Below are 55,124 nucleotides of genomic sequence, written 5' to 3' on the forward strand. Positions count from 1 at the left end.
AGCGCGCCGGCCAGGTCCGCGAGGCCCTGCTGTACGCCGGCGGGTGTGTCGGCGGTGATCCACCGGACCGGCGCGCAGCCGTGAGGGCGGGTGGCGGCCCAGTGGGCGGCCAGGGTGCTCTTGCCGATGCCGCCCAGGCCGTGCACGGCCTGGACGACGGCCCCGCCGGAAGTGGCGAGCGCGGCATCGAGGCGGTCCAGTTCACTCCCACGGCCGACGAACAGGCCCGGGTGCACCGCAAGGTTGTCCAGCCCGGCCGGGGCCGCCACCTCGGCCGGGGGCCGCAGCGCCTCGGCGGGCAAGGTCACCGCCCGGGAGTTGTCCCCGGTCAGCACGGTGCCGGAGTTATCCGCTCCGATGAAAACAGCCCGCTCGGCGCTCGCCTCCGCCTGGGGGCCGGGCCTGGTGGCGGGGGGTTCCGGCTGCGTACCGGCCCGTCTGAACAGCCATCTCACGGGTGGGCGCCCCCGGGCTGGCCGCCGGCGCTCTGGTCACCGTTGGACAGTGGGCCGGAGTTGTTTCCGCCGATGGCGATCGAACGGTTCCCGGACGCGGACACCGTGCCAGTGCCCGCGTCCGGGGTTGGGGTGGGGTTGGGTCCGGCAGCGGGCTGTGGCCCAGCAGCAGGCGGGACCGGTGACGTAGTCGCCCCGGGCCCGTCGCCGATGGAGATCGAGCCCTGGTTGTCCCCGCCGATGGCTACCGCCCGCTCGGCCGTAGCCTGGACCCGACGGTCAGGCGATGGTCCGGGGGTTGTGGCCCGGGTGGCGAAGCCGTGGCCCCACAGGACGGTCAGCGAGCTCAGTACCGCGCCGAGGGCGGAGGCCAGTGACCAGCGGACCGCGGGATCCTTCAGCAGGGGCGGCAGTACGACCGCCCCGCACAACCATGCCGGTACGACGAAGGCCGCAGCCGTCGCCAGCCCCGCCACCGCCCACCTGATGTTCTGTCCCATGCCGCCCCCACCGCGTCGGTTGTCCGTGTCTGCTCCCACGATGGCAGCAACACCCCTGCCGTGAAACGCCTTTGCACATAGAGATCGGGCGTAGAAGGAGCCCGTGGCGCTCAGGACCGCTCGCTGCGGCGGGCCCGCAGTTGCTGAGCCGGGGTGAGTCGTCGGCACCGGTCGAGCTCAGCGTCGACCTGCCCGGTCTGCTCGCAGCCGCTCGGCGCGGGCGTGGGCCTTCGCGCTCTGTTCCCGGGCGTACAACTGGTCCGCGCCTCCGCCGTGAGGCGTGGCGGGCACATTCACTCGGCCCGGACATGGCCGCTACGCGGACATGCCACGGGAACCCGTCGTGGCGGCCGGGACGGCGGGTGCCGCGACCTTGGGGCGCGGTGCGGTGCGCTGTGGTGCGGCGGCCATGGGGGCCGCGGGGCCGGTGAGGCCGGGCGGCAGGGTGACCGCGAGTCGCCCGCCGTGGTGCTCGGCCAGAGCGGCAAGGGTCCGTAGAGCCGCGACGTCGGCTTCGGCGAAGCGGGGCGGCTGCCCGCGTTGGGCGCCTTCGGCGATCGCGGCACCGGCGCGCTCCGCCAACTGCTGGGCGTGCCGGCCGACATCCCCGTAGGGACCGGCCGCGGTGCCGGGGCCGTCTGGCAAGTCCGCCAAGGGCAGCCGCTGCCATGCCTCCCGGAAAGCGACGACGCGGGGGTGCGCGGAGGCAGCGGTCAGCTCCTGCCCCATCGGGGTCTCGCGCCACGCCTGGAACGCCCTGGCGACCTCCCGGGATGCCTGCACCGCGTCCTCGCGCGTGCCGTACGGTACCGGCGCGCCGGTCCGCAGGGTGGTGCGCAGTTGGCGTACAGCGGCGACATTGCCGGCCGCCTCGTCGTCCGGGGCCGGGCGGCCGGGGTGGGGGATACCGGGGGTGCTGTAGATCCGTGCGGCGCCGCCGAGGTTGAGCAGTGCCTCGGCCGTGGGCAGTTCGTCTCCGCGGCGCCCGCGGAGCGCGACATCGGCCAGTGCCTGCGCGCCCGTGGCGATCGCCGTCGTGGTCCGAATGGAGACCGTGCGCCAGAAGCCCTGCACACGGATGTCCTTGCTCAGCTGCTCGAAGTAGTCGCCGGCCTTCTCCCGGATCACGTTCCACAGGTGCGTGGTGGCGCCCCGTACGGTCTGCAGCCGCTGCCACTCCGGGAGGTCCCGCAGCACGGCGGCGTGGTCATCGGCCTGCCGCATGGCCTCGTTGACGGGCCCCGGGTCACGCCGCGGGGGTGTGGCTTCGGCCTCCTGGCCGACCGGAGTGGGCGCGACCCGCTGCGCGTCGCTCGCGCGGGCGACGGGTACGGCGCTACGCCACTGCTCTTCCAGCTCGCGCAGCGGCGCGTCGACAGCTTCGAGGAGATCCTCGACCGTGCCGTGTTCGGGCGGGACGATGTCCGCCCATGCCTCCGCGACAGTGGCGGCGAACGCCTCCTCGATGCCGACGGGTTCGTACGCGACGGCCTCCGGGGCCGGACTGTCATCGGCGGGCGCCTCCGTGTCCCGCGGTTGGGCGCCGGAGTCCGCGCCGGGGTCCGTCTTGAGCCGCCACTGCGGGGCGCCGTAGGCGTCGTAGAGGACTCCGTTCTCCTGGCGCCATGCCCCGGTCGGCAGGTCGGTGCCGGTCCACAGGGGAAGTCCCTGCTGCTCCCGTGGCGGCGCCGCCACGGCGCGGGCCCTGGCACGGACCCCCAGCGAGCCGCCCGGTTCCTCGGTCGGCGGATCCGGCCGCGTGCGGGGCGCGTTCTCCTGCGGAGCCCGGGGCGCGGCGGTCTCGCCGCCGGTGGTGGCCGCGGGCCCGGATGCCGTCTCCTCACGCGACGGCTCCGGTGCCGCCTCGGGTGCCTCAACCGGCTCGGTGGTGGGCGTGGCCATAGGGGTCTCCTCCGTTCGGTCTGGTGCAGCGGTCTCCGGCGGGGACGGGGAATCGTCGGTACCAGTACCGGTCTCCCCTGTGGCGGCGGGCGTTTGTGCCGCGAGGTCTTCGGCGTACAAGTCGGGTACCGGCGGGTCCTCGACCGGCAGCGCCGGATCCGGGGCCGGCCCTGCGTTTCCCGGCTCGGGCGCGGCAGGCTGTCCGGACGTTTCATCGTCCGTACGGGCCGAGTCCGGGGCGGGCAGGCCCGGTTCGGTGGTGCCGGGCTCAGGTGCCGGCTCCGCGCCGGCGTCCTCGGCCGGTGTCCGCTCGTCGCTCGCTTCGTCCTCGCCGAACAGCCCCAGCTGCTCGGTCGCGGACGCCGGATCCGGTTCTGTGGTCTCAGAGACGATGGCCATCTCCTCCTCGCGGGCGGGTAGCGGTGGCTCCGGCGGGTGGGTCGACGCGTCCGCGAGAGGGCGGTCCTCGACGTCGGCGCTCCCTGGGGCGGCGTCGGTCGGTACCCGGTCGGGCGCGGGGCGCGGTACGACGACGCCTCCGGCGGCCCGGTCCGGTCGGTCCGACGTCCCTGCCCGCTCAGCGGGTTCCCCGGTGGTGCTGATGGTGTCCGTCGCGGGCTGTGCCTCCTCGACGGTCATCTGCCCGTCCGAGACGCCCGCGGGCTCCTCGGCGGCCGTGTTCGTGTCTGCCGTCGGCGCGGCGGCCGCCCGTTCGATCAAATGGGCCACGTCCGCGTGCAACCGCTGGACCTGGACGTCCAGGTGCTGGCGCAGCCGGTGCAGCGGCACACCGACATAGCGGTTGAGCATGTCGTCGGCGGTGGCGGCGAACAGCGCGGCCGCGGCAGTGCCCGCGGCCTCCATCGCCGCGGCGTTGGCCCGGTAGGCGTCCACGCCCCTCGCGGTCACGTCGATCGCCCCGATCGCTGTGCTGAGCGCCTGGATCTCGCCCTGGGGGCCGGATCCGTCCGGCCAGACGCGCGAGGTGACCTCCGTTGCGGCCGCGTGCAGGTCGTAGGCCCTCCGGGTCTCCAGCGCAACCTGGTTGCGGCTGTTGTGGCGGCCGAACACCGCGGCGACGTCCTGCGGTGCCCGCCGCTCGCGGGGCACGACCAGGACCTCTTCCGTGAGGTCCAGAGCGAAGCCGTTGGCGGCGCCCGTGGCCACGTCGCGGGTGGAGAACCCAATGACGCTGCCCCGGCGGTTGTTGTCCACGAATCGTAGTTCGGTGACGGACTCACCTCGCGTGCCGCCCTCGGCGATGAGGTCGCCCAGGCGGACCTGCGCCACGGTGCGGGTCTCCGGCCGCAGGTCGTCACGGTGTTCAGCCGGGATGAGCTGCACCCGCGAGGGCAGTTGCCGGATGAAGACGCTGTCCGGGACGGTCACCTCCTTCCCGGTCCGGTCGAGAATCACGGCATCGAGCAGCGTGCTGTTCTGGCGGTAGTCGCGGTACCCCGGGTAGACGGTGCCGGTGACGGTGACCGTCTCCGGAACGGGCAGTCCCCAAGCCTCTCCGTCCCATTGGATGCTTCTGCCGCTCACGACAACCGCGATCCGGTTGCCGCCCTGTAGCGCTTCCCGGGCGACCTCGGGCGGCACCTGCGTCGCTGTCTCCTGTTGGGCAGGCGCGTGGGTGGACTGCTCGGCATCGGCTGGTGGGGCCGTGCCGTCGACGGCCGCCGACTCGGGGACTGCGCGGGGCGCCCACGGCAGCTGTGCCCCGGGCCCGTCGGCGGGCCGCAGGTCCGCGGCCGCGCCGTTGATGGAGTAGGTGTAGCCGGTGGCCTTTTTCCCGCTCCGGCTCAGCACGTGGTACTCGCCGGTGTGGCCGGTGAGGTCGGTACTGACGTACCAGGTGTCCCCGGCCTCGCCGGGTGACATCACCTGCCCGGTCATCTGCTGGTCGCTCTGCTCGTCCCGCCAGGTCACCCACGAGCCGATGCCGTACTCCGCAGGGGTCAGGCCCGAGGCATCCGCTCGCTTGGGCAGCCGCAGAGACGGTGGCGGCCGGAACGGCTCCAGGAGGTTGCTTCCCTTGTACGTACGGCGCCACCGGGCCAGTTGATCGGCCTGTTCCGCGGGCGTTTGCTCTGCCTGCTCGTTCTTGGCCTCGACGACCGCGGTGAATTCGCCGAGACGCCGTTGGTACCCCTCCACCGCCTGCTGGGCCAGTCCCTGGTCCCCGGGGACTTCGAGCAGGGTGAACGTCAGCCGCCCGTCCGCGCTGGTCAGACGTACCCGCCCGTCGCCTCGTGAAGCGGTGTCCGGCCCGTCCGGGGCGCCGGCGGGCTCCGCCGTCTCCGCCTCCGTGCCGGGTTCCTCCCCGGGGCCGGGCGGGGCCTCTGTTTCCTGCGCGTGCGCCGCGTCCTCGGGGGCCGGGCTCGCTGTCTCCTGCGCCGTGCCCGGGGAGTCGAATACCTGGCCGTGTACCGCGTGGTCGACACCTGCGTCGGTGAGGGCTACGAGCAATTCGCGGACGGCCTGGTGCCGCTCTTCCTCGGACTGGTCGCTTCTCGGCCGCCACACCCCCTCCGGCACGGCGTCTCGGTCCCACCAGAACTTCTGCGCGCGGAGCGCTTCTCCGGCCTTGCGCCGACGGTAGGTGCCGTAGACGGCGTAGCCCACCTCCGCAGCGTGGGCGACGGCCACCGTGCCCTTGGGAACAGCGGCGGCCAAGCGCCACTGGGGGTCATCGGGCAGCGCGAAGCGTGAGTGGGGCGCGGCCAGAATGCCCGCCACGTCGATGCCGAACTGCTCTTCCCGCCCTTGCCGTACGTCGTCCACGCCCAGGGCGAGGTCCATCAGGCGCCGGTGCAGCGTGTGTCGGGCCTCGCTGACATCCCGGACGCTGACCGTCCGGCCCTGCTGCGAAATACCTCCAACCCGGTCCGCGCGCCGGCCGATGTCATCCATCAGGCGGTAGTAGGGCGTGTCCGACGAGGAGTCGGAGGCCGCCTCGTCGGAGAGGCAGGCGACGGCATCGGCGCCGCTCAGCCCGACGACCTCGAGCAGGGGCTCGTAGTGACGCAGCACCGCGGCGGCTTCGAGGTCGGTCGGCTGCCGCATCCTGATGCTCATTCCTCTCTACGCGCGGTCGTTCAGCGCTGCTGTCACAGCGGCGGGTCCGTCTCCAGGGCGGCGCGGGTGGCCTCGGCTTCGGCGGGGTGCCGGGCCGGGGCCGTCGTGGCGCCGGAGGTGACGAGGTAGGTCTCGAAGTCCTCCTGCGCGCCGGGCGGCGGCGGGGGGACCGGGAGCGGTTCGTGCGCTCCGGTCGCGCACGCGGCCAGCTGGAGGCGCGGGGTGAAGGCGTGGAGGGTGTTGATCCAGTCGGCTTCGGCGAGTTCGCGCCCGGGAGCCTCCTCTCCGGCGTACGTACGGACCCAGCCCGTGTACAGGGCGGTGAGGTGTTCAACGACGGGCGGGTGGCGGTACCAGCAGGAGGGGATCTGGTTGTGGAGTTCGAACGTCCGCCGGAGCCAGTCCACCCACTGCGCCAGTTCGCGCAGCCGCTGCCGGCGTTCGGGCGGGTCCATGGCCTCCCACACCCAGCGGCGCGGCTCCGGCCCCGCCTCCGCGGTCGGGGCGGGCAAGGCCGGCCACAGGGCCGCCGGGTCGTCCAGCGGGTCAGACACGGCCGGCTCCTCCCGCCACCGGGGCCGGCGGCTTGGTCAGGTCGACCGCCTCGGCGGCCGGGACGGGCACGGCGAGAAGCCTCTTGAGGTCCTTGTCGCGGAAGGTGAGCCGCATTTTGACCTTGATCGGCGGCAGATTGGAGTACTGGGCGATCGCGGTGAAGTCCTTGAGCTGCTGGAGGGAGTGGACGGGGGCGAGGTCGGTCTCGGTCAGCGAGGTGTTGGTGGAGTGCTCGCCGCGCGAGCGGCCGTACGACGTCCGTTCGACCTCGGTGCGTCCGTAGAGGCCGGAGAAGTAGCGCAGGGTCTCCAGATCGCCGCAGCCGGGCAGCAGCATCCGCAGTCCGCTCGCGGAGAGCACGGTGTTGGCCTTCTGGGTACCGAGGCTGTCGCGGAGCTGGGAGAGGTCGTGCCAGACGGTCAGGATGTCGATGCCCATGCCGCGGCCGGTGGTGAGGATGTTCGGCAGCCGGGGGTAGCGGAGCATGTTCCCGGCTTCGTCGACCAGGACGCCCAGGGACGGGTCGAGGGGCTTGCCCGTGGTGTTGTAACGGACTTCGGCGCCGTGGATGATCGACGCGATGATCGAGGTGAGCAGCGGGGCGAAGCGTTCGGCGTCCGCCTCGCTGGCGATCAGGCAGACCGTGCCGTTCCGGTCGAGGAGTTCCTCGACGGTGAAGTCGGTGCCGGAGGAGGTCTCCCGGACTTCCTCGTCGGCGTAGACGCGGGCCAGGACGTTGAGGCTGAACTGGATGGAGCCGACGCCGTCCTCGTGCAGGCGCAGCCAGGGGGAGGCGTAGTCGTCGGCCGCCTCGTTGTAACCGTGCTGGAGGAGGACGGCCCGTACGTGGTCGACGGCGTCCTTGCCGAGTCCGAGCCAGCGGCGCATGGCGTTGATGCCGCCGCCGGAGAGGTTCGCCGCGAGCAGGACGCCCTTGAGAACGCTCTTGGCCTGGTCGATCCAGGGGGCGGCGCGCTTGTCGTCGCCGGAGGCGGATGCTTCGGCCATCCAGGCGGCCATCCGGTCGGCGGCCTTGGCGTCGGTGCAGTAGTCGACGGGGGACCACTTGTTGGTGGTGCGGCCGGGGATCCCGGCCGGGGCGATCACCCAGACGGGGCCGTACTGACGGCGCCGGGCGTAGATGATGTCCAGGTCGGCGGCCTTGGTGGTGGTCACGACCAGGGGGCCCTGCCATTCGGCGGCGTTCGGCAGTACCAGCCCGGTGGTCTTCGACGACCCCGGTACGCCGAAGACCGTGGCGCTGATGTTGGGCTGGGCGGCCACGATCTTCTTGGTGCGCATGCCGCGCCCGGCGGTGATCCGGTTGGCGCGCTTGACGGGGTCCTGGGGCGCGGCGAGCTTCCGTTCGACCTTCGGGCCGCCCCACTGCGCGCCGCCCTTGGTACCACCGGAGTTCAGGGCGCTGACGGCCTTGATGACCAGGGTCAGGAAAACGATCACGAAGACCGCGAGCAGGGTGTAGAAGAGCCAGCCGGGCGGCGCGGGGCTGTAGACGGCGCCCGGGCCCCGTACGAGTGCGGTGAGCACCGTGGTGGGGACGCTCTCGTCGCTGCGGGCCCAGCCCCGGCCAGACAGGACCGCGGCGAGCGGTCCGGCCAGCAGGACGGATCCGCCGACGGCGACGGCCAGGCCCGCCGCGTAGGCCGCGAGGAGGCTGTTGTCATCGAGGCCGCCCGTGGCGCCGCTGCCGCCGGCCATCAGATCACCATCTTCTCGTCGGTCTCGAAGAGCTTCTCCTCGGTGTGGGAGAGCACCAGTTGGACGGCGTGCGAGCCGCCGCCGCGGCCGACCTTCCACAGCGCGCGGCCGCGCTGCCCGGCGCCCCAGGAGCCGATGAGGTCGCATTCGGCGTCGGTCAGGCCGATGACCTCGCGGGTGATCTGGAGCGGCCGGGTGTCCTGCGCGAGCTGGATACGGGTCTCGCAGGAGGAGATCAGGTCCTTGGCGATGTTGACGGCCTCGGAGCCGGCCGCGCCGACGCTCTCGAAGTCGGAGAGCCGGTGGGTGGCCAGGACCTGGATGGTGCCGGTGGCGCGGGACAGCCGCAGGTCGGCGTCGATCTTCTTGACCATCGCGGCGCCGCCGGAGCGCATCTGGCGCCACAGTTCGTCCCGTACGACGATCCAGGGCCGGTGGCCGGGCCGGTCGATGGCGGCCTGTGCCCAGGACGAGACGCAGCTCAGGACCATGGCGACGGTCTCGTCGCCGTACTGCTGGAGGGCGGAGATGTCGACGGACTGGATGGGTGCGTCCCAGTCCAGCCCGATGCTCGTCTCCTGGTCGAACAGGCCGCCCAGGTGGCCGGTCACCATGCCGCCGAGTGCGGATCGGATGGAGACCATCTGCTCGCGGGCCCGCTGCACCTCGCCGTCCCGTACGCGCAGTTCGCGGGCCATCTCGGCGGTCGGGTCGCGCAGCTTGTCGTACACGAGGGGGAGGGTGGGCACTGCGAGGCGGCTCTGCCCGTGCAGTTCGCCGGTCACTTCCCGTACGGCGACGTCCAGGGCCTCCTCCTCCTGAGGCTGGAGGTTCCGCTTGAGCTGGAGTTCCAGCAGCGCCTTGAGGAGGGTGAGGCGGCGGCGGTGGATCTCCTGCATGCGCGAGCGGAGTTCGGCCGGGTCCTTGACGAGTTCGAGTCCCGTGCCGAGCGGACCGGCGTCCAGCGGATTGAGCCGGCCCGGCAGGCCGGGGCCGAGGCGGACGGGCTCGACGCCGAGGTGCCGGCAGAGCGCCTGGTACTCGCCCTTGACGTCCCCGGCGATCAGCGTGCGGTGGCCGAACGCCATCAGCCGGAAGCACAGGGCCTTGACGTGCGCGGACTTCCCCGAGCCGGGGATGCCGGTGACCATCACGTTCGGGTTGGTCACCAGTCCTTCCTGCACCCACACGGCGGGGTGGGCGCTGAACGCCTGGGTGGTCAGAGTGTTCTGGCCGATGTACGCGCCGATCGGCGGCAGGGTCGCGGCGTGCAGGAACGGGTAGGCGCCGGCGGCGGTCGGGGTGTCGGCCCGTACGACCTCGGTGCGCGGCAGGGACGCGGCCCGGCCCGCGTACGGCTGGGGCCATCCCTTCTTCGGGGCGACCCGCATCACCGTGTCGGGGCTCTCCAGCAGCCGGGCCCGGCGCTGGTCGCGCGCGCTGAGCTGGGCCGGCACCGTGGCGGCGGGCCGTTGGTCGAGTCCGCTGGCCTCGCCGATCCCGGCGGCGTCCAGCAGGGTGTCGCCGCCGCTGCGGCGGCGGGTGAGCAGGCCCATCAGAATCCCATCCGTCGGTCGGGGAGCCCCTGGCCGAGCGGCAGCGCACCGGCCGCGAACCCGACGTCCTGGGCGCCCCACATGCGGCGCAGTTCCAGGCCGGAGGCGGCGGCGTCCGCCTGGAGTTCGGCGCAGGCGGTCTCCAGCTCGTCGAGGTCGGTGACCGTGACGGCCAGGACCGCCGTCATCCGTACGACGCCCTGGCCGGCGGCCCGGGCCGCGTCCTGGGACCGGGCGAGCAGCGCCTCGCGCCGCTCGTCCTCGCTCTCGTCCCGGCCGGTCTTGGCCCGCAGCTGGCGGGCCGAGTTCCGCTTCGCCTTCTCCCTGGCCAGCTCCTGGCGGGCGCGGCGCGGGCCGATCGGTTCGTACACCAGGGACATGGACCGCCGGGCGTTCTGACGCGGCCTCAGCAGCGGCTGCAGGAAGGTCGCGTACACCTCGGACTGCGGCCAGGTGCGCACCTGGTACGACACGCTCCAGGCCCCGTCGTGCTGGTAGGTGCCCCACCCGGTCTCCGCGGCGGCGGGACCGGCGAGAGCCGGGTCGACACCGGGCCCGGTGCCCTCCCAGCCGGGCGCCTCGGCGGCCACGGCCCGGGTGGCGAGCATGAGCTGGGACTCGGGGTCGTACGCGGTGCGCACGGTCATGGCGACCTTCCGCGGGGAGAGCCACTCGACGACCTGGAGGCTCGCGCTGCTCAGCGCCCCGTGCATGGCCTGGATCTCCCGTACGAGGACGGCGGCGGCGCCGATCTGCCCGCCGCCGGCGCCCTTGATGGCGAGCCGGGCGCGGGCGGCCGAGAGGGTGACCGACAGATACGTCTCGCGGGTCGTGGCCGCCGGGCCCGCGCCTTCCATCAGCTCCGACAGCGCCGTCACGGCCGCCGCGGGTGCGTCGGGGGTGATGTGCTGGGCCGTCCACGAACGCAGCGCGGCCCCGTCGTCGGGCAGACACCGCTGGTGGACCGAGAGGCGGACCACGGCGGAGTCCTCGGTGCAGTACGAGCGCAGGAACGCGGCCCAGGACCCGACCCGCGCGTTCTGCTTCTCGGTGTCCACCAGGGCCAGGCCCGGGAAGGTCACCCGGGCGACGGCCGTGTAGAGGCCTGCCACGGGATCGTGGACGACGCCGAGCTGCCCGCCGAGTCCGTCGGGGGCCTGCAGGATCCGCAGTCGGGCCAGTACCCCGGGGAGGTCCATCGGCTGTTCACCGGTCCGTTCGGACCGCGGGGCGAACACGCCGGAGAGGAACATGTTGCGCTTCTTTGCCACGGCGATCTGATGCCTCACTGCGAGAACGATCCATTCATCGGCGCTCAGCCCCATCACCCGGCCGAAGGCCAGCAGCAGCAGGACCAGCGCGATCGGCGCGCACACCAGTGCGGCACGCCAGCTGCCCAGATTGATGGGGATGAGGGCGACCACGGAGGCGGCCGCGACCATCGCGAAGCCCGGGCCGGACAGCCGGCCCATGAACCCGGACTTCTCGGACTGCCAACCGCCGTACGAAACAGGCTCTGCCATCAGTTCCCCTCCTTCGGGGAGGCGGGTGTGTCCCGGGGCGCGACCGCCGGCGCGGGAGGATTCTCCTGCTGCTGCGGGGCGCCCGCCCTCCGGGGCGGTACGACCACATGCCGCCCGCCGCCTCCGCCGTGGTCCAGTCCGGCGTGCGCGGCCGTGTTGGCCATGCCGGACTCCAGGACGTCCTTGCCGACGGCCAGGGCCTGGAGCCCCAGCCCCACACCGGCCGCCACCTTGCCGCCGAAGCGCGCGCCGCCCCGGACGGCGCCGCCCTGTCCGCCGCCCGTACTCCCGGCGCCGGCGCCCGGGGAGGAGCCTGCGGAAGCCGCGGCGTTGGAACCGCTGCTCATCGTCTGCGCGGTGTCCCGTTCCAGAGCCCGTGTGTAGTTGCTGCCGCCGCCGACCGCGCCGGCGCCGCTCATCTCGGGCCGGTAGCCGCCGGTCATCGAACCGGCGGACGAGCCGACCGAACTCATCAGCCCGGAGGCGACGGAGCCGCCACCGCCGACCGTGGAGAAGGTCATGAACTTGGCCAGTACGGGCCAGGCGAAGCAGGCGATGACGAAGATCAGCAGGCCCACGAACATGTTCTGGACACCCTGGGTGTCGGCCCCGGCCATCGCGCCGAACCCGATGGCGAAGCAGACCACGATCAGCGGCTTCATCAGAACCAGCGCGATCAGCGCGTTACGGGCCTTGGGCCACCACTCGCTGGTGGAATCCGCCATCTGCCCGGCCAGCACCACCGGCATCGTCGCCATCAGGATCATGATCCCGGCCTGCCTCAGCAGCACCTCGATCCACAGGGCGGAGATCGCCAGAATGCACACGATGCCGACCACGATGATGACGCCGACAGCCGCCGCCGTCACCCCGTTGCCGGCGATGAGCGCGGTACCGGCGGTCGCTCCGCCGCCACCACCGACGATCAGCCCGCCGAACAGGGTGCCCAGTTGCTGCTGCATCTTGTCCTGGGCCGACCCGGTGCCGTCGAACGACTCGTTGATGATCCACGTGGACACCGCGTCCGACCAGATCAGCGCCGTCTGCGTCACCCCGAAGTAGACCGCGGAGATCACCGCCCACTTCACCAGACCGACCACCGCCGTCGCGGCCGGCTCACCCCGCTGGCTCACCGCGACCTTCCCGAACTGCAGAAGCAGCAGAAACGTCGCGATCACCACCGACAACGCGGTCATCATCGCGGTGACCGATCCGATGCCCACCTTCGAGAGGTCGATGGTGGAGGCGGAGTTGAAGACCTTCGCGAACTCGTCCAGCAGCCACACCACGGACCTGCCGACGTACCGCGCGGCCTCCTGCAGGGCATCGGACGCCATCTTCGAGAACGCGCCGTAGACCCAGTTCCCGAGCCAGGGCTCCGCCGGATACTTGTCGTACGCCTGTCGACGGCACTCCCGGAAACTGCCGCCCTCGTCGACGCAGGCGGTGAGCATGGCGTCGCGCTTCTGGAAGTCGGGCTCTTCCTTCGCCTGCTGGCGCCACTTCTCCAGTTGCTTGACCTCGAACGCCTTGCGCCCCTCCTCACCGCACTGGCCGGTCGATCCGGTGCCGTCAGCGCCTTCGCACGGCTGGAGTACGCCCTCGTCGGCGGTGCGCTGCCGGCAGTCGTCGGCGCGGTACAGATGGCAGTAATTGCCGTTGCTGTCGATGCCGACGTCGCCCTGCCATTCCTCCGGCGGGTTCTTTGAGCTGCCGGGCCCGTAGTCGACGTGGTCCTTGGGATCGTCCGCGGCCAGAACCGCTGGTGTCCCGGCGAGCGCCACGGGTGCCCCTGCCGCGCCGATCCCGAAGCAGATGGCCAGCACGGTGATGAAGCACAGGACACGCGCAAGATGCGGGGGACGGTCAGTCCGCATGCTGCACCTGCACCCACCCGTCCTGCGTGGCGTACGGGGAGTCCGGGGCGTAGGCGACGGGGGACGAGCGCTTCTTCCAGTACTTCGGCTCGTTGGTGAGCTTCCAGCCGCCGTCCTGCCACTTCACGATGAAGTCCTGTGCCTCGCCCTTGAGCGGGTCGTTGTCGGAGCCTCCGTCCGGCCCGGTGGCGTACCGGTCGTAATCCATCCAGACCTGTACGACGTCTCCCGGGGTATCGCCGTCCACGATGATCGAGGTCGACCGCGCGGCGTTGACGTTCATGGTGAAGGTGATCCCGGCGGGAGCGGGCCCGGACGGCGGCAGACCGGCGGTCTCGCGGGTCTTGCGGACCTCGGAGATCTGCTCGTCGATGTACCCGGCGGCATCCGGCGATACGACCGCCTCCAGCTGCTGACGGGCCTTCTGGTCGTCCAGGAACGCGTACTCCTCCCAGAAGTAGACGGCCGCCGACACAGCCCCCTTCGCGTTGTGCGGGAATCCGGTCGAGGCACCGCCCTTCTGACCGGTCGGCACGGACAGCGTCAGCGTGTTGGCCTTCTCCGGGGTCATCTCCGGATTCCACAGACCGCCCTTGCCCGATCCGGACGGTGAGGGCTTCGCCGAAGAAGCGGTGGGCCCCGCGGACGGCGCCTTCGGTTCGTCATCGTCGTCCAGCGCCACGACGACGCCGATGACCCCGGCGGTGAGTACGGCCCCGGCCAGCACGCCGATCCCGGCGAGCCTGAGTTTGGCCCGGCGGGCCTTGCGGTCGTCCATCAGGAGGCCATGTTGTAGAAGGCCAGGACCAGACTGGAGGTCACGCCGATACCGCCTGCTCCCACCAGGCTCCACAGCACGCCCTGCTTGCCCCGCGCGGCGAGAGCGGCCCGCTCGGTGTTGTGGCCGATGGCCACGAGCGCCCAGGCGACCAGCCCGCCCAGTACGGCGGCGGACAGCCCCAGGCCGGCCGTCCAGGCCAGGATCGTCTTGACCGGCGTGTTCACCTCTTTGGGCAGCGTCGGCGTGTAGTCGGGGACCGGGCCCGCCGCCAAGGTGGTGAGCGTGTTCAGAAGTTGACTCATGTCCGATACCTCGTCAGAGAGCGGGAACAGCGACGGGAACGCGCGCGGGCCGCGACGCGTCGGGAAGCGGGTCTCCCCAGGTGGTGTGCGCGGCGTCCAGCACGGCGGCGGCCAGCCGGTCGGCCGCCTGGCGGGTGCGGGAGTGCAGATGCGATGTCCGGCGCAGTCCGTACGCGCGGATGTCGGGGTCGTACGGCACGTCCACCACGGCGGCAGCGCGGGAGGCGAGCATGGTCGTGCCCGCCCGTACTACCGCGGGCGGGCGGCCCCCGGCGGTGGCGACCATCACGATGACGGTGCGTTGGAGGGGCAGTCCCTCGGCCTGCATGGCCATGACCGTCTGCTGGAGTGCGTGCATGCCGTTGGCGGTCGCCGTGCAGCACAGCACCGGTACGGCGTAGGGAAGTTCGCACCAGCCGCGCGTCTGTCCCGCGCGGCCGTCGCACCGGGCGACCAGGATGTCGTGGGCGACGGGATGCGGGGTGTCGGTGATGACGGCCTGCCAGCCACCGATCGCTGCCAGCTGGTACCAGGCGGCGGGGTCCTGCGGCAGCGCGAGCGGCGGACTGTGCCAGTCCCGGCCGTCGGTGAGCACCTGCCAGGAGGCGCCGTTCGGCGCTGCGCACCCGGCGGCCGCCTGCCGCACCTGTCCACGCGTTGCCGGCCGGTCGGGGGGAAGCGACGCCAGTCCTACGGCTTCCTGATCCGACGTCCATGCCGGCCAGGGCGATGCAAGACGTGGGCCGGTGTCCAGGACAGCCGTGTGTCCCAACAGTGCGAGGCCGCAGGCGAGAAGCCCCGCCACCGTGGAACGGCCGCTTCCGCCGACGGGTGCCATCACCGGCAGCAGCAGACGGCATCCCTCTTGCAACGGCGCCGAACCGGGCCGTTCCCTCATATGTCCCCCCGGACTGGACCCACGCGAGTTTGCATAAGCTAACAATTGGCGGGTCAACGACAACCGCAAGGCCGCGCCGGAACTTTACACGCCCACCTCGCGCCACCCGCAGGGCGGGAGCGTCGAACTCTAATCAGCCTACTGATTACTGGTGATGGCATAGTGTCACGCACGATCACGGCTCCGTCGAGTCGATTCCGTGGGACCGGATCGACCTCTCATGTCGATTTGGGGGAGCAAATCTGTACATGATCAGACCAGGAGGGGGATCCTGTGCGGATCACGGGATGGGTCAAACTGGCCGCGGCCGGGCTGATCATGACACCGGTCGCGCTCGGCGTGGGGATGGTAATGCTCGTCGCGACGTTCGACGACGACGAGAAGAACGGCGGCAGCATCGCGGTACCGGCGGGCAGCGGCCTGAAAATCGGCGACGGCGCGGTCCCCGCCAAGTACGCGCAGCTCATCATGCAGGCCGCGTCGGCATGCGACGCCGGGCTCACCGCGCCGATTCTGGCTGCCCAGCTCAAGCAGGAGAGCGGCTTCAACCCACGGGCCGCAAGCCCGGCGGGAGCCCAGGGCATAGCCCAGTTCATACCCGGCACCTGGGAAACGTGGGGCGTCGACGGCAACGGTGACGGCAAGAAGGACGTCTGGGACCCGGAGGACGCCATCCCCGCGCAGGGGAAGTTCATGTGTTCGCTGCTCAAGCAGGCGAAGAAGCGTCCCGAGTACAGCGGCTCGCCCATGGAGCTGGCCCTGGCCGGCTACAACGCCGGGTGGTACGCCGTGCAGAAGTACAGCGGCATTCCCCCGTACCGGGAGACGCAGAACTACGTGAAGATCATCATGCAGACCTCTGTCGAACTGTCCGCGAATCCCGGCAGCAGCACGTCCGGGGACTGGTACCTGCCCGTCGACGGCCCGGCCGGGACCCCGTACCACCAGAAGGGCCCCGCCTGGTCCAGCGGTTACCACACCGGCATCGACTTCGCGGTTCCGACCGGGACGCCCGTCAGAGCGATCGGCCCGGGAACAGTCGTCACCTCCGGACAGGGCGGCGCCTACGGCTACCAGGTCGTCATCCAGCACGAGGACGGGAAGTACAGCCAGTACGCCCACCTCTCCTCACTCAAGGTGGACGCCGGGCAGTCCGTCGACGGCGGCACCCCCATCGGTCTCTCCGGCGAGTCCGGCAACACCTTCGGACCGCATCTGCACTTCGAGATACGCACCGGCCCCGACTACGGATCAGATATCAGCCCCATCCCCTATCTGCGCGCCAAGGGCCTGACCATCTGAGCCGCACGGCCGCCCGGCATCCTTCCCGGAGACCCGCTCGCGTACCCGACCACGATCGAGGCACCCCATGGACGAACCGCAGTACGGCCCCTGGGGCATGGTCACGCCAACCTTCTGGCACGGCGCGGCCGCGTCCGACGATCCGTCCACGCCCGCGGACGCGGACAGCGTCCGCACCCGGCTCGCCGCCATCCCCGCGCTCGTCGCGGCGGAACGCCCCGGAGACGCGTCGGCGCTCGCCGAGGAGATCGACCGCGAACTCACCTCCGCCGGACGCGAGCACACCATGGACATAGTCGACGTCCGCGAGGTCCGCGGCTATCTCGCACACCTGCTGGGCGACCACTCCACCGCCGTGGGCTGGTACCTGCACGCCGTACGACTCCGGGCCGGCCTACAGGGCCCCACCCACCCCGACACCGTGCAGGCCGCGCGCCGCGCATACAGCCTGTGGCGCACCGTCCCGTCCCCCGACGCCCGACGGCTCGGCCCCGAACTCCTCGCCGCCGTAACCGACATCCACGGCCCCGAAGCCACCGTCACCCGCCGCACCCGCGAACGGCTGGCCGCCCTCGTCGAAAACGCCTGAGCGGGGGCCTCGGGCTCCGGTACTACCTGGTCAGGCACCGTTGCCCCTATTGGACCCAACAGGGCTACAGCCGCCCTCGCACGAGTGCACGAGTACCCGGGTACCGCCCGCTGCGGCCGCCAACGCGCGTTGGCGGACTCGCCGGTGGCAGGCCGGTCAAGGCTTCTCCGCAGCCCTCTCAACCTCCGGTAGACCTGTTGGACCCAACAGGTCTACCGGCCCGGGAACGAGCCCTTCCGGCTCTGTGCGGGCTGGTGGCGGTAGGCAGCGGCCGACGCCTCCGCCGAAGCCCGGGCGCGGACCGCGGCCTTCTGCTCGGCGGCGTGGGCGGCGCGGGCCCGGGTCTCGATGTCGTGGAGCTCGGGGTACTTCTTCGCGATCTCGGAGCGCCGGGCCTGCTCTTCCTGCCCGCTCGCCGCGTTCGCACGGTTCTTCGCGGCCGCGCTCTCGTACGAGGTGATGTCGCCCTTGAGCCGGGTCAGCAGTTGTGCGTCGTGCCGGTCCAGGCGCTGTTCCACGGTGGGCAGGTGTTCGCGCATCGCGGCCAGCTTCTCGGTGACGGCGTCGAGGCTGCTCGGGGCGTACTTCTCCGCCCCCATCTCCCGGAACTGCCCGGCGAACTCGCTGGTGCGGACCGTCTCCCACGCAGCGATGCGCGCGTCCCGCGCAGCGCTGTCCGCCCGGCTCTCCTCAGTCCGCCAGGCAGCGCGCTCGGCGGTGTACCGCTGGGTGAGTTCCCGGTGTTCCTTCTTCGAGGTGCCGGCCAGCAGCAGGGCGACGCGCCCACGGACCTTCTGGGGTTCCAGGTGTTCGGTGAGGTACCGGTCGGCTTCCTGCGCCTGGGCCTTCGCGTTCGTGGCGTTGGCGGCTTCCCGCCCGGCCTCGGCGGCCTTCTTCTCCGCATACGCCAGCAGGACGGACGCCTCGGCGGCGTATGTCTGTCCACGGGTCTGGCCGGCGTTCTTCTCCCTGGCCAGACGCTCCTCCAGAGCGCGGGCCTTCTCCGCCGCGTTCAGAGCACCCTGTTCACAGGTCTTCGCCTTGGCCAGAAAGTCGCCGACCTTCAGCCGCAGTCCGGCGTCCGAGTGCTTTCCGTACGGTCGTGTCCTCCACGCGGGCAGCGCGGCCATCTCGCGCCAGCGTCGGCTCGCGGCGAGCTCCCGCTCGTGGTCGCTGCTGCCATCGGTTTTGCCGTCCGGGGCCGGCGGGACGACGCGGTCGTCGGGCTCGGTGCGCTGCTGTGTCTCCTCGGCGACGCGCTGCGCCTGCGCGCGCGCTTCCTGAGCGAGGGCGGGGGAGACAGCCCTCGCCGCCCGGACCCTGGCGAGAGCGGCTTCGTTCGCCTCGCGGGTCTGCTCGTATTCCCGTGTGGCCTGAACGGGCAGAGGCGCGGGGGCCGGTGGTTCGCGCAGCAGGTCCGAGACCATCGCGTCGCCCTTGTCCTGCCCGAGGAACCGGGCGAAGGCGGTGATGGCGCGCTGGAGCCGTTCCTTCTCGCTGCGGGCCGCGCCGAGCCGGGCCTGGGTCTCCTCGTCCTCGACGACGGCCAGGGGGAGCCAGATGTGGTTCTCCCGGCGGCCGCGGGTGATGCCGGGGTAGGTCGCGAACGCGTTGGAGCCGTGCCCGTACAGCAGGGACACCTCGGAGGTCAGGCCCTGGCTCGCGGCGACCGTCATCGCGTAGCCGAGGGAGAGCGTGCCGGAGGCGATGGCCTCGGGCGCGAACCATGCCGACAGCTCGGCGGCGGCCTTGTCGCGCCAGGTGATCCGCAGACGGTGGTCGTCATCGATGGCGGTGACCACGGCCCGGTATCCGTTGAGGACGTCGGGGCCTTCGCCGCGGCGGCTGCGATAGTCGTTGGCGCGTACCCGCACGATGTCGCCGACGGCGAGGTTCAGTTCCTCACCGCCGGGCAGGGCGTAGCGGTGTTCGGCGCCGAGTTCGCCGGCGGCACGGCGGATCTGCTGGGCTCCGAGGTTGAGCAGGTCGACGTCCGCGTTGCGGGCGGCGAGAACGGTCAGGGATTCGATCAGGTCGTACGGTCCGGTCCACCGGCCGCGCAGTTCGTCCCAGGTGGTCAGGATCTGTGAGCGGGCCTCGTCGGCCGTCTCGGCGGCGTGGACGCGACCGCCGTCGGCGAGCAGCGTGAGGGCCTGTTCGTGGTCGCCGGTACGCCACACCTCCAGAGCGGCGCGTTCGGCGTCGTTCTGCTGGCGGCGGTTCTCCGTGAGAGTGAGGCCGTGCACCAGGCGGTGGACCTCCTTGAACCAGCCGCCCGGGCCGATCGCCTGCAGCTGCTTCGGGTCGCCGATCGCCACGATCTTCGTGCCGGTACGGGCCGCCTCCGTCATCAGCGCGGCGGCCTGCCGGTCGTTGGACATGGTGGCCTCGTCGATCACCAGGACGTCGATACCCGACAGGCCCTTGCCGTCGCGGATCTGCATCAGCCAGGAGGCGATCGAGCGGGCCGGAATGCCCGAGGAGTCGTTCAGCGACTTCGCCGCGACCGCGCTCACGGTGGCGCCGCCGTATGTCGTACCGGTGGCGTCCCACGCGATCCGGCACGCCTCCATCAGCGTCGACTTGCCCGCGCCCGCGACGCCGACCAGAGCGTCGATGCCGTGCCCGGCGGTCAGCGTCCGCTCGATCGCCTCGCGCTGCTGGGCGGACAGCTCGAAGCCGTTGGCGACCTCGAACACCGACATGGCGGCAGCAGTCTGATCGTTGGTCAGCCGGACGGCGCCCTCGTCGAACCGCTCCAGCGCCTGGGTGGTGACGATCTCCTCGGCGTCGAGGACGTCGCGGGTGGTGTAGCGGGCGGTGGACGACATGACGGTGGAGCCGACGTGCGGCACCGGCACCGCGTAGCCCTCGACCGCGAGGACCTGGTCGGCGAGCCGGTCCAGGAGGCCGAGATCGCCCGCGATGCCGTACTCCATCGCGTTCGCCACGGCGGCGAGCAGCTGCGCACGGCTGAAGGTCTTCTCCGACGCGGTGAGGCCGGTCTCCGGGTCGAACACCGCGGCGGCGAGGACGGCTGGCGAGGGCGGGGGCACGCGCGGGCCGCCGCCGGGCCCGTCGAAACTCGCCGCTCCGCCGGGGCCTGGCGGGCCGGGCGCGGCGGCCGCCACCATCGCGTCGACGTCGCCGACGACTCTCTCGGCGCGGGTGCGCCAGCCGGCCCGCATCCCGGCCGCGTCCGCGTCGAATTTCGCGCGCCGCGTCTCGGCGGAGACGCGCTGCTTGTCCTGGCGCGAGGCGTCCTGGCCGGCCAGCTCGTCGACGGCGGCAGCGCGCCGGGAGAACGCGTCACGCAGTTCCTGGGGGACGTGCTTGATCTCCCACGCGCCGGTGCGCTCGTTCAGCTCGCGGCGCACGCCGAACCGCTCGTACGTCAGCTGCCGCACCCGGCCCTTGAAGTAGCCGTCGAGAGCCTTGGCGTGACGGTGGAAGTCCTGCCCGCTGTTCGCGATGGCGCGCCACTCGCCGTCCTCGCACAGGGCGACGTTGGCGATGGTGACGTGCGCGTGCAGATGCGGGTCGCCGGGCTCACCGGGTGTCACGGGGCGCGCGGCGAGGTGTTCCACGGACCAGCCGATCAGGCCGCCGGTCGCGATCCGTACCGGCTTGCCGTCCTCGCTGCCGACCGCGTACCCGATCCACTTCTCCGCCTGGCGGACGGTGTCGTCCTTCGCTCGCTGCACCAGGTCGCGGAACTCGTGCTCGTCCATCTCGTCCATGAGCCCCACGAGCGTGCTGTCGGACTTCGGCAGGTCGAGCACGAGGTCCCAGCCGCGCACCCGGCTGTCGATCCGGATGTCCTTGTGCGCCCACGCGCGGGCCAGCTCCTCCTCGCCGTAGACCTCGGCCAGGTCGAGGCCGGCGGCGCGGGCGAGCTTGTGCAGGGTCTCCACCTGCAGGCGCCGCGCCTCGCCGAACCGGTTCACCAGACGCCGCTGCGCGGCGAGCACCTTCTGCTGCTTCGGCTTGCCCTCCAGCAGTTGCTCCGGGGTGACGCCTTTCCCGGCGGCCGCGGCCTCGATCGCCTCGGTCACCCGCGCCACGGTCAGCTGCGCGTCGGGGTGCGCGCGTACGGACGTCTTCGACGTGATCAGCCGGGCGCCGGTGGCGGGGTGACAGGCGTTCATCAACCGGCGCGCGGCGTTCTTGCCCTCGTCGTCCAGGCGCTCGCCCTCGACCAGCCCCACGTCCGCCAGGCCACCGCCGACCCACACCAGATGGCCATCGCCCTCCGGTCGCAGCCGGTAATCGACCGCCGCGTCCACCACGTCGTCCAGGACGGCGGTCACCTCGGCATCCGCCTCGACGACGCCGCAGCCGGCCTGCTCGCGGAGCCGGTACTCGACCTGCCCGTCCGCCACGATCTTCGTCAGCCAGGCCACCGGGCCGCTCCTTCGTGCTTGTGCGTTTGTACGCTGTTCCGGACCGGCTGCGCCGGGGTTCCCCGCCAGGGGAACCCCCTTTGTCCACTGCCTATTTTTGATCTTCAACGGACAGACAGACGACCAGGCCATCGCAAGTGATCATTGACAGTAACCCCGGATCGCCGGTCACCGAAATAGCGGCCGGAGCACTGGACCGACAGGCATCGGATGGACGGTTCAACGGGGCGCCCTGAGGATGTCGCCGGGTCTTTCGGACGGGACGAGAGGCCGGAGCGGCGTCCGCGAATCGCTGGCATTCCCGGGGGCGTTGGCGATCACCAACGGTGATCGCCAGTGGGCCAGCCGGGGCATAGGTACCGGTAAGCATCCGGTCTGTAAAACGCCAACCGCCACATGACGCCCCCCATGTGGCCGCCGGCAGTGGGCAAACTCGCGCGTATGGACGGCGTCACCTACCCGGCCGCCCGCACCCTCGCCGCCACCGCCTTCGCCGCGGTCATCACCCTCGCCGCCGCGGTGACGGGCGCCCTCGCCGCACTCTTCGCATGAACAAGCCCTCCCGACCTCGGCCCCCGGCAGACCCACAACGCAAAAAAGGCCCCCGCTCCTGCCGGTGGAAACCGGCAGCGCGGGGGCCTGCTCGTGCCGTGCGCGGTGCTACCTGCGGACGACCAAGGATCCGGGGTCGAACTCCATCGGGAACGGCTCGTCGATGAGGGCGACGGCGCCCGCCAGGAGCGGCGGCTCGTCGGCGTACGTACCGTTCTGAAGGCGGCCGATCAGAAGCCTCGGTGCGGGCTCCAGCTCGATGCGCCAGTAGTGCGCGATGCCCGCAGCCGCGTACAGCGACGGCTTCAGCTTGCGGTCGGTGACCCGGGTCGACGGCGAGGCGATCTCCACGACGGCGAGCACGTCGTGGGCGGAGATGGCGACGCCCGATGTCTCGGCGGCCGCCGCGTCGACGATCGCGAGATCGGGGATCAGCAGACCGTCCGGGACGATGACGTTGATCGCCTCGAACACCTCGATGTCAGCGCCGGCCCGTTCGGCGGCCTGTTCCAGCAGAACGTGCAGGCGGTGCGATGCGCGCTGGTGCGGCAGGCCGGGCGCGGGGCTCATCATCAGCGAGCCTCCGACCAGCTCGACGCGCTGGTTGGTGTCCTCGGGCAGCGCCAGGACATCGTCCAGCGTCCACGGTCCGGCGTGGCTGTAGGCGACACTCACGGTTCCTTTCACCTCCTCGCGGGTGGTCTCCAGTGTGACCCGGCTCCGTGCCGGATGTCAGCTGCGGGGACCACCCAGCACGATCAGTAGCGGTTTCGTCCGAGCGGGACGTCGGTATCGGCCCTCTTGCGGTCGTACGAGTCGTCGACGCGTACGAGCGTGGTGGGGGACCAGTCGGTCATGTGGTTCCCTTCGCCGGTGAGGCCGGGGGCCGGTTTCGGCGGCCCCCGGCCTCATCCTGTCGCGCGGGGTGACGCGGCGGGTGAGTTCCAGCCGGACGGTGCCCGTTGGAGGTGTTGGACCTAACAGGTCCGACCGGGTTCGACCTGCGGGTGGCCGGCGAGGGCGCCGGGCCCGTACGCGTGGGCCACGGCGGCGGCCGCCTGGCAGGCACGCAGGATGTCGTCGAGGGTGCGGGCGGAGTGGTTGGTCCACGCCTCGTAGTCGACGTACGGGGCGCCGCTTGCGGCGGTGAGCACGGCTTCCAGGAGGATTTCAGCGACGTAGCGGCTGTCGCTGTCGCCCAGGCCGTCGTCGCTGGTGTGCACGAGCGCGTAGTACAGGGTGCGAAGGCTGCCGGGGGTGCAGAGCTGGGGGTCCCAGCTCTCGCGCTTCATGAGGGCAGCGGCGGCCCGGAGGTGGGCGGCGACGGCGTCGCCAGTGACCTTCGCGCCGCTGAGGCCGTACCAGGTCTCGGGCTGGGCGAGGCGGTGGACGGTCTGGTGGGGGAGGGCAATGCCGAGGATGCCGACAGTGGTCACGATGGTCGCGTCCTTTCAGTTAGGGGCGTTAGGTCCAATAGGGCTGACCAGTTTTGATCAGCCATTTCGGTTTCTGGTAGGTCAGTCCCGGCGCAGCAGGCGGTCCCGGATGCGCCGGGCCGGAACGGGCGGTCGGGCGGCGGCGAGCAGTTCGTCCATGTGTCGGATCTGGGATTCGGCGTGCCACTGGGGCTCCCACGTCGCGCCGTGGCAGACCGGGCAGGCGTGCCCGTGGCCGGCGAACTCGTAGGTGCAGCCGAGTTCGGCGCAGGACGGGGCGGTCGGGTCCTCGCCGCACCCGCCGCAGTAGGCGCAGCGCGTGTACGCGTAGTCGATCGGGGCGCCGCCGGCGAGGTTGCTCTGGAGGGTGGCCAGGCCCGTGATGCCCTGCTCTCGCAGGACGGCGTCGGCTCCGTAGACGTGGGAGAGGGCCGGGGTGTCGGGCTGGTGGTCGACCAGCATCTGGTGGGCGACGGCCCAGGCAAGGCTGGTGCGCTCGATGTCCGGGCCGGGGCCGTACGGCCAGGAGGCCGGATCGGTGCGGGAGGGGCGTCCGGGGGCGGTGAGCGGGGCGTCCAGTGCGGTGAGGACGGTCAGGACGGCGGCGCGGAGCCGGTCGCCGCGGTCGTCCGTATGGGTGCGGATCATGAGGATTGCGTTCCTTTCTCGTCGCGAGTGGGGGACCGGTCAGTCCTGGTGGGTGATTTCGCGGTGGAAGACCTCGGTGGGGACGCCGTTCATGCGCAGCACGTTGGCGATCTCCTCCGCGATGCCCACCGACCAGTGGACTCCGCGGGTGTCGCCGACGGAGATCTTCACCAGGCGGCTGCGGGCGTCGGCGACGTCCTGGAGGATTCCGATGGCGAGCATCGCGGTGTTGTCGACGATCCCGGCGACGCCGGCGGCCGCCAGGACCGCGGTTGCGATGTTGGGGTCCAGCCCGGTGCGGGTCTCGCTCACGGGGATCTGGTGGGTGTCGAGCACGTGGCGCCGGATGTCGAGGTGGATGTCGCTCGCCTCCGCCGGGGCGCCCTGGTCGTATCCGAAGGTGTTGATGGTGACGCGGATCAAGGGGGTCTCCTTCTCGGGGCCCCGGCCGGTCGGCCGGGGCGGGCGTGCGTTCGGGTGGATCAGGTGAGGGTGAGGAACGTGGCCGCGACCAGGGCAAGGAGCGCGGCGGCGGTGACGTGGATCGCCCACCGCAGGGCGCGGTACTTGGCGCGGGCGAGGATCGCGAGCTGGACGAGATGCTCGGCGCGGTGGTCGTGCGTGAGGTCCTCGACGACCTCGGCCGGTGTGCAGTCGGCCCAGTAGAGGTAGGACCCGCGCGGGCGGCCGGTGATGTCGGGCCGGACCACCAGGAGGACGATGAGCATCGCGGCGATCAGGCCGATGGTGCCGGTGCCCGCCAGGACAGCGGCCGCCGCCGGGAGATCGCGGCCGGGGACGACCGCCACCAGCACCGCCAGCGGCAGCCCGAGCGCGCCGAGCAGGTTCCCGGCCTTCGTGTCGGAGCGGCCGATCTCGGCGAGCGTGATGTCGAGCGCGGCGTCGAGCCGCGCGCCGGTGGTGTTCACGCGGCCTCCCCGCTGATGTCGAAGAGGCTGATCTGTGCCTCGTCGAGTTCGCGGCGGCGCTGGTTGGCGACTCGGTCGCGTTCGCGGGCCACGGCCTTGCGCCAGCACGGCCAGCACCAGGGCCGCAGCTCCTCAACCGGGGCGGCGGCGTTCTGGGTGTCGGTCGCGTACGGCAGCGCCGGCGCGGCGAGAAGCTCCTTGACGGCGCCGCCGGGCCAGGCCAGGCAGATGCGGCCGGTGTGCTCGGTCCCGCAGGCGCCCTCGCAGCCGCAGCGCCGCCCGTGCGCGGCCAGGACAGCGGATAAGACGTTGCTGGTGGTGGTCATGTGTCCTCCGGTCAGATGCTGATCTGGGTGACGAGGTGGGCGAGTGAGGAGAGTGCGGTGCGGATCGGGTCGGCCAGGCCGGTGGAGGCGAGGAAGAACCCGAAGAGGACCGCGACGGTGGCCGCGAGCGCGCCGAGGCGGCGGGCGCGAAGCAGGACGGCCAGGGCGATGCCGAGGAGGACGACGGCGCTGACGGACAGGACCATCGCTCAGCCCTCCGTACCGCAGGTGGCGGCGATGCCCTCGCACCAGACGTCGTCGGGCCGGCCGCCCTTGTAGACGTCGAGCAGGTCGGCGGGCCCGGTGACTTTGACCCAGGCCGGGCCGGGGCAGCCGTCCGGGCAGGCGGTGCGGGCCTGCCAGTGGTGGTCGAACGGGTCGCCGTCGTCCCGCTGGCGGACGGTGATCTCCTGTCCGGCGACGGCGAAGGTGCCGGTCTCGCCGCCGGTGTCCCAGGCGAACACCGCGGCCAGGCCGTCGCCGAAGAACGTACGGACGTCGGCGAGCGGGTCGGGGCCGGCGTCCGTGGAGCGGGCGAGGAGCAGGCCCATCAGGTCGAGTTCGGCGGCGTCGTGCACCTCGTCGAATCCCTCGGCGCGCAGCTGCCGCGTGCCGGGGACGCCCTGGTGCTGCCGGGCGACGGTGCCGGGCGGTACCCGCCGGTCGGCGGGCCGCGCGTCCTGGCGGGCCTGGCAGACCTCCAGCGGAGTGGACGCGACGATCGCGACGGCGGGCATCCGATGGGCGTGGGCGCGCTCCACCAGACCCGCACGGTGGCGCTCCTCGGTATTGGTGGAGTCGACCACGGTCGGCAAATGGCGGGCGAGGCGCCCGGCCAGGACCGTGTCGAAGACCCGTACGGCGTCCGGGGTCGATGCCTGGTCGCCGCGCCGGTCGGCCACGCGCTCGCGGCAGGCGTCCAGCTCCAGGCGCCAGCGGGCCGGGAACGCCGCGGCGATACGGCTCTTGCCGCTTCCGGCGGCTCCGATCAGTACGTACAGGCTCGGCTGTCCGAGATCCACTCGTTCTCTCCTCTGCGGGGTCGGTTCTGCGCTGCCCCGCCCCCGGCAGTCGACCGGGTGCGGAGCAGCGATCTGGTTAGACCTGTTGGGTCCAACCGGTCTAATGGGTGTTGGTCTGGGGTTTCGTGACCGTCAGGGTCAGCGGTGGTGCTGGTTGTGGGTGCGGGCGATCAGGCCGCGGGTCGCGGTGGTGTAGGTGCTGTGGTCCTGGACGACGGGGCCGTTGTAGTGGTGGTGGTGCTCGGGCGGGCCCGCCGCGCGGGTCGCTTTGGCGTGCTTGAGCGCGCGGGTGAGGGCGCCGAGGAGGGCGACGGGGGCGCCGCAGACGAGGGCGACGACGAGCGGGTCGAGCGTGCCCACGGTCCACAGGACCAGGGAGGCGGAGCCGCCGAGGGGGACGGAGGCGATGCTCGCGGCGAGCATGATCCCGCTGATGTCCGTGGCGCGCTGGCTCATCGGGGGCCGGCCGGGCTGCGGCACCGGCGGGGTGGTGCCGATGGCGGGGACGGGGCTGGTGTCGCGGTACGACGTCGGTACGGCGGGCGTGGGGCGGTAGGCGTCGGCGATGAGGCGGCGGGCGGTGTCGGCGGCCTCGTCGTCGCTGAGCCGGGGGAGCAGGGGCTGGTCGTCGTGGTTCACGGGGCGGGCTCCTTGGTCGTGTGGAGTGGGGGGCCGGGCCCGGGGTGTGGTCCGGGCCCGGCGGCGGAGCGGTGCGGGCGGGGTCAGGGCGTGGGGGTGAGGGCCCAGGTGCCGTGTCCGGTCCGCAGGACTTGGCCCTCCGCGGCGAGCTTGGAGAGGGCGTTGTCGACGGATCCGGCGGCCGGGCCGTCGGGTGTGCCGACGCCGACTTCGGAGCGGATCTCGCGGGTGCGGTGGGACTCGCCGTCGGCCAGGGCGTCGAGGATCTGGTCCCTGAGTGATTTCGGGGCGGTGGGCACCGAGATGCGGGGCGGGCCGGCGGGCCGCTTGGTCCTGCCCTTCTTGCCGCCGTCCTCCTCGTCGTCGTCGCCGGACGCGCCCTCGGTGAGGAAGCGTTCTGCGGCGGCCAGGGACTCGGCGTACGCGGCCTGGAAGATCCGGTCCTCTTCCGGGCTGAAGCCGGGGATGGCCGGGGCCGTCTCGAACAGGCTGATCAGGTGCGGGTACGTCTTGTCCTTCTTGAGGGCCTTGAAGACCCGCATGAGGACGGCGCGGCCGCCTTGCAGGCCCCAGGCCATGCCGGCGGTGACGGGGCCGGGCGGGGTCTCCTTGCCGTCCCAGGCGGCGAACAGTTCGTCGGAGACGTTGCCGAAGAACGGCCGGATGGCGGAGATCTCGGTGCCGTCGCTGACCATGTCGGAGGCCATCGACTGCGTCATGGTGCTGTTGACGCGGCCCATCCACACCAGGCCCTGCTTGGCGTTCGCGCGGATCTTCTCGGCGTCGCCGAGGTCGGTGACGTGGATGGACTGGCCCGCGAAGCGGATCCCGAAGCCGAACTTGCGGCCGGTCTGCTGGAGGCGGGCGACCATCCCGGTGACCCACTTGCGGAACTCCGGGGGGACCAGGGCGTGCTCGCCGAGGACCATGTTGATCTCGTCGAGCGTGACGTTCACCAGCCGCCAGGGCGAGCCGAGGGTGAAGGAGCCCCAGCCGTTGGCGGAGGAGACCTGCTCGCGGTAGTCGGCGACCGCGCAGGCGGCGGCGAGGGTGGCGCCGAGCGCGGCGATGCCGGCGCCGAAGTGGTGGACGCGGCCCTTTGCCTCGGGCAGCGACATGCCCGACTGCGCGTCGGCGACCAGGGAGATGACGCCGCTGAGGCGTTCGGCGGCCAGCACGGTGAGCAGGAACACCGACTTGCCGGAGCCCATGGCGCCGACCGCGAGGTCGGTGAGGCCGCCGAGTTCCGGGCTGTAGAGGGCCATCCTGAACGGGCGGCCGTCGTGGCGCAGGCCGATACGGATGAGCCCGTCCGGGCCCATCGTGAGGTCCTCTGCCGTGGCCTCGCGGATGTTGATGAGCGGGTGCTCGCGGTAGATGGTGACCACGCCGCGGGCCATGCCGTCGGTCTCGACCATCACCAGGTCGGGGTCGTCCACGTGAAGGGCCCGGGCGAGTTTCTTGCGCGGCAGGTGGATCATCGCGTCGTCCTCGGCCTCGACCAGGATGCGGATGCGGTCCTCGTCGATGCGGTGGTCGGCCATCTCCATGCCGGGGAGCATTCCGCCGGGCCCGGAGACCCGGCTCTGCCACAGCTGCTCCAGGCGTGACTTCGCCGCGTCGCCCTCGGCTGCGGAGGGGGCGACGCGCACGGCCAGGCGGCCGGGGCCGAAGCCGTCGACCGGCTGGAGCGTGACAGTGGCCGGCGGCACGTCGAACACGGCGGCCACGCTCTTGGGGTTGACCGTGGCGGGGACGGCCTGCCCGGCCGGGGCGAGGATCATCGCCTCGAAGTCGGGCCGGTCCTCGTCGTACTGGTGGATCTGGCACAGCTCGCTCCCGCCGGTCGACGGGGACAGCGCCCACATCTGCCGCAGGTGGCCCTCGTAGGTGGTCGGCGCGGGCGCGGTCTCTCCGGCGGGGACGAGCGCGGTCTCTCCGGCGTACTCGGGCAGCTGCGCGATGATGGCGCGCTCGAGGCCGCGCGAGCGGGTCCAGGGGACCATCGGGATCATCACGGCCGTCCAGGCCGCCGCGCCGAGCATCGGCCAGCCGCTCGGGTAGTGGAGGACCGGGGCGAGCAGGCCGGCGGTGTAGGCGGCGGACCAGCCGAGGACCGGCAGGGACCGCATCGTGGAGAGCAGCAGGCCCGGCCCGTCCTCGCGGGCGGTCTGCCGCCACAGCCGGTAGCCGGACAGGGCGCCGGTGACAACGACCGTGCCGTGCGCCCACCACGGCACGTCCGTCAGTGGCCCGACGGCGGCCCACGTGCCGGCGGTCCCGTACAGGACGCGTTCGGCGAGCGCGAGGCGGCGGGCGGCATGGGATGTGAGCCCCCGGTCGGGGGCGGGCACGGCCTCTTCGGCCGTCAGCATTTCGGTCGTCACTGCGTCTCCCGGTCCGTGGCGAATAAGGAAAGGGGGGAGGGGCCCGGCTCAATCGCCGGACCCCCAGGCCGCTATTAGGCCCGTTGGGTCTAACGGGGCTGATAGCGGTTGTGCTGGTGTTTCTTTTTTCGGTGCTCAGCGCTTGCGGTAGAAGCCCGCCTTCGCCTGCTGCACGCCGGAGGCTTGCACCGCCTCGTAGACGCCCCGGTATTCGCTCTCGTGGGCGTCCACGAATCCGCGGGAGTTGGTCTCCATCTCGTCGGCGGCCCCGGCCACTCCGGCCGCCGCTTCCGCGACCGCGCGCAGGGCCGTTCCCGAGTCGGTGATGAGCGCGGTGAACCGGGGCTCGACCTCGGCCTCCGCGCACATCTCGGCGAGCCGGTCGGCGTCGTCGGCGTCCTTCTCCATCCGCCGCTTGAGCACCCACAGCCCCTCCTTGAGGGCCAGGGCCGCGGTAGCGAGAGCCGTCATCTTCCCGGCCAGGCCGAGGAAGCCGAGCCGCCCGCCCTTCACCGGCAGCGGGGGAGCCTTGTACGGCACCAGGTCGCTCATGGTCACCTCAGTCCTCGTTGTGGATACGGGCGGACGGCATGTGCAGGCCCGCGTCGACGGCGGCCTGCTGCACGGGCCGGTAGGCGTCATGCATCTCGTCGTGCGCCAGCTCGACGGACTCCGCGGCGACGAGCGACTGCGCCCGCATCGCCTCCGCCTTCACCCTGAGCAGGTCCATCGACTCCGCCAGGCGGTACATCGCCCGCGAAGTGAGGCAGCCGATGATGTTGTGCCGCTCCGCCAGCTCGGCGGCCAGGTCCCGCAGCGCGTCACCGAGCTGGACCGCCCGGTGCGCGAGGACCGCGCACTCGTCGTACGTGGTCAGGCACTCGTCCTTGGCATCGGCCAGCTTGTCCAGGACGTCGTCGAGGGTCACCTCCGTCATGTGCTCGGCTGACGCCGAGTCCCGCATGGAGGGAACGGACACGGATGCTGCGCTCACGCGCGCCTCCTTCGTGATCGTGCTGCTGGGCGACGCGGGCAGGCCGCGCGCCCCGGTCGTCACGGCGGCGGGATCCCACCGCCGGGCCTGCGAGACGGGAACGTGGAGGCTCTCTGCCGTCCACTCCTGCTGGGGATCGGTGTCCCACATCGACTCGTAGGCGCTGCGGCGCTCCTCACGCGGCGGCAGCCAGGACCCGTCCGGATCAGGACCGGTGAACCAGTCCCCCGCCGCGGCCCCGGCTCGCGCCCGCTCGTCCGCCCGGCGCGCCCGTTCCTTACAGCGTTCCTTGCGGCGGGCGGACGGCCCCATGGCCGGGCCCGTGCCGGCGGACTTCTTGCCCTTGCTCCCCACCCGGGCCTTCTTCCTGCCGGGGCCGGCCGGACCCTTCCCGCCCGCCGACGGCTTCCTCGGTTTCTTCGTGAGATCAACCTTCGGCCCGGCCCCGCCCGCCGCGCCCGGTTTCGGTTTCTTGGTGAGCCGGACCTTCGGCCCGGCCGATACCGTGCTCGGCTTCGGTTTTTTGGTGAGGTTGACCTTCGGCCCGGGCCCGGAACCAGCGGCGGGAGCAGGGGCGGGTTTCTTCGTGAGGTCGACCTTCGGCGCGGCCGGGGCCGTACTGTCCCCGGCGCCGCCTTTGGTCTTGTCGTCCTTCTTCCCGGTCTTGCTGAGGACCGGCGGGGCGAGCTTCCCCCGGCGTTTCTCCAGCCGCCGCCGGGCTTCCTCTGTGGTGGCCTGCGCCAGCGTGGTGCGCTCGGGCTCGGCGGCCGCGGTCTCCTCCTTCCTCTCCCGCTTCTCGGCCGCCCGGTTCTCCTTCGCCACCCTCCGGGCTTCCTTGACGGCCTGCTTGCGGTCGCGTGCCTGGTCGCGGTCGCGGTTGCGCCCGTCGAGCGCGGCGGCGTGGTCGGCGCCGCGCCGCTGGATCTTCGCGTCCTGGCGGGCGGCGGCCCTCTCGTTGCGTCCCCTCGCACGCTCCAGCGTCGGGGTGGAGGCAGACGCGTGCGACGACTTGCCGTTCAACGGGGACCTGATCCCGCCGGACGCCTTGCCCGGCGCCTTCGGACCCTTGTCCTTCGAGCGCTGCTCCTGCGAGCCGCCCGAGGATCCCTTCGATCCGCCTGCCCCGGAGCCCGAGGTTCCGGACTGCCCCTTGAAGCCGCCACCGGTCCCCACCGAGCCCGAATTCGACCGGCCCGAACCGCCACCGGTACCACCGGCACCTTTGCCGCCACCGCTACCGGTACCACCGGCACCTTTGCCGCTGCCGCCGGCGGACGGGCCGCGGCCGCCGCCGAAACTTCCCCGGCTTCCGCCGCCCCCAGCGCCTCCTCCACTGCCGCTGCCGGCGGACCTGCGGCCGAACTCGCTGCTGGAGGGGACACCCTTCTTCTGCGCGGCCTGGTCGTTCAGACCCGCCATCGCCAGAGCGTGCTTGGCGTGGGCCTCTTCGGCGGCGAGCCGGTGCTTGAGGCGGGCCTCGCGCAGCGGCGCGGTTTCCGCCTCGTGCTCCAGGCGGCGCTGGCGCCAGTCCTGTACGGCCGTAGCCGTACCGCGCAGGGCCGCCAGGGCCACGGCGAGAACCGCCGACAGGCCCAGCGCCCCCAGCCCGGGGGCCTCCGGATCCCGCCCGCCCTCGCCGTCCCCGAGGCCCTCCGAGCGCAGCGCCACCGTGGTGGTCGCGGGCCCGTCGGAGGGGAGCGGGGGAAGGGACGGCGGCCCGGCGGTCAGGGCGGCCAGTGAATCGGCCGCCGACCGGCGGGTACGCGCCGCAACGAGATCCGCTCCGCCGCTCCCCGGCTCGTCGGCCGGGGAAGGCGGCGGGGCGGCGGGTGGCGTCGGCGGATCCTCGTCGTCGTCCGGCAGCGGGGGGAGCCCCGGAGGAACAGCCCCCCTCGGCCGGAACGTCAGAACCGTCCGGTCTTCGTCGTCATCCACGGGTCCTCCTGACTTGACAGACAGTGACCGGATGGGGCATCCTCGCGCGCCCGCGCGCCCGCGCGCCCATGCGCCCGCGCGCCCGCCTTGAGAGCCCCGATCCGGCCCGCCCGCCGTGATGATGATGGTGATGATGGTTACTTGGCGTGATGCTCGATGAAGTTCTCCAGCGTGCGAGCCAGCTCCTGCCACGGGTCCGGATCCTCCGGGCCGCGCGCCGCGTCCCGCTTCGTGCACGCCGCCTTCGTCCGGTCCCACCACGCCTCGGCGAGCCCCTTCGAGCCGCGCGCCTCCAGCTGCTGCTGCTGACGCGCGGCCCAGTGATCACGCTTGTTGGCCTTACGGACTTCCTTGATCGTCGCCACCGGGGTCAGGCCCCCTTCTTGAACAGGTCACCGATACCGCGCACCGGCGCTCCGGCCGGGGCGGGAGGCCCCTGACCAGCGGTTTCACCGGCCTGGGCCTCTCCCTGCGCCGGTCGCGCCATCGCGGCGGCCGTCTTGTGCAGGCTCTTCGCGGCGATCTCGCCGCCCCACCGGCGCCGCTCGGCCCGCTCCAGGGCCTTCTGCTCACGCTGAGCGGGCAGGGCGGCCACCGTACGGACGTGGTCGGCGTAGGCGGTACGCAGCTGCTGCGACGCGTTCGCCGCGTCCCGCGACGCCCTGGCCAGCGTCTTCCAGTGCCGGTTGACCTTCCTGGCCCGCCACCGGGCGGCGAACTTGCCGTCGCCGTCGACGTACTGCGAGCGCAGCGCGGTGTCGAACGCCGCGTGAGCCGCCTCGTACGCGGACAGGTCCGCGGTGTGCTCGCGCTGCCGGTCCAGCGTCCAGGCGGTCAGCCGCTCCAGGTTCAGCAGCGGCCGGAACTCCGCCGGGACGCGGTTGAGAACGTCCTGCTTCACATGCTCGATCTCGGGCACGGGTTGATCTCCTCTCGGGGGAAGGGGCCCGCCGTCTTCGGGGGCAGATGGCGGGCCCTGCCCGCGGTGCGTACTACCGCCGCCGCATCAGGTGCTGCGGACGGCGCGGATCTGGTTGCGGACCCACTCGGTGTCCGTGATGCCGAACTCGGCGGCGAGAGCGGTAGGCGAGGGCGTCTCGCCCACCGCGAGAAGCTCGGTGGCCCGGGCCCGTACCGCCGCACGCTCCTCGTCCCTCGGCCGGTGAGCACCGGCTTTACCGCCACCGGCAGCGCCGCGCTTACCGGCCCGGCCACCGCCACCGGCAGTACCGGACTTACCGGCACCGGCAGAGCCGCGCCTACCGCTTCCGGTACCGGTCGAAGTACCGCTTCCGGTACCGGTCGGATTACCGGTACCGGTAGATCCGGGGTTACCGCTACCGGTGAAGCCGGAGTTACCGCCCGGGCTACCGCCACCGGCAGAGCCGGAGTTACCGGTGGCGGTGAAGCCGGGGTCACCGGTAACGGCACCGGTAACGGCACCGGTAACGGGCGTCTCCTCGTCGTGGTCGCCAAGGAGGCGGTGCACGCGCCAGATGATGACAACGAACGTCACCACGACGAGCGCGGTGAGCCCGAGGACGATCCTCGGGTCGCTGCCCGGCTCGTTCACTCCGCCGCGCTCGGCGAGGTGGTACGCGAGGTTGGACGCGGCCATGATCGACAGCGCCGGGCCGACATCGGACTTCTTCTTGAACGCGACCACCGCGTAGATGTCGACGGAGAGCGGGAACAGCGGCGCCACGTACTGGTGGAAGCCCACCAGCCGGGCGAGCGCGAACTCGCCGGAGGCCGCGAGGCCGACACCGGCCGCGAGCGCGACCCACGGAGCCGCCCGCCACCCCCGGCTGCTGATCCCCTGCCACTTCGACGTGCGCTTGGCCGCCTCCCGGACCTTGGCGAGGTTCCTCTCGGCCTCCGCCTCGTGTGCCCGGGCCCGTCCGGTGGCACTGGCCGCCTCGTTCGCGGCTGCCTTCCGGATCGCGTCGGCCTCCTCGCCGGCCTTCTCGACGATCGCCCTGTTCTCGGCGGCCGCGGTCGTACGCAGCTGCTCCAGCTCGGCGGCCAGATCCTGGATCTGCTGCTGGCGGGCCAGCTCGTGCTTCGTGCCGAGGCCGGTGAACCCGGCCTCGATCTCGGCACGAGCGGCGTCCGCCTCCCTGCGGCAGCGGGTCAGCTCGTCCTCGATCGAGGCGCGCCGCTCGGCGAGTTCCTCGTCCAGGTCCAGCCGTGCGGACCGCCGGGTCAGCTCCAGCTCGGCATCGAGCCCCGCCCGGGCGACCTTGACCTCCGTCGCCCGGTCCTGGGCCGCGCCGACGATCCGCGCTGCGTCCTCCAGCGCGGTGCGGTAGGCGGCCTCCGCCGACGCGCGGCGCAGGGCCACCAGTTCGGCGGCCCGGTCCTCGGCATCGGCGAGCAGCACCTTGACCTTCTGCTCCGCCTCCCCGAGCAAGGCCTTCGCCTCCGCCTCGGCCGCCGCCAGGCTCTCCACGCTCTCTCCTGCCGCGTCGATCCGGGCAGCGTCGAGGACGCGCCGCGCATCCTGGCCGGCGGCGGCGCGGATCCCGTCCGCGTCGCCCTCGGCCCGGCGCAGCCGCTCCCCGGCCTCCTCGACCGCCTCGGCCAGGACCTGCCTGGCGTCGGCGGCCGCGGCCTGCCGGATCGTACGGGCCCGGTCCTCGGCGGACCGGAGCAGCGCCGCCGTCTCATCGGCCGCCGTACGCCGGGCGTTGTCGAGAACGGCGGCGGCCCCGTCCATCAGGTCCGCCGCCCGGTCCCGCATGTCCGCGAGCCGCGCGTCCGCCTCCTCCCGCACCTCCGGGCCCGGCGGCGCGACCGCAGCCGCCGGCGGGCGGCGCGGCTGCGGCGGTGTCGTTCTGGTCGGCGACTTGCGGGCCGCCGTCTTCTTCCGGGTGGCTGTGGCCGCCACTCCGTACTCCTTTCATACGGGTGGCCGCCCCCGAAGGGGCGGCCACCGTGGCGGGACGGGGCCGGTCAGCCCCGGGCGACGCGGTCGCTCGCCCGGCAGACCGCGTCGGTGTACCGGTCGGTCAGGTCACCGGCCCGGGTCACAAACGCCTGGTCACCGGCCCGGAGGCACGCCTCCTCCGCGACCGAGCACCAGTCGTCGAGGCGGTCCAGGTGCCGGTCCAGCCGACGCCAGTAATCGCCGCGCACCGCGTGCGTCAGCTCGGCGACCGCGTAAAGCGGCATGGCGTACACCAGGAGCGCCACGGCCCGCGCACGGAGCCGGAGCCGCCGCAGCGGGCCGGGCTTCGTGTGGGCGGCGGTGAGCAGGTCCTGGAAGACCTCGAAGTCGTCGCCGGTCCAGCTCTCGATGTCGCCGTGGGTCCGCCGGAACGCGCGGACAGCACGGCCGCTGAGCAGGGACAACATGCTCATGCCGCACGCTCCGCGCGGCCCGCGGTGCCGTACGCCACGGTGCCGACCAGCTCCTCCAGGTCGGCGACGGTCACGTACGCGCTGGAGACGGTGATCCCCACCAGGACGTTGCCCTGGCACATCGCGCCGACGATCCGGGCGCCGCCCGGGGTCCGGGTGATCCGGCTGTCCTCCAGCTCCCGGATCAGGTGGGGCAGCAGGCCGGCGGCCTCACGGCCGACGACGATGTCGGCGGTGATGGTGCCGGGGGAGACGGTGACGGAGACCTGGACCCCGAGCCGGGCAAGGTCCTGGACCTCACCGAAGACGGTGAAGGACTCGGCGACCAGATCCTGCACCCCGTCGGTGACGGCCTCGGCGCGAAGCGGGGCGGCGGCGGTGATGTCGTTGATGGTCATGCGGTCAGCTCCCCGCACTCGTTCTTGCCGAACTGGTGACCCGAGGACTGCTTGTTCTTGTCGCTGTTCTTCTGCTCCATCGCCTTGCGCTCGGCCTCGGTCACGCCGCCCACCCCCGGACCAGCAGCTCGTCCTGCTCGTAGCCGCGGCGGTTGTCCTCGTCCTCGACGTCGTCGAGGACCCCGGCCATGACCTCCAGGTACGCGGCGGCGTGCCCGGTGTCGGCGAAGCCCGCGGCGACCATGTCGCGCAGCGCCTCGCGGCGGGTGTACTCCTCGGTGAAGGCCAGCAGCAGCGCCTCGCGCCGCTCCAGGTCCGTCAGCGTCGAGGGGATGTCGTACTCGGCGCCCAGGACCAGGTCGATGTCGAGCCCCAGCTCGATCGACAGTCCGATCCGGGTGGCGGCCGTGCCGGGAGCAAGCGGGATTCGCTTGATCGTGATCGGTTGCGTCATGCTGTTCACGCGGTTCCACTCCTTTGGGTGAGATGGATTCCGAAGTGGCCCCGGGGGTGTGTCCGCACCTGATCCGGGGCTGCGCCCATTCGGGTCGGCCAGATGGCCACGGCCACGGCACATCCCGTACAGGCGATGCGCCGGACCGAATCCGTCCGGACGTCCTCACGCTGGCGGCCCGCACGGCCACCACCAGCGCAAAGGCTGTTCTCTTACTTCTCGACTCTCTGTTGAGTTCTTCTCGGTACACCGGGCTCGGTACAGCTCCGAGGCGGTCCGGTGTCGCCGTTTTTGGCATGGCTGTGCCGTCACACTTCGTGAGTTGCACTCACTCGGCGTCGCCTTGCCGGGAATGACATTCCCAGGATTGCGGCACGCTGTCAATCATCGCGGCCCGTCATTCCCAGGATTAAAAGACCATGCCCTCTAGTCCCGGGATTGTGGTTCACTGGGGGCGCCGAGAAGGAGGAGATCACCGGACATGCCGCCCAAGTGGAAAGTCCTCGCCGACGAGATCGCCGCGAAAATCACCAGCGGCGAGTACGCGCCCGGGGACCGCCTGCCCAAGATCGAGGACCAGGTCAGCGCCGGGAGAGGGTCCAAGACCACCGTCCACGCCGCGTACAAGGCGCTGGAAGCCGACGGGCTGGTCACCTCGTCGCGTGGCCACGGAACGGTCGTACGGGAGCGCACCACCCTGGCGACCGCCGCCGAACGTGAACAGCGCAGCAAGGTCACCGGATCGTCCTGGCGGGCCGGGGAGCGCTCCGACTCCCACATGGCAGGCGTCGTCTCCGCGCCCCCGGACGTGGCCGAAGCTCTGGAGATCGCGCCGGGCGACCTCGTGCTCCGCCGCTCCCGTACCTACCGCGACGAGCGGGACAGTGACGTCATCAGTCACTCGACGTCATGGATTCCGGCGGTCTTCGCCGAAGAACTGCCCGAACTGGCCATGGGCCGACGGCTGAGCAACGGCACGTCGATCGACATGATCACGCGCCACACCGGCCGTCCGGTCGCCCGCCGGTACAGCTCCATGTGGGCCCGGACCACCACACCGGCCGACGCCGGGCCGCTTGAGATCCCCGAAGACACAAAGGCCGCCATCATCGTGCTGACGGTCCGGATCGTCGACACCAGCGGCATGACGATCGAGTACGGCGTCGACATCGGCGGCCCCGGTCGCCGCTGGACCAAGCAGGAGGTCAGCGAATGACCGCCCTGCCCCACGACGACACCCTCATCGGCACCTCGGCCCCGGACGACAGGAGCGTGATGGTGGAACGGCGGACCGGTCCGGCCAAGCTCGTCCTGATGGCCGGCCTCCCCGGCTCCGGGAAGACGACGCTCGCCCTGGAGCTGGAGCGCCAGGGCTTTCTGCGCCTGTGCCCGGACGAGCGGGTCTGGCAGGAACACGGCCACTACGGGCGGGACTTCCCGCGCGGGGAGTATCTCGTCAGGGAACGCCCGATCCTCGCGCGAATCACCACCGAGCTGCGGACCGCCCTGGTCAACGGCCGCGATGTCGTCATGGATCATGGGTTCTGGACGGTCGATGAGCGCGAGAAATGGCGCGAGGTGGGAGAGAAGGCCGGCGCCAACGTCGTACTCCTGTACCTGCCCGGCGATCTCGACGCCTTGTGGGAGCGGATCGAGGAACGCAACCGGGCGACCTTCGACAGCCCCAACGCCATGTACTTCAGCGAGGACGACCTACGGCGGCACGCGCGCCGCTTCCGCGCTCCGGGGCCGGACGAACCGCACCTGGTCTACGACGGGCGCCTGGAGCCGGTGCTCTCCGCGCTGGAACGGCGACCGCCGGACCCCGGCGACACTCCGAATCGACCCGCTGACCACACGTGACCGCCGGACGGGGGAGAATGGCCCGCGAAACGCAAACAGGCCCCTGTGGGGGGCCTGTCGGTCGCGCTCGCCGGTTGTGGTGGTCGGCGCCGCGACAAGCACCTGACAAGGAGGTGCCTGCAATGTTCAGCAGGCTACGCGTACCCGCTGCCCGTGGGCCAGCGAAACACGGCGACACGCCGGTGGCGGCGCGCACTTCCTGTGCGGCGGGACTGCGTCGCGAGTTCTCTCCCGGAAGGCGGGATCTCGGGGTATCTGTACCGAATACCCGGTACGGCACAGCTCCGGTCCCCGGCCCGACGATCACCGGCCGCGCCGATGCCTTCTATCGGCTCAACTACCACTTCATCGCCGGTTTCCCCAACCGGCGAAAGGACGCCACCATGGTCATCATGACCGCACGCGCCCCGTAAACGCAGAGGGCCGTCCCTGCGCCAACAGGAACGGCCCTCTCAATCGCTGACTCAGATTCCAGCCCTACAAAGCCACGTCCCCTGAGTCGTACGTCGGCGGTAACGCCGGGCTCCCGACCCCTTGGGGCCCAGTCACCACTGCCAGGGTAACCGGCTGACCGGCCTTTACGCAGCACCACCCCTAGGCCCGTCCGGTTACCTGGTGAAGATCACCGACGTGCGGCTCTCACCCTGATTGGGAGAGAACGCACCCCATGTACCACCCCCGCCGACGCTGCACAGCGCAGCCCGCGACGCCAGTCTCCGCAGCTGCGAACGGTGCCGTGTCCGCCCCGGCCGCCCAGGCGGTGGCCCTGTGAGCGAGCGGCTGAACGACCCGAACGAACTCGACGAGACCCTTGAGGTCGGCCTCGGCCGACGCGCCCCGTTCAGCCAGCTCGGCGACTGGGTGCTGTTCTCCGGTGTGGACTCCGACGCCCGGACTCTGTACTGGGGCTTGTCCGCGCACATCAACACCAGTGTCCGTGACGACACCGAGGTCTGGCCGGGCCTGGCCGCACTGGCGCGGATTCTCCAGCTCAAGAAGCCGGAGAACGTGACGAAGTACATGCTCCAGCTGGAGGTCATCGGCGCGATCGAAGTGGTCCGCACGATGATCGGCCTCGTCCGCCGGAACCGTTACATCGTCCACCAGACGCCGCCGGCCTCCCACACCGGCGCCCAGTCGACGAGCCAGTGGTACGCGCTGAACCGCGGCCCGAAGGGCGAGTCGGCCGAGGCCCGCAAGGAGCGCGAGACCCAGTTCGACAAGTGGCTCGCAGCCGTCCACGACGGCCTCAAGGCGCACTGCGACAAGGTCGCCAGGGCGCGCGCCGCCGCGAAGAAGGCGAAGGCCGCGTTCCCGGCCGTCGAGCTGTTCGTAGCGCCGGTCCTGGCGGACTTCCGTACCCCCTCCAGCGGGGGTACGTACCCCCGCTGGAGGGGGTTCGGTACCCCCTGGGGAGGGGGTTGAACGAGACCAAGGAGAACCAGACCAATCTCTCTCTCCTCTGCAGGCCGTCGCAGAGGCTCCGCCAGAGGCGGCTGCGCCGAAGAACGAGAGAGAGAGCGGCGCTTCGCCCGACAAGCCACAGACCTCCGCCGCGACTCCCGTCGTCAACGCTTGGGCCACGGGCTTGCGAGCGGCTGGACACGCGTTCCTGCCGAAGCGAGCAGCTGTCATCGCGGCCGAGGCGGCTGAGCTCCTGGCCGCCGGCCACTCCGCCGAGCACCTGTGCCGGGTTGCCGAGTGGATGGGCCGCAACAAGCCGCAGTGGAAGGTCATCGAGGACGCGATGACCTGGCATGAGGCCCCGCAGCGGGTCGTCCCGGCCCAGCGGGCGGACGTCTTCACCCGTCAGGACGCGATCGACGCGTGCGGCTGGTGCGATCCGTACGGCCAGATCGAGGTGGGCGACAAGGTTGCCTTCTGCAAGCACGAAGCCCCTGCGGCTGTCGCGGCCACCCCGACCACGGAGGCTCCGGCAGACCAGGGCGTCGCCCCGGCTGGTGAGACCCCGATGCCAGGCAATACCCAGAGCCTGAGCGAGCTGTTCGCGTCGCTCCGTCAGCCCACCTTCTGAACCCCGTCGGCGGAACACAAACGGCGTCCGGGGAACCTTGGCAGGCCCGGACGCCGTACGACCTCACCAGGAGATCACTGATGACTGTAGTACCGCCTCAGTCGACGGGCGCCGACGACGTCCAGGCCCGGGCCTTCGAGCGGGTCCCTCCGCACAGCCGGGAGGCCGAGATGTCGGTGCTGGGCAGCATGATGCTGTCCCGGAGCGCCGCGATCGACTGCCAGGACATCGTCAAGGAGGAGGACTACTACTGGCCGCTCCACGCGACGGTCCACCAGGTCATCGTCGAACTGCACTCCCAGGAGCAGCCGTGCGACCCCATCCAGCTCGGTGCCGAGCTCCAGCGGCGGGGCGAGCTCTCCCGAGTCGGCGGAGCGTCCTACCTCCACGCCCTGGTCCAGTCCGTCGACACACCTGCCAGCGCCGTCTACCACGCCGAGATCGTCCGTGAGCGGGGCATCCTGCGGCGTCTGATCGAGGCCGGCATTTCCATCACCCAGGCCGGATTCGCCGCGGAGGGCGAGATCGACGACATCGTCGCGGACGCCGCAGCGAAGATCGCGGCCGTCGTCGAGGGCACCGGAAAGGAGGACGACTTCGTACTCCCGGCTCAGACCCTGGAACACACCCTGGACCTGGTCGACAAGGCCAAGAACGGCAGCGGTGTCACCGGCATCTCCACCGGCTTCACCGACCTCGACTCGCTGACCAGTGGGCTCCAGCCCGGCCAGATGATCGTGGTGGCCGGGCGTCCGGGCATGGGGAAGTCCACCTTCGCCATGGATGTCGCCCGGTCCTGCGCGGTCAAGCACAACGTCCCCGCCGCGTTTATCTCGCTGGAGATGGGCGTCGACGAACTGAACATGCGCCTGCTGTCCGCCGAGGCCAAGGTCGCCCTGCACCACCTGCGCAACGGCACCACCACCGACGACGACTGGACCCGCCTGGCGCGCGCGACGCCCCGGATCAGCGAGGCCCCGCTCTACATCAACGAGTCGGCGAACACCCTGGGCGCAATCCAGGCCAAGCTGCGCCGGCTGAAGTCCCGCCGGCCCGACCTCGGCCTGGTCGTCATCGACTACCTGCAGCTCATGACTGTCGGCCACCGCCCGGAGTCCCGCGAACGCGAGGTCGCCGAGATCAGCACCAGCATCAAGCGGCTCGCCAAGGAGCTGCAGGTGCCGATCATCGCCCTGGCCCAGCTCAACCGCGGCCCCGAGCTCCGCGCCGACAAGCGGCCCACCAAGGCCGACCTGCGCGAGTCCGGCTCGCTGGAGCAGGACGCGGACATCGTCGCGCTCCTCCACCGCGAGGACGCCTACGAGAAGGACAGCCCCCGCTCCGGCGAGGTCGACCTGATCATCGACAAGCACCGAGGCGGGCCGACCGCCACGATCACGATCGCCAACCAGCTGCACTACAGCCGGTTCGTCGACATGGCGCAGACCTGATCGGAATCTTGTGGGACCTCAAATCCCGTGTCGGAATCTCACGACCAATGTCGGATCGACGGCGGATGCGACACCGGCCGTGAGACCGCCCAGGTCAGAGGACCGGCGGCCCGAACCGCCCGGCGCGGACCGTCGAGGAAACGACACGGGCGTGAGACTCCAGCGTCCGACACGTCGTGAGACTGCGGATGAAACCGCAGGTCATGAAGGCGGCATCCGACACGAGCGGCGAGAACCTACAAATCTGTAGGTTCTCAAATCCCGTGTCATCTTCTCCGCCGCAGAATCTGTTAACAGGCCGTTGTGCCCCCATATCACCAGTGATAGGTGCGGCCGTACCGCCCCCATCACCACAGCTCACAGCCCTTCTCCGCCCCGTTCAGGCGCGAACGGCACGCGACTCCTCGCGCAGTGGGCAGGAGTTCTGAGGCTCGGTCGGGGCGGCCGGCGGTCGGAAACGGCAGTTCATCGGCTGGACGAAACCCGTGAGTAAAGATGGCAAGGGCCTGTTAATAGCATAGAGGGAGGGGGCGGCGCCTGTCACCCAAAGGGGTGACAGGCGCCGCGTGGGGCGTCCCGGGGAAGAACGCGCGGTCAGTGCCCATGAAAAGGACGCGCTCCGCGCGGCGACTTAGGGGTCCCAGCAGTTCCCGCCGAAAAACAACGCTAAGCAGCTGCGGCCCAGTTCAGAGGGTGGATCAGGGCAGCCGCAGCGGATGCCCGCCGAGGGGTGCCCGGAGCGCGGTCCTGGTCACTGGCAGAGAGCGCTGACCCGGTTCTCGTACTCGCGGCGGGCCTTGCGCTGTGCCGGGACTGCCGGTGCGCCCTGGGTGCCGTCGAGGGGCTGGCAGCGGGTGAGGAGCTGGCGGTGGACGGCGGGGACGGCGCTGACGCGCAGGGTGTAGCCCTGACCGCGTCGCACGGTAACCCCGTGGTCGAGCGCGGCCCGCTCGGCGGGCTCCAGTTCGGTGGCGCGGAGGAAGTCGGCGACCTTGCCTGGCATGTCGAGGGTGACCGGCAGCTCCGCTGCTGACGCGCCCTCCTCGATGGCGGTGCCGTCGGGCAGGAGGTCGGCGACGGCCGTGCGGATCGCCCCGCGGCTGACGCCGTGTTCCCGGGCGAGGGCGGCAATCGAGCGGCCCTCCAGGTAGGCGGTGCGCACGTCGGCGGTCGTCTCGGCCGGGACGGCGGGGCGGCGTCCGCCCTTGTTGCCCTTGGCCTCGGCGGCCCGCAGCCCGTCGTATGTCAGCTCGCGCTGGAGGTCGCGCTGGAGTTCGCCGGCGGCGGCGAGGGTCTGCACCATGAACTTCACCGTGGACAGCAGCTCTCCGGTCCGCGGGTGGCGGGCCGTGAGCTCCATCGCGGAGAACGCGCCGTCGTGGATACGCAGGGCGACCTAGTCGCGGTGCAGGACGTCGAGCACGTCGAGGATGTGCCCGGTGCCGCGCACCAGGCGGAACATCTCGGAGATGTGCACGGTGTCGCCCGGCCGCGCGTACGTCAGCAGCTCGCGGAACTTCGGGCGCTGGAGCGGGTGGAGGCGGCTGGAGGTGCCGCCGTCCTCCTCGAAGACGACCGGATCCTCGATCCCGGCCTCGGCCAGGACGAGATCCTGCCGGGCGGTCGACTGCTGGTCGGTCGAGACCCGCTTGTAGACCAGGTTCGCCACCGAGGGCCCCTTCCGTGCGGAGGATCGGACCCTACCTGTCGTCAAACCCTGTCAGCAATCACCATCGGATCCGATTGGATTCGATCCGCCGTGAACCCCCGGATTGCACGGGTTCATTGGACGCGTCTGGCGCCTGTCGTCATTCGATCGTTTACCGACAGGCGCCAGACGCTCCCTTCAATGAATCAACATCGATCTCACCTCCGGGCCTCAGACGTGGAGTTCCTGCGGAAAGCCGGTCCAGCGAAGCTCGGCGGGGAGGTGGCCTGAGTCGTTGAAGAGGAGGATCGACGGGGGGCGGCCGGGCGCATAGCGGATGACAGTCAGTGCCGCGTTGGCGTGGTTGATGCCCATCCAACGCCACTTCGGCGCGTCGAGGGCGGCTCGGACGAGCCAGCCGACGAGGAAGTTGTGGGTGACGACAAGTTCGTGGCGTGGTTCGTCGCCGACGACGGGTCCAGTGAAGTCCGCGAGCGCCGCCGCCGCGAGGGCGGGTCCCTGCTCGCGTTGCTCAGCCGGGAACTGGTCTAGGAACCCGAGCATGGCGTCAGCCGCCTCGGTCGGCAGCTCCTCGCGCGCCGGGAGGTAGGGAATGTAGTCGCCGGCTGCATCGGAGCACCGACGGTGGACGCCGTCGAGCTGTTCACCGACCAGCCGGGCGGTCTGTTCAGCACGGGCGAGCGGCCCGTGGTGGATCGCCGCCAGCGGGACGCCACGGAGCCGCTCCCCGAGCAGGGCGGCCTGGCGGCGGCCTGCCTCCGTCAGTTCACTTTCGTCCGACGATGCCTCGCCGTGGCGGGTGAGATAGAGGTAGCGGGCGGCCGTACCGGTCATGGGCGGGTCCTTCAGGAAAGTCGATCTTGCGGACTAATGGAGGGACGCCGACCACCCAGGGCCGGTTCCACGAAGGGGTGGGGTGTGTACCGCCCTTCCCCGTGGGGTGGCGCCGGGACCGATCGTCGCTCTACAGCCCGGCTGCGGGCTCGTCCGTACCAACGGTCCGCAGCGGCCGGTGTCCCTGCTCGTCGAGCTGGGCCAGTTCGTGTTCGTAGTCGACGGTGATGGAGCCGTAGTAGTTCACCACCGAGCTGCGAGCCGGGGAGATGTGCGCCAGGACCTCGGCGTCCACCTCGCGGCCGGCCCCGCGCAGCTCGCCGACTGCCAGGCCCATGTACTCGGTGTGCCAGCAGACCACCGCGTTCGTCACCACCGTCAGGCACCACGCCTGCTCGTTCTGCTGCTCGGGCTGACGGCGGGTGATCTTGCCCTCGCGGGCGTAGTGGAGCTGGCGGCGCAGGGCATGCAGGGACTCGCCCTTGACCAACGGCGAGACCGTACGAAGGGCTCCGGCGGACGGTTCCGCCGGAGCCCTTCACATCAAGACCGTTGTCGCCGATAACCGCTGTACCGATGTTCCAACCGCCGGTTCGTACACTGCGAGGGTGAAAGACCATAGGGCCACCAGGATCTATGCACGTCCGGCGCCCGCCTTGCGGCGGTACGTCGGCTCGTATGTCGGTTTCGATCTTCGTGGGTTCCCGGCGGGGGTGCACTGCGGTCCGCCGGGCCGCGTGCTCACTGCGGTGATCAGTCTGTCCGGCCCTTTGGAGGTGGCGGCGGGCGTCGACGACGGGTCACCGGTCACCCAATTCGGCAGCGTGGCCGGCGGTCTGATGCGCCGGTCCGTCGCGATCCACCACGACGGACGCCAGGAAGGCGTGCAGGTGTCGCTGACACCGCTCGGGGCCCGGGCCGTCTACGGCATGCCCGCCGCTGATCTCGCCCACCGACTGGTCCCACTCGACGAGCTTCTCGGAGCGCTCGGCGTCGAGCTGGTCGACCGGCTCCGCGCGGCGACGACATGGGCCGCGCGGTTCGCCGCGCTGGACGAGTTGCTCCTGCGAGCCGTCGGCCGCGGCGCCGGCGGCGACCGCGTGTCCCGGGTGCGCCCCGAGGTGGCCGAGGCATGGCGTCGCCTCTTGGCCGCGCGGGGCCGCGTCCAGGTTGGGGCGGTCGCCGCAGAACTGGGCTGGAGCCGTCGGTACCTCACCGAGCGGTTTCGCGGTGAGGTGGGCCTGTCGCCGAAGACCTTCGCCCGGGTTCTGCGCTTCGAGCACGCGCACGAACTGGCCACCACGCACGACCCGCTTCCGTGGGCCGATGTGGCGACCGTCTCCGGCTACGCCGACCAGGCCCATCTCGTCCGGGACTGGAGCGAGTTCACGGGCCGATCGCCGACAGCATGGCGTCGCGGCGAAGTCCTGCTCGGGACCGGGTAGTCGCCGACCGCGCCGCCCATCGCGTCGGCTTCCGTTCCCTTTTCTTCAAGACCACCCGATTGCCGTCCTGTGACGATCGTCGGCATGAGACTCGTCAATCACGAACCCAACGCCATCGACCTGCGGACCACCCCCGTGCACCTCGGGCTGGGGTCGAGAGCGAAACCCGTCGAGGGCTTCGCCTGGGACCCGGAGGTGCTCCATGCCTACAGCGCCGCGGTTGCGGCGGACGGCGCCGAGGGCCGGATGGTGACGGTCTTCGACGGCGACGGCCCCGGCGACCATTGGGAGCGCCACCCCGCCGGCGACGAACTGGTCGTCTGCCTCAGCGGGTCGGTGACGGTCACCCGCGATGTGGACGGAGTGCCCGACCGGGTTGTGCTCGGGCCGGGCGAGGCCACCGTCAACCCGGCCGGGACATGGCACGCGGTCGACATGGCGGGGCCGGCGTCCATCCTGACCATCACCGCTGGCCTTGGCACCGACCACCGTCCCCGGACCGAAGCCCGCCCGACCGAGCACGCCGGCACGTCCGGCCCGCGAACACCGTGACGACCCGTGTCGCGTGCCTCGGCGACAGCCTCACCCGCGCGCAGTTCAGCGTCGACTACCTGGACCTTCTCGAACGACGCCGCCCTCCCGGCGACGTACGGCTCGCCCGCTTCGGCGTCAACGGCGACTTCGCCCACAACCTCTCACGGCGCCTCGATGCTGTCGTCGCGGACTCACCCGACGTGATCACCGTGCTGATCGGGACCAACGACGCCCGAGCGAACCTCGTCGGCTACCCCGTTGAGCGGGCCATGAAGCGCAAGCTACTCCCCGAGCGCCCGTCGGCCGGCTGGTTCCAGCAGTGCCTGGGAGCCGTCGTCGAACGGCTGCGAACGGAGACCGACGCGACGATCGCTCTGCTGTCCCTCCCGGTCCTCGGCCAACAACTCGACGGAGCCGCGGCACGGGCATCACAGGCGTACAGCCGCATGATCGCCGAGGTCGCCACCACCAACAAGGCGACCTACCTCCCGCTCCACGAACGCCAGACCGAGGAACTACGCCAGGCGGACCCGCCGCCGATCCCCTACCGGGACCCGACGCCCGCGGCGAGCGTCAGCGTCCTGGTCCGGCACGCCGTGCTGCGCCGCAGCCTCGACACGATCTCGCGGCGCCGAGGTCTTGTGCTCACGACCGACCACATCCACCAGAACAGCCGCGGCGCCGCCCTTGTCGCCGAGGTCATCGACACCTGGCTCCCGACCCGGAGCGCGTAGCCGGTTCCGGCGGCGGCCCCTTTCCTGCGTATTCGGTTCCCGCCCCTACCGGGGCAGGCAACGACGACCGGACCATCTCGAACGCTCTCGGCTACCACGACAAACCACCACCCGCCGGCTCAACGAGACCGGCGGGACCTGGAGCCGATACGCCGTTGGGGATCACACACGGTCACCGGCAGGTTGGGTTCCACGGGGAACTGGCGTCAGTTGATTACGAGAGTCCGCCAGTACCGAGGCCGGGGAGACCACGGGCGTGGTCCGGGGTGGGGTCGTCCTCCAGCACGCGACGGACGGACTCGACGGCGGCCTGCTCCGAGCGGGCCAACTCGCGGAGGATCTTCTCGGCCGCGTCGCTGTAGAACGCGTGCGTCTGTGCGACATCCCGCGAGTTCCCCTGAGCCCCGCCGAGTCCTTGTCCCCGTGGCCAGGGTGTTCTGCCTCCTTGGGATGCTCTTCAAGCTGGTGACGTAACTTCAGGATTCTTGAAGCGTTCTCATTTCGTCCGATCGATCCGTGATCGGGGTGAAGGTGAGGAGGCTCGGGTTGGCGCTGGCAGCCGTACGCGACCTGCGCGAGTACCGGGATCCGGTCTCGGCTGAGGAGCTGGAGCAGTTCGAGACCGACGTGCTCGCCGGCTTCGTGCTCGCGCGGGCTTCGGCGGGCCTGGCGGACGGCACGATCCGCGGGGACGTCGGGCACCTGGACCAGATGCGGGCCTGGTTCGGCCGACCGCTGTGGGATATGGAGCCGGCCGACGCCGACGGGTACTTCGGGAAGGTGCTGCGGGGCTCGCCGAGCGGCACCCGGCTGGCCCGCGCGCAGGCGCTGACCACGTACTTCCTGTTCTTGGAGCTGCGGCACAAGGTCGAGATCCATCGGATGACCGGGCGGATCGTCGAGTGCCCGATCGACGAGATGAACCGGCCGCGGGGATCCAAGGACGCGGCTCTGCGGATTCCGCCGACAGAGCCGGAGATCAAAACGCTGTTTAGCGGCTGGGGCGGCGAGCTGGCGACCTGCCGCAAGTTCGCCCCGACCGCGCGGAACTACACCGCGGCGAAACTGATGTCGCAGGTCGGACTCAGGGTGAGCGAGGCATGCAAGCTCGACCTGGCCGACATCAAGTGGGAGCTGGGCCGCTTCGGCAAGCTCCACGTGCGTCACGGCAAGGGCGCCCGCGGCTCGGGCCCGCGCGAGCGGATGGTGCCGCTGATCAACGGCGCGGACCGCACGCTGCGGTGGTTCATCGAGGACGTCTGGGGCCAGTTCGACGAAGACCACACCCGTCCCAATGCCCCGCTGTTCCCCTCCGAGCGCAAGAACTCAGACGGCTCCTCGCGCCGCGTCGGCGACGACGCGTTACGCAACGGTCTGGCCGCCGCGGCAAAGGCCCATCTGCCCGGCTGGTCCGACACGCTCACGCCGCACGTCCTGCGGCACTTCTGCGCGTCCGAGCTCTATCTCGGGGGTCTTGATCTGCTCGGGATCCAGGAGGTCCTCGGGCACTCCTGGATCGCCACCACGATGCGGTACATCCACGTCCAGCAGACCCGGGTCGAGGACGCCTGGGTGTCCGGGCAGCAGCGGGCCGCGAAGCGGCTGGAAGGACTGATGGAATGAAGTGGAACCTGCGGCTGACCGCCGCGAACAAAGGCATCTGGAAGGCGTCCGAACTCCAGCGGAGCCTGGCCGAACACGGCTTGGTGATCTCGGCCGGGAAGATGTCCGGCCTGTGGTCCGGCCAGCCGGTCTCCCTCAAACTGGAGGACCTCGACGTGATCTGCGTCGTGCTCGGATGTGAGATCAGCGATCTGCTGATTCCCGAGCCCGGGAAGGTCAAGCGCCCCGGTCAGCAGGCTGTCGTCCAAGAGGCCACGACCGGCTCCGTGGTGGCCCCGGCCGTCGTGCCCAAGCGCCGCGACGGCCGTTCCCTGCCGCCGATGTGACCTGGTCACACCACCATGGGGAAGATCAGCGAGAACAAGCCGGCGGCCTCCTGCTCTGGCTGTTTCGCCTGGGGGCAGCTGCCCGGCCGGTTCTGCCGCGGCTGCTACACCTACGGCCAGCAACACGCCGTCGGCGCATGCGTCGGCTGCCGGCGGCAGGTCCCGGTCGATGACAAGCACGGCTACTGCCGCCTCTGCCGGGCCCAGGCGACCTGGGCGATCAAGGCCAGCGGCAAAGCTTCGGTGATCGAGCCGTACCTACAGCAGGTGACCTGCCAGCAGCTGTTCTTCGCGAACCTCCAGCGGCCCAAGAACGGCGGGCCGCGAGTCGGCAAGGCCGGACGGCGCGTGCTGAAGCCGCCGCCACTTCCCGAACCGCCTCGCGTGATCACGCCGTCAACGCAACTGACACTGTTCACCGTCACTCGGGACTTCCGCCGGTTCGACCGCGAACTCCACGCCGACCTGGCCAATCCATGGCTGGTCCGGGCCCGGCAGGCCGCTCGGGCACTGGGCGAGGCTCGCGGCTGGAGCCGCTGGATCACCAGCGATGTGAACCGAGCCCTGGTCATCGTGCTGTCCGGCTTCCGCGAAGGTGAATCGATCCGATACTCCGAGCTCTTCCCGGCCCTACGAGTCCGCGGGCTACCCGTCGTGCGGACCGCCGAAGTCCTCGACCGCCTCGGCCTGTTCGCCGACGACCGGGCCCCCGCCGTCGACCGGTGGTTGGAGCGAAAGCTCGACGGGATGCCCCCGGGCATCCATCGCGCCGTCGAAGCCTGGGTTCGCACTCTCCTCAACGGTGGCCCGCGATCCGAGCCTCGCTCCCGGCATACGACATGGGCCTACCTGGGTGAGATCCAGCCGGTGCTGCTGGAGTGGTCCAGCCGCTACGACCACCTGCGACAGGTCAGCCGGGAGGACATCATCACGGCCCGGGACGCTGTCACTGGCAAACAGCGCGAAAGCCGGATCGTTGCACTGCGGTCACTGTTCCGGCACGCGAAGAAGAACGGCCAGATCTTCCGCAACCCCACGATCCGCATCCGTGTCCCCCGGCAGACCGGCGGCGTCCTCCAGGCCCTCGTCCAGGCGGACATCGACGAGGCCATCGCCACGGCCACCACCCCAGACATCCGGCTCATCGTCGCCCTGGCCGCCGTCCACGCGGCACGGCCGAAGATGATCCGCACCATGCAGCTGGACGACGTCGACCTGGGCAACCGGCGCATCACCGTCGGCGGCCACGTCCGCCCACTCGACGACCTCACCCGCCGTGCGGTCCTGGACTGGCTCGATTACCGCCGCAGCCGCTGGCCGAATACGGCCAACACCCACCTGCTGATCACCCAGAAGACCGCCGTTGAACTCGGCCCGGCCGGCAAGCTCTGGACCACCCGGGCCACCCGCAACCTCACCGCCACCCTCGAACGGCTCCGCGTCGACCGCCAGCTCGAAGAAGCCCTCACCCACGGCGCCGACCCGCTCCACCTCGCACTGGTCTTCGGCATCGACGAGAAGACCGCCATCCGCTACGCGGACTCGGCGCGGGCACTGCTGGATCAGGCAGCCGAGCACTCACCGTCGCCCTCGGGAAAAGAACTTGGCCCGGACTGACGGGACTTGAAGAATGACGGCCATGCAGATTCGACAGGCATGGCCTGATGATGCGTCAGCCGTCGCCGGTGCCTACGTGCGCTCCTGGCAAGCGGCCTTTGCCGGTCTTGTTCCCCAGCACTACCTCGATGCCATGGACCCAAGCCGCGAAGAGTCCGAGTGGAGGACACGGATCACGGAAACACGGTGGGCATCGTCGGGGGTACTGGTAGCCGAAACCGAGGCCGGGATCGTCGGATTCGCAAGTTTCGGCCCGTCTCAGGACATCCCTGGCACCGCGGAAATCGGCACGCTCTACGCGATGCCCGAGGCCTGGGGCACGGGGATCGGAAAGCAGCTGATGCTGGCCACGATGGCGGCTCTCGGCCAGGCCGACTACACACAGGCCACCTTGTGGGTCCTGGAAGACAACGAACGTGCCCGGCGCTTCTACGAAGCCGCCGGCTGGGGCGCAGACGGCGCAGCCGTGGAGGACTCCACCGGCGGCGCCTCTCTCAACAAGTTGCGCTACCGCCGCCCTCTTGGCTAGCCCGCTCACCGTTTTGTCCGTCCACGGAGCCCGGAAGCGGCGTGGTCGCGGGTTCGAGTCGAACTCGCGGGTCCGATGCCGTTCGGCATGACGACGGACCTCTGGGTTCCCGGCAAGGACTCTTCAGTTTGCGTGAACCCGCGGGACTCACGGCCCCGAAGTCCTAGCCCAGACACCGGGGAGCAAGTAACCCACCGGTAGGAAGTGGTCGCTACGGGGCAGGGTTGAGGGTCTTGTGCACGACGCCGACGGACACCTTGACGGCGGCGGCGATCTCGCGGATGGACTGGCCTTCGGCGCGGCGGGCGAGGATCACGCGGCGCTTGTCGTCGTCCACGACGGGTCGGCGGCCGCCGACGCGGCCGCGTGCGCGGGCGGAGTCGAGGCCGTTCTTCGTCTTCTTCACGATGTCGCGCCGCCGGTCCTCGGCGAGCGCGAGCGCGAGGTCCAGGATGAGGGAGCGTTCGGTGTGCTCGCCGGCGGCGATGCCCTCCAGGACCTTGACGGCGAAGCCGCGCTGGAAGAGGTCGTTGAGGACGATCAGCCCTTCGAGGAGGTTGCGGCCCAGGCGGTCGACCTCCTGGACGGTGAGCATGTCGCCGTCGCGCAGGTAGTCCAGGGCGGCGGTCAGGCCGGGCCGCTCGTCCACGGCGAGCTTGCCGCTGACCTTCTCCTCGAAGACCTTGAGGCAGATCGCATCGAGGGCGTCGTGCTGGCGCAGTGTCTTCTGCTTGTCGGTGCTGACGCGGACCAGTCCGATAAGCGCCACGGGGCAGCCCTTCCGTTCATCAAACGTCTCCAGACGGCGGTCTGAACGCTAGCAGTTGATGAACGGGAAAATGAACGGTTCCGACGAGGAGCCGGGCCGCGGGGCGGCTCCACGCCGTGTGTTCGGTAAACGGTCGATTGATGAACGGTCGGATCGGGTGCAGACCGGCCGATAGGATCGCCGGACATAGCTGGGGGGAAGAAGCGAATGGGTAATCTCGGTGGCTACCAGACGATAACGACAATCGTCAAAAGCCTCGGTGGGCCCGCCAAGGCCACGGTCATCGTCGGGTCCGGGGTTGCCACGGGCGGTTACGTGGTCCTGCGATGCGCCGAAGCTGGAGTGAAGAAGGCAGTCAAAGCGTCGAAGGCCGCTCTGGCGAAGAGGAGCGCGCCCTGCGCGACGAAGGACCAGGTTTTCGAGGTCGTCTCCGACGGCGGAGACGGCAGCGGCCTGAGACTGAGCGTCGGCGACGAGTACCGAGTGATGGATTGCGACGGGGATGCGGTCCAGATCGAGGTGCTGGGCGGTGCTGGCAATCCCTACTTCGTGTCCGCCGCGTTCTTGAGGTCGGTTTCGGGCTTCCCAACAGAATCTGACACTGTCCGGTGATTCAGAAGACGTTCTCTCCTTGAAGATCACCCTGCGGGGCGGAGCAGTCCCTTGCGGTAGAGGCTGGTAGCGATGTGCACGATGTCGCCACGGGCTCTGGACGGGCTGATGCCCAGTCGGCGGGCGTTCGCGGTCACCGCGCCGTCCAGGCCGCCGTCGGCCGACACGGAACGGAAGATGGGGTCCCAGCAGTTCCCGCCGAAAAAACAACGCTAAGCCCGTGGGGCTCCCCTGATCTGGCGTGATCTCGGAGAAGGCGGAGCAGCGGCCCGTTGCCGTGTGCAGGGTGGCTCGTTGGGCTGACCGGGTGACGGTGGTAGGAGGGGCGGGCGGATGGCGACGAGGGTGTTCAGTGATGAGGAGCTGGAGGCGCTGCGGTCGTTCCCGACGATCGGCAAGGACGAGCTGATTCGGTACTTCACCCTCACCCCGGCCGACGAGGCGTTTCTGCGGAAGTTGGGGTGCCGGTAAGAACTCTGTCACCAGCCGCAAACGGGGCACTTCGAGACTGAGCAGGGATCGTCAGGTGAGGAAGGCGGCGAGGGTCCCGGCGATGACGGCGGCGAGGGTGATGACCGCGACGAAGGTGGTGGCGGCGCGGGTGAGGGCCGTGGGGTAGCTGGCGTTGTCCATGCGGGCGAGCTTGCCCGCGCCGACGGCTGCCAGCAGCGCGACGACGGTCACGAATGCGGTGGTGAGGAGGACAATGGCGATGGTCACGGCAATCTCCCGGTAGGAGTGGGGGTGTTGACGTGATCGAAGGTCGCGGAAGCGGTGTTCGCCGTGGTTCGCCGGGAGGAAGATGAACACCGGCGAACACGACGGTCCTGGGGGCGCGCACCGTGCACGACGAGTACAACGACCAGAACGCTGCGCTGGCCGAGCTGCGGCGGAGACTGCGGAACGGGATGGCCCGCATGCGGCTGAACCAGAAGGACCTTGTCGCGCGTGCCGGGCTGGGGCGCACGGCGGTGTCGCAGGCACTCTCACCGACGGCGCCTGCCCCCTCGGAGAAGACGGTTGCCGCCCTGGCCCGTGCGCTGAGGCTGCCGGTGGAGGAACTGCTGGAGTTGCAGCGGAGCGCGGCCGGGGACACCGGGGGCCGGGTGCTGCCGGTGCCGGGCCGTGCGATCGGTGAGTGGGATCCGCACCACCTGGAGGTCCACCCGGCCGGGCCCGGCCGCAGTGCCTCCGGGCCAGCTGCGGGGGTGCGGCCGATGCCCGCATACGTACGGCGCGAGCACGACCGGGTCCTGGCCGGGCTGGTGGAGGACGCCGCAGCCGGCCGCAGTGGGGCCGTGGTGCTGGTGGGCGGTTCCTCGACGGGGAAGACGCGGGCGTGCTGGGAGGCTGTGCAGCCGCTCGCGGAGAAGGGGTGGCGGCTGTGGCATCCCTTCGACCCGACCCGCGCCCAGGACGCCCTGGATGACCTGCCTCGTGTCGCGCCGCGCACCGTGGTGTGGCTGAACGAGGCCCAGCACTACCTCGGCGACCGCGCGGCGGGCGAGCGGATCGCGGCGGCGGTTCACCGGCTGCTGGTGACCGCGGAGCGCGGGCCGGTCCTGGTGCTGGGCACGCTCTGGCCCGAGTACGCCGCCCGGTACACGGCCCTGCCCGCACCGGGTGAGGGCGATCCGCACAGTCGGGTGCGGGAGTTGCTGGCTGGCCGCGTGCTGACCGTTCCCGAGGCGTTCGACGCTCCGGCGCTGGCCGTCGCAGCCGCTTTAGCGGAAAGCGGGGACCGGCTTCTGGCCGACGCCCTCGGTCGTGCGGGCGCCGACGGGCGCATCGCCCAGGACCTCGCCGGTGCCCCCGAACTCCTCAACCGCTACCGGCACGCGACCCCGGCCGCCGCGGCGGTACTGGCAGCAGCGATGGACGCCCGCCGCCTCGGTGTTGGCCTCCATCTCCCCCAGGCATTCCTCACCGAAGCCGCCGCCGACTACCTCACCGACACCGACTACGACCAGCTCACCGAAGACTGGTCGGAGCAGGCTTTCGCCGGACTCGCCGCACCCGTCCATGGCAAACAAGCCCCTCTACGACGCACCACCCCCCGCACCCAGCGACGTCCCCCCGCCCCGGCCCCAGCCGTTCACGGCCCAGCCCCCTCGACCGCGGGACCGATGTTCCGACTTGCCGACTACCTCGAACAGCACGGCCGCACCAGCCGCAGGCACCTGTGCCCGCCCGCGTCGTTCTGGCACGCCGCCCACACCCACCTCACCGACCCTGACGACCTCAGCAACCTCACCCAGGCTGCCGAGAACCGACAGCGCCTGGAATGGGCCCACTCCCTTCGCCAGCGCGCCGCAGACCACGGCAGCACCGACGCCCTGCTGCGCCTGGCCGAGATGCGGTTGGTGGCCGGGGACCGGGACGGCGCCGAAGCCCTCTACCAGCAGGCCGCCGACCACGGCAGCACTGACGCCCTGTACAGCCTGGCCGTGATGCGGGAGGAGGCCGGGGACCGGGACGGCGCCGAAGCACTGGCCCGGCAGGCCGCCGACCACGGCAAACCCCACGCCCTGCTGCGCCTGGCCGAGATGCGGGAGGT

53 protein-coding genes and 1 pseudogene are annotated in these 55,124 nt (G+C 71.1%); 17 read left to right on the forward strand and 37 right to left on the reverse strand.

Features of this window, described 5'->3' with window-relative positions:
• The 11 genes and pseudogenes from AB0389_RS30680 to AB0389_RS30730 all read right to left on the reverse strand — a co-directional run.
• A pseudogene (locus AB0389_RS30680) lies at positions 1–455 on the reverse strand (hypothetical protein); the annotation flags it as partial.
• Complete coding sequence (locus AB0389_RS30685; protein ID WP_366398783.1) at positions 452–955, reverse strand: hypothetical protein; 504 nt, start codon at positions 953–955, stop codon at positions 452–454. The gene AB0389_RS30685 and the pseudogene AB0389_RS30680, both read right to left, overlap by 4 nt.
• A gap of 315 nt (positions 956–1,270) precedes the next feature.
• Positions 1,271–5,926, reverse strand: a complete 4,656-nt coding sequence (locus tag AB0389_RS30690; protein ID WP_366398784.1) for a hypothetical protein — start codon at positions 5,924–5,926, stop codon at positions 1,271–1,273.
• A gap of 44 nt (positions 5,927–5,970) precedes the next feature.
• Positions 5,971–6,492: a hypothetical protein gene (locus tag AB0389_RS30695; protein ID WP_366398785.1), complete on the reverse strand. Its 522-nt coding sequence runs from the start codon at positions 6,490–6,492 to the stop codon at positions 5,971–5,973.
• A complete protein-coding gene (locus tag AB0389_RS30700) occupies positions 6,485–8,212 on the reverse strand; it encodes a type IV secretory system conjugative DNA transfer family protein (protein WP_366398786.1) in 1,728 nt (575 codons plus the stop codon). The genes AB0389_RS30695 and AB0389_RS30700 overlap by 8 nt, the downstream gene beginning before the upstream one ends.
• Positions 8,212–9,768 carry a type VI secretion protein gene (locus AB0389_RS30705; RefSeq protein WP_366398787.1) on the reverse strand — a complete coding sequence of 519 codons (1,557 nt, stop codon included), beginning with the start codon at positions 9,766–9,768 and terminating at the stop codon, positions 8,212–8,214. The genes AB0389_RS30700 and AB0389_RS30705 overlap by 1 nt, the downstream gene beginning before the upstream one ends.
• Positions 9,768–11,291 carry an SCO6880 family protein gene (locus AB0389_RS30710; RefSeq protein ID WP_366398788.1) on the reverse strand — a complete coding sequence of 508 codons (1,524 nt, stop codon included), beginning with the start codon at positions 11,289–11,291 and terminating at the stop codon, positions 9,768–9,770. The genes AB0389_RS30705 and AB0389_RS30710 overlap by 1 nt, the downstream gene beginning before the upstream one ends.
• Entirely contained in the window at positions 11,291–13,168 is a 1,878-nt protein-coding gene (locus AB0389_RS30715) for a hypothetical protein (RefSeq protein WP_366398789.1), read from the reverse strand. The genes AB0389_RS30710 and AB0389_RS30715 overlap by 1 nt, the downstream gene beginning before the upstream one ends.
• Entirely contained in the window at positions 13,158–13,946 is a 789-nt protein-coding gene (locus AB0389_RS30720; protein ID WP_366398790.1) for a hypothetical protein, read from the reverse strand. Before AB0389_RS30720 ends, AB0389_RS30715 begins: the two co-directional genes overlap by 11 nt.
• Complete coding sequence (locus tag AB0389_RS30725) at positions 13,946–14,251, reverse strand: hypothetical protein (RefSeq protein WP_366398791.1); 306 nt, start codon at positions 14,249–14,251, stop codon at positions 13,946–13,948. The genes AB0389_RS30720 and AB0389_RS30725 overlap by 1 nt, the downstream gene beginning before the upstream one ends.
• Before the next feature lie 13 nt (positions 14,252–14,264).
• On the reverse strand, positions 14,265–14,897 hold the full coding sequence (locus AB0389_RS30730) for a hypothetical protein (protein ID WP_366398792.1): 633 nt from the start codon (positions 14,895–14,897) through the stop codon (positions 14,265–14,267).
• A gap of 525 nt (positions 14,898–15,422) precedes the next feature.
• Here AB0389_RS30730 and AB0389_RS30735 point away from each other — a divergent pair.
• Both AB0389_RS30735 and AB0389_RS30740 read left to right on the forward strand, forming a co-directional pair.
• Positions 15,423–16,451, forward strand: coding sequence for a peptidoglycan DD-metalloendopeptidase family protein (locus tag AB0389_RS30735; protein ID WP_366398793.1), 1,029 nt, complete (start codon positions 15,423–15,425; stop codon positions 16,449–16,451).
• 67 nt (positions 16,452–16,518) lie between these two features.
• Positions 16,519–17,040, forward strand: a complete 522-nt coding sequence (locus AB0389_RS30740; protein WP_366398794.1) for a hypothetical protein — start codon at positions 16,519–16,521, stop codon at positions 17,038–17,040.
• 212 nt (positions 17,041–17,252) lie between these two features.
• On the opposite strand, the gene mobF is transcribed toward AB0389_RS30740, so the two are convergent.
• The 19 genes from mobF to AB0389_RS30835 form a co-directional block, all read right to left on the reverse strand.
• Positions 17,253–21,443 carry a MobF family relaxase gene (mobF, locus tag AB0389_RS30745; RefSeq protein ID WP_366398795.1) on the reverse strand — a complete coding sequence of 1,397 codons (4,191 nt, stop codon included), beginning with the start codon at positions 21,441–21,443 and terminating at the stop codon, positions 17,253–17,255.
• A gap of 660 nt (positions 21,444–22,103) precedes the next feature.
• Entirely contained in the window at positions 22,104–22,670 is a 567-nt protein-coding gene (locus AB0389_RS30750; RefSeq protein ID WP_366398796.1) for a Uma2 family endonuclease, read from the reverse strand.
• A gap of 302 nt (positions 22,671–22,972) precedes the next feature.
• Complete coding sequence (locus tag AB0389_RS30755) at positions 22,973–23,431, reverse strand: hypothetical protein (protein WP_366398797.1); 459 nt, start codon at positions 23,429–23,431, stop codon at positions 22,973–22,975.
• A gap of 81 nt (positions 23,432–23,512) precedes the next feature.
• Entirely contained in the window at positions 23,513–24,079 is a 567-nt protein-coding gene (locus AB0389_RS30760) for a hypothetical protein (RefSeq protein ID WP_366398798.1), read from the reverse strand.
• Positions 24,080–24,118: 39 nt separating this feature from the next.
• A complete protein-coding gene (locus AB0389_RS30765) occupies positions 24,119–24,502 on the reverse strand; it encodes an RNase adapter RapZ (protein ID WP_366398799.1) in 384 nt (127 codons plus the stop codon).
• Between the two features lie 59 nt (positions 24,503–24,561).
• Positions 24,562–25,008 carry a Pycsar system effector family protein gene (locus AB0389_RS30770; RefSeq protein ID WP_366398800.1) on the reverse strand — a complete coding sequence of 149 codons (447 nt, stop codon included), beginning with the start codon at positions 25,006–25,008 and terminating at the stop codon, positions 24,562–24,564.
• Positions 25,005–25,334 (reverse strand): hypothetical protein, encoded by a 330-nt coding sequence (locus tag AB0389_RS30775; protein WP_366398801.1) that lies wholly within the window; start codon positions 25,332–25,334, stop codon positions 25,005–25,007. Before AB0389_RS30775 ends, AB0389_RS30770 begins: the two co-directional genes overlap by 4 nt.
• Before the next feature lie 11 nt (positions 25,335–25,345).
• Positions 25,346–25,540, reverse strand: coding sequence for a hypothetical protein (locus AB0389_RS30780; RefSeq protein ID WP_366398802.1), 195 nt, complete (start codon positions 25,538–25,540; stop codon positions 25,346–25,348).
• A gap of 3 nt (positions 25,541–25,543) precedes the next feature.
• A complete protein-coding gene (locus tag AB0389_RS30785; RefSeq protein WP_366398803.1) occupies positions 25,544–26,356 on the reverse strand; it encodes an AAA family ATPase in 813 nt (270 codons plus the stop codon).
• A 138-nt stretch (positions 26,357–26,494) separates the two neighbouring features.
• Positions 26,495–26,995 carry a hypothetical protein gene (locus AB0389_RS30790; RefSeq protein ID WP_366398804.1) on the reverse strand — a complete coding sequence of 167 codons (501 nt, stop codon included), beginning with the start codon at positions 26,993–26,995 and terminating at the stop codon, positions 26,495–26,497.
• An 83-nt stretch (positions 26,996–27,078) separates the two neighbouring features.
• Entirely contained in the window at positions 27,079–29,382 is a 2,304-nt protein-coding gene (locus tag AB0389_RS30795) for a hypothetical protein (protein WP_366398805.1), read from the reverse strand.
• Positions 29,383–29,517: 135 nt separating this feature from the next.
• The gene (locus AB0389_RS30800) at positions 29,518–29,934 is read right to left on the reverse strand and encodes a conjugal transfer protein TraB (protein WP_366398806.1); all 417 of its coding nucleotides are present in this window, start codon (positions 29,932–29,934) and stop codon (positions 29,518–29,520) included.
• Between the two features lie 7 nt (positions 29,935–29,941).
• Positions 29,942–32,311, reverse strand: coding sequence for a hypothetical protein (locus AB0389_RS30805; protein WP_366398807.1), 2,370 nt, complete (start codon positions 32,309–32,311; stop codon positions 29,942–29,944).
• Positions 32,312–32,448: 137 nt separating this feature from the next.
• Positions 32,449–32,676 (reverse strand): hypothetical protein, encoded by a 228-nt coding sequence (locus tag AB0389_RS30810; protein WP_366398808.1) that lies wholly within the window; start codon positions 32,674–32,676, stop codon positions 32,449–32,451.
• A gap of 5 nt (positions 32,677–32,681) precedes the next feature.
• Positions 32,682–33,230, reverse strand: coding sequence for a hypothetical protein (locus AB0389_RS30815; RefSeq protein WP_366398809.1), 549 nt, complete (start codon positions 33,228–33,230; stop codon positions 32,682–32,684).
• 87 nt (positions 33,231–33,317) lie between these two features.
• Entirely contained in the window at positions 33,318–35,201 is a 1,884-nt protein-coding gene (locus AB0389_RS30820) for a hypothetical protein (protein ID WP_366398810.1), read from the reverse strand.
• 65 nt (positions 35,202–35,266) lie between these two features.
• A complete protein-coding gene (locus AB0389_RS30825) occupies positions 35,267–35,674 on the reverse strand; it encodes a hypothetical protein (RefSeq protein ID WP_366398811.1) in 408 nt (135 codons plus the stop codon).
• Positions 35,671–36,072, reverse strand: a complete 402-nt coding sequence (locus AB0389_RS30830; RefSeq protein WP_366398812.1) for a hypothetical protein — start codon at positions 36,070–36,072, stop codon at positions 35,671–35,673. The genes AB0389_RS30825 and AB0389_RS30830 overlap by 4 nt, the downstream gene beginning before the upstream one ends.
• Positions 36,073–36,172: 100 nt before the next feature.
• Positions 36,173–36,535, reverse strand: coding sequence for a hypothetical protein (locus tag AB0389_RS30835; RefSeq protein WP_366398813.1), 363 nt, complete (start codon positions 36,533–36,535; stop codon positions 36,173–36,175).
• 472 nt (positions 36,536–37,007) lie between these two features.
• Here AB0389_RS30835 and AB0389_RS30840 point away from each other — a divergent pair, with 472 nt between their 5' ends.
• From AB0389_RS30840 to dnaB, 5 genes are all read left to right on the forward strand, one after another.
• Positions 37,008–37,742 carry a GntR family transcriptional regulator gene (locus AB0389_RS30840; protein ID WP_366398814.1) on the forward strand — a complete coding sequence of 245 codons (735 nt, stop codon included), beginning with the start codon at positions 37,008–37,010 and terminating at the stop codon, positions 37,740–37,742.
• Positions 37,739–38,389, forward strand: a complete 651-nt coding sequence (locus tag AB0389_RS30845; RefSeq protein ID WP_366398815.1) for an ATP-binding protein — start codon at positions 37,739–37,741, stop codon at positions 38,387–38,389. Before AB0389_RS30840 ends, AB0389_RS30845 begins: the two co-directional genes overlap by 4 nt.
• Positions 38,390–39,157: 768 nt before the next feature.
• Positions 39,158–39,814: a hypothetical protein gene (locus AB0389_RS30850; protein WP_366398816.1), complete on the forward strand. Its 657-nt coding sequence runs from the start codon at positions 39,158–39,160 to the stop codon at positions 39,812–39,814.
• A 163-nt stretch (positions 39,815–39,977) separates the two neighbouring features.
• Positions 39,978–40,424, forward strand: a complete 447-nt coding sequence (locus AB0389_RS30855; RefSeq protein ID WP_366398817.1) for a hypothetical protein — start codon at positions 39,978–39,980, stop codon at positions 40,422–40,424.
• A gap of 80 nt (positions 40,425–40,504) precedes the next feature.
• On the forward strand, positions 40,505–41,875 hold the full coding sequence (dnaB, locus tag AB0389_RS30860) for a replicative DNA helicase (RefSeq protein ID WP_366398818.1): 1,371 nt from the start codon (positions 40,505–40,507) through the stop codon (positions 41,873–41,875).
• 751 nt (positions 41,876–42,626) lie between these two features.
• Here the strand turns inward: dnaB and AB0389_RS30865 are convergent.
• The 4 genes from AB0389_RS30865 to AB0389_RS30880 all read right to left on the reverse strand — a co-directional run bounded on the left by AB0389_RS30865 (position 42,627) and on the right by AB0389_RS30880 (position 44,868).
• Positions 42,627–43,235: a hypothetical protein gene (locus AB0389_RS30865; protein WP_366398819.1), complete on the reverse strand. Its 609-nt coding sequence runs from the start codon at positions 43,233–43,235 to the stop codon at positions 42,627–42,629.
• A 36-nt stretch (positions 43,236–43,271) separates the two neighbouring features.
• Positions 43,272–43,544 carry a recombinase family protein gene (locus AB0389_RS30870; RefSeq protein ID WP_366398820.1) on the reverse strand — a complete coding sequence of 91 codons (273 nt, stop codon included), beginning with the start codon at positions 43,542–43,544 and terminating at the stop codon, positions 43,272–43,274.
• 210 nt (positions 43,545–43,754) lie between these two features.
• Entirely contained in the window at positions 43,755–44,378 is a 624-nt protein-coding gene (locus AB0389_RS30875) for a histidine phosphatase family protein (protein WP_366398821.1), read from the reverse strand.
• Between the two features lie 130 nt (positions 44,379–44,508).
• Positions 44,509–44,868: a Tn3 family transposase gene (locus tag AB0389_RS30880; protein ID WP_366398822.1), complete on the reverse strand. Its 360-nt coding sequence runs from the start codon at positions 44,866–44,868 to the stop codon at positions 44,509–44,511.
• 118 nt (positions 44,869–44,986) lie between these two features.
• On the opposite strand from AB0389_RS30880, the gene AB0389_RS30885 reads away from it, so the two are divergent.
• The 7 genes from AB0389_RS30885 to AB0389_RS30915 all read left to right on the forward strand — a co-directional run bounded on the left by AB0389_RS30885 (position 44,987) and on the right by AB0389_RS30915 (position 51,186).
• Complete coding sequence (locus AB0389_RS30885) at positions 44,987–45,823, forward strand: helix-turn-helix domain-containing protein (RefSeq protein ID WP_366398823.1); 837 nt, start codon at positions 44,987–44,989, stop codon at positions 45,821–45,823.
• An 84-nt stretch (positions 45,824–45,907) separates the two neighbouring features.
• Entirely contained in the window at positions 45,908–46,375 is a 468-nt protein-coding gene (locus tag AB0389_RS30890) for a cupin domain-containing protein (protein WP_366398824.1), read from the forward strand.
• The gene (locus AB0389_RS30895) at positions 46,372–47,091 is read left to right on the forward strand and encodes a GDSL-type esterase/lipase family protein (RefSeq protein WP_366398825.1); all 720 of its coding nucleotides are present in this window, start codon (positions 46,372–46,374) and stop codon (positions 47,089–47,091) included. Before AB0389_RS30890 ends, AB0389_RS30895 begins: the two co-directional genes overlap by 4 nt.
• Positions 47,092–47,637: 546 nt before the next feature.
• Positions 47,638–48,714 carry a site-specific integrase gene (locus AB0389_RS30900; protein ID WP_366398826.1) on the forward strand — a complete coding sequence of 359 codons (1,077 nt, stop codon included), beginning with the start codon at positions 47,638–47,640 and terminating at the stop codon, positions 48,712–48,714.
• Complete coding sequence (locus AB0389_RS30905; RefSeq protein WP_366398827.1) at positions 48,711–49,040, forward strand: helix-turn-helix transcriptional regulator; 330 nt, start codon at positions 48,711–48,713, stop codon at positions 49,038–49,040. The genes AB0389_RS30900 and AB0389_RS30905 overlap by 4 nt, the downstream gene beginning before the upstream one ends.
• Before the next feature lie 15 nt (positions 49,041–49,055).
• Positions 49,056–50,657, forward strand: a complete 1,602-nt coding sequence (locus AB0389_RS30910; RefSeq protein WP_366398828.1) for a hypothetical protein — start codon at positions 49,056–49,058, stop codon at positions 50,655–50,657.
• A gap of 22 nt (positions 50,658–50,679) precedes the next feature.
• The gene (locus AB0389_RS30915) at positions 50,680–51,186 is read left to right on the forward strand and encodes a GNAT family N-acetyltransferase (RefSeq protein WP_366398829.1); all 507 of its coding nucleotides are present in this window, start codon (positions 50,680–50,682) and stop codon (positions 51,184–51,186) included.
• Between the two features lie 211 nt (positions 51,187–51,397).
• On the opposite strand, the gene AB0389_RS30920 is transcribed toward AB0389_RS30915, so the two are convergent.
• On the reverse strand, positions 51,398–51,955 hold the full coding sequence (locus AB0389_RS30920; protein ID WP_366398830.1) for a recombinase family protein: 558 nt from the start codon (positions 51,953–51,955) through the stop codon (positions 51,398–51,400).
• 207 nt (positions 51,956–52,162) lie between these two features.
• Here AB0389_RS30920 and AB0389_RS30925 point away from each other — a divergent pair, with 207 nt between their 5' ends.
• On the forward strand, positions 52,163–52,567 hold the full coding sequence (locus AB0389_RS30925; RefSeq protein ID WP_366398831.1) for a hypothetical protein: 405 nt from the start codon (positions 52,163–52,165) through the stop codon (positions 52,565–52,567).
• A 26-nt stretch (positions 52,568–52,593) separates the two neighbouring features.
• Here the strand turns inward: AB0389_RS30925 and AB0389_RS30930 are convergent, their stop codons facing one another.
• Entirely contained in the window at positions 52,594–52,734 is a 141-nt protein-coding gene (locus AB0389_RS30930; protein WP_366398832.1) for a hypothetical protein, read from the reverse strand.
• Between the two features lie 166 nt (positions 52,735–52,900).
• Between AB0389_RS30930 and AB0389_RS30935 the strand changes: the two genes are divergently transcribed.
• Positions 52,901–53,038, forward strand: coding sequence for a hypothetical protein (locus tag AB0389_RS30935; protein WP_366398833.1), 138 nt, complete (start codon positions 52,901–52,903; stop codon positions 53,036–53,038).
• 51 nt (positions 53,039–53,089) lie between these two features.
• Here the strand turns inward: AB0389_RS30935 and AB0389_RS30940 are convergent, their stop codons facing one another.
• Positions 53,090–53,287, reverse strand: a complete 198-nt coding sequence (locus AB0389_RS30940; protein ID WP_366398834.1) for a hypothetical protein — start codon at positions 53,285–53,287, stop codon at positions 53,090–53,092.
• Between the two features lie 122 nt (positions 53,288–53,409).
• Between AB0389_RS30940 and AB0389_RS30945 the strand changes: the two genes are divergently transcribed.
• Positions 53,410–55,124: helix-turn-helix domain-containing protein (locus tag AB0389_RS30945; RefSeq protein ID WP_366398835.1), on the forward strand; the 1,715-nt coding region annotated here is incomplete at its 3' end.

The organism is Streptomyces sp. NPDC093109, assembly GCF_040701725.1.
GTDB lineage: Bacteria > Actinomycetota > Actinomycetes > Streptomycetales > Streptomycetaceae > Streptomyces.

Excerpts from the sequence above, each read along its gene's own strand:
- AB0389_RS30685 (WP_366398783.1), bottom strand. The coding sequence starts at position 955 with ATGGGACAGAACATCAGGTGGGCGGTGGCGGGGCTGGCGACGGCTGCG.
- AB0389_RS30690 (WP_366398784.1), bottom strand. The coding sequence starts at position 5,926 with ATGCGGCAGCCGACCGACCTCGAAGCCGCCGCGGTGCTGCGTCACTAC.
- AB0389_RS30700 (WP_366398786.1), bottom strand. The coding sequence starts at position 8,212 with ATGGCCGGCGGCAGCGGCGCCACGGGCGGCCTCGATGACAACAGCCTC.
- AB0389_RS30705 (WP_366398787.1), bottom strand. The coding sequence starts at position 9,768 with ATGGGCCTGCTCACCCGCCGCCGCAGCGGCGGCGACACCCTGCTGGAC.
- AB0389_RS30710 (WP_366398788.1), bottom strand. The coding sequence starts at position 11,291 with ATGGCAGAGCCTGTTTCGTACGGCGGTTGGCAGTCCGAGAAGTCCGGG.
- AB0389_RS30715 (WP_366398789.1), bottom strand. The coding sequence starts at position 13,168 with ATGCGGACTGACCGTCCCCCGCATCTTGCGCGTGTCCTGTGCTTCATC.
- AB0389_RS30720 (WP_366398790.1), bottom strand. The coding sequence starts at position 13,946 with ATGGACGACCGCAAGGCCCGCCGGGCCAAACTCAGGCTCGCCGGGATC.
- AB0389_RS30725 (WP_366398791.1), bottom strand. The coding sequence starts at position 14,251 with ATGAGTCAACTTCTGAACACGCTCACCACCTTGGCGGCGGGCCCGGTC.
- AB0389_RS30740 (WP_366398794.1), top strand. The coding sequence starts at position 16,519 with ATGGACGAACCGCAGTACGGCCCCTGGGGCATGGTCACGCCAACCTTC.
- AB0389_RS30760 (WP_366398798.1), bottom strand. The coding sequence starts at position 24,079 with ATGATCCGCACCCATACGGACGACCGCGGCGACCGGCTCCGCGCCGCC.
- AB0389_RS30775 (WP_366398801.1), bottom strand. The coding sequence starts at position 25,334 with ATGACCACCACCAGCAACGTCTTATCCGCTGTCCTGGCCGCGCACGGG.
- AB0389_RS30780 (WP_366398802.1), bottom strand. The coding sequence starts at position 25,540 with ATGGTCCTGTCCGTCAGCGCCGTCGTCCTCCTCGGCATCGCCCTGGCC.
- AB0389_RS30800 (WP_366398806.1), bottom strand. The coding sequence starts at position 29,934 with ATGAGCGACCTGGTGCCGTACAAGGCTCCCCCGCTGCCGGTGAAGGGC.
- AB0389_RS30825 (WP_366398811.1), bottom strand. The coding sequence starts at position 35,674 with ATGAGCATGTTGTCCCTGCTCAGCGGCCGTGCTGTCCGCGCGTTCCGG.
- AB0389_RS30830 (WP_366398812.1), bottom strand. The coding sequence starts at position 36,072 with ATGACCATCAACGACATCACCGCCGCCGCCCCGCTTCGCGCCGAGGCC.
- AB0389_RS30840 (WP_366398814.1), top strand. The coding sequence starts at position 37,008 with ATGCCGCCCAAGTGGAAAGTCCTCGCCGACGAGATCGCCGCGAAAATC.
- AB0389_RS30845 (WP_366398815.1), top strand. The coding sequence starts at position 37,739 with ATGACCGCCCTGCCCCACGACGACACCCTCATCGGCACCTCGGCCCCG.
- dnaB (WP_366398818.1), top strand. The coding sequence starts at position 40,505 with ATGACTGTAGTACCGCCTCAGTCGACGGGCGCCGACGACGTCCAGGCC.
- AB0389_RS30865 (WP_366398819.1), bottom strand. The coding sequence starts at position 43,235 with ATGGAGCTCACGGCCCGCCACCCGCGGACCGGAGAGCTGCTGTCCACG.
- AB0389_RS30875 (WP_366398821.1), bottom strand. The coding sequence starts at position 44,378 with ATGACCGGTACGGCCGCCCGCTACCTCTATCTCACCCGCCACGGCGAG.
- AB0389_RS30890 (WP_366398824.1), top strand. The coding sequence starts at position 45,908 with ATGAGACTCGTCAATCACGAACCCAACGCCATCGACCTGCGGACCACC.
- AB0389_RS30905 (WP_366398827.1), top strand. The coding sequence starts at position 48,711 with ATGAAGTGGAACCTGCGGCTGACCGCCGCGAACAAAGGCATCTGGAAG.
- AB0389_RS30910 (WP_366398828.1), top strand. The coding sequence starts at position 49,056 with ATGGGGAAGATCAGCGAGAACAAGCCGGCGGCCTCCTGCTCTGGCTGT.
- AB0389_RS30915 (WP_366398829.1), top strand. The coding sequence starts at position 50,680 with ATGCAGATTCGACAGGCATGGCCTGATGATGCGTCAGCCGTCGCCGGT.
- AB0389_RS30925 (WP_366398831.1), top strand. The coding sequence starts at position 52,163 with ATGGGTAATCTCGGTGGCTACCAGACGATAACGACAATCGTCAAAAGC.
- AB0389_RS30935 (WP_366398833.1), top strand. The coding sequence starts at position 52,901 with ATGGCGACGAGGGTGTTCAGTGATGAGGAGCTGGAGGCGCTGCGGTCG.